General features: G+C 64.6%; 57 protein-coding genes (1 of these 57 cut by a window edge). 28 read left to right on the top strand and 29 right to left on the bottom strand.

Annotation, left to right across the window (positions count from 1 at the left end; all coding sequences use genetic code 11):
• The 8 genes from KF871_RS04460 to KF871_RS04425 form a co-directional block, all read right to left on the bottom strand.
• A protein-coding gene (locus KF871_RS04460) for an ABC transporter permease (protein ID WP_291138814.1) crosses the window boundary here: on the bottom strand, positions 1-84 show its 5' end (the start). It extends 690 nt beyond the left edge of the window; the window shows 84 of its 774 coding nt (coding positions 1-84); its start codon is at positions 82-84; its stop codon lies off the left edge, out of view.
• A gap of 7 nt (positions 85-91) precedes the next feature.
• Entirely contained in the window at positions 92-928 is an 837-nt protein-coding gene (locus KF871_RS04455; RefSeq protein WP_291138812.1) for an ABC transporter ATP-binding protein, read from the bottom strand.
• 76 nt (positions 929-1004) lie between these two features.
• Positions 1005-2039, bottom strand: coding sequence for an ABC transporter substrate-binding protein (locus KF871_RS04450; protein ID WP_291138810.1), 1035 nt, complete (start codon positions 2037-2039; stop codon positions 1005-1007).
• Positions 2040-2326: 287 nt separating this feature from the next.
• Complete coding sequence (locus KF871_RS04445; protein ID WP_291138809.1) at positions 2327-4603, bottom strand: NADP-dependent malic enzyme; 2277 nt, start codon at positions 4601-4603, stop codon at positions 2327-2329.
• Positions 4604-4677: 74 nt separating this feature from the next.
• Positions 4678-5928: a M20/M25/M40 family metallo-hydrolase gene (locus tag KF871_RS04440; RefSeq protein WP_291139234.1), complete on the bottom strand. Its 1251-nt coding sequence runs from the start codon at positions 5926-5928 to the stop codon at positions 4678-4680.
• A gap of 2 nt (positions 5929-5930) precedes the next feature.
• Complete coding sequence (uraD, locus tag KF871_RS04435) at positions 5931-7712, bottom strand: 2-oxo-4-hydroxy-4-carboxy-5-ureidoimidazoline decarboxylase (RefSeq protein ID WP_291138806.1); 1782 nt, start codon at positions 7710-7712, stop codon at positions 5931-5933.
• Positions 7713-7716: 4 nt separating this feature from the next.
• Positions 7717-8664 carry an allantoinase PuuE gene (gene puuE / locus KF871_RS04430; protein ID WP_291138804.1) on the bottom strand — a complete coding sequence of 316 codons (948 nt, stop codon included), beginning with the start codon at positions 8662-8664 and terminating at the stop codon, positions 7717-7719.
• A 27-nt stretch (positions 8665-8691) separates the two neighbouring features.
• Complete coding sequence (locus KF871_RS04425; RefSeq protein ID WP_291138802.1) at positions 8692-9369, bottom strand: GntR family transcriptional regulator; 678 nt, start codon at positions 9367-9369, stop codon at positions 8692-8694.
• A 65-nt stretch (positions 9370-9434) separates the two neighbouring features.
• Between KF871_RS04425 and uraH the strand changes: the two genes are divergently transcribed.
• Positions 9435-9788, top strand: a complete 354-nt coding sequence (uraH, locus tag KF871_RS04420; protein WP_291138800.1) for a hydroxyisourate hydrolase — start codon at positions 9435-9437, stop codon at positions 9786-9788.
• Positions 9789-9840: 52 nt separating this feature from the next.
• Here the strand turns inward: uraH and KF871_RS04415 are convergent, their stop codons facing one another.
• Positions 9841-10320, bottom strand: coding sequence for a hypothetical protein (locus KF871_RS04415; RefSeq protein WP_291139231.1), 480 nt, complete (start codon positions 10318-10320; stop codon positions 9841-9843).
• 224 nt (positions 10321-10544) lie between these two features.
• Between KF871_RS04415 and xdhC the strand changes: the two genes are divergently transcribed.
• The 5 genes from xdhC (at position 10545) to KF871_RS04390 (ending at position 14791) form a co-directional block, all read left to right on the top strand.
• Positions 10545-11387, top strand: a complete 843-nt coding sequence (gene xdhC / locus KF871_RS04410; RefSeq protein ID WP_291138798.1) for a xanthine dehydrogenase accessory protein XdhC — start codon at positions 10545-10547, stop codon at positions 11385-11387.
• Positions 11388-11538: 151 nt separating this feature from the next.
• Positions 11539-12735, top strand: a complete 1197-nt coding sequence (locus tag KF871_RS04405) for a urate hydroxylase PuuD (RefSeq protein WP_291138796.1) — start codon at positions 11539-11541, stop codon at positions 12733-12735.
• A gap of 25 nt (positions 12736-12760) precedes the next feature.
• Entirely contained in the window at positions 12761-13417 is a 657-nt protein-coding gene (locus KF871_RS04400) for an HAD family hydrolase (protein ID WP_291138794.1), read from the top strand.
• Between the two features lie 9 nt (positions 13418-13426).
• Positions 13427-13804, top strand: coding sequence for a Rieske 2Fe-2S domain-containing protein (locus KF871_RS04395; RefSeq protein WP_291138792.1), 378 nt, complete (start codon positions 13427-13429; stop codon positions 13802-13804).
• Between the two features lie 12 nt (positions 13805-13816).
• On the top strand, positions 13817-14791 hold the full coding sequence (locus tag KF871_RS04390) for a S49 family peptidase (protein ID WP_291138790.1): 975 nt from the start codon (positions 13817-13819) through the stop codon (positions 14789-14791).
• 30 nt (positions 14792-14821) lie between these two features.
• Here KF871_RS04390 and galE read toward each other — a convergent pair whose 3' ends face one another.
• Complete coding sequence (gene galE, locus KF871_RS04385) at positions 14822-15850, bottom strand: UDP-glucose 4-epimerase GalE (protein ID WP_291138788.1); 1029 nt, start codon at positions 15848-15850, stop codon at positions 14822-14824.
• 11 nt (positions 15851-15861) lie between these two features.
• A complete protein-coding gene (locus tag KF871_RS04380) occupies positions 15862-17280 on the bottom strand; it encodes a mannose-1-phosphate guanylyltransferase/mannose-6-phosphate isomerase (RefSeq protein ID WP_291138786.1) in 1419 nt (472 codons plus the stop codon).
• Positions 17281-17401: 121 nt separating this feature from the next.
• On the opposite strand from KF871_RS04380, the gene galU reads away from it, so the two are divergent.
• Positions 17402-18286, top strand: a complete 885-nt coding sequence (gene galU / locus KF871_RS04375; RefSeq protein ID WP_291138784.1) for a UTP--glucose-1-phosphate uridylyltransferase GalU — start codon at positions 17402-17404, stop codon at positions 18284-18286.
• 9 nt (positions 18287-18295) lie between these two features.
• On the opposite strand, the gene KF871_RS04370 is transcribed toward galU, so the two are convergent.
• Together KF871_RS04370 and KF871_RS04365 are read right to left on the bottom strand one after the other, a co-directional pair.
• Positions 18296-19069 (bottom strand): SAM-dependent methyltransferase, encoded by a 774-nt coding sequence (locus tag KF871_RS04370; RefSeq protein ID WP_291138783.1) that lies wholly within the window; start codon positions 19067-19069, stop codon positions 18296-18298.
• Entirely contained in the window at positions 19066-19665 is a 600-nt protein-coding gene (locus KF871_RS04365; RefSeq protein ID WP_291138781.1) for a Maf family nucleotide pyrophosphatase, read from the bottom strand. Before KF871_RS04365 ends, KF871_RS04370 begins: the two co-directional genes overlap by 4 nt.
• A gap of 12 nt (positions 19666-19677) precedes the next feature.
• Between KF871_RS04365 and KF871_RS04360 the strand changes: the two genes are divergently transcribed.
• From KF871_RS04360 to nagZ, 21 genes are all read left to right on the top strand, one after another.
• Positions 19678-20283 carry a YceD family protein gene (locus tag KF871_RS04360; protein WP_291138779.1) on the top strand — a complete coding sequence of 202 codons (606 nt, stop codon included), beginning with the start codon at positions 19678-19680 and terminating at the stop codon, positions 20281-20283.
• Between the two features lie 183 nt (positions 20284-20466).
• The gene (rpmF, locus tag KF871_RS04355) at positions 20467-20649 is read left to right on the top strand and encodes a 50S ribosomal protein L32 (RefSeq protein WP_291138778.1); all 183 of its coding nucleotides are present in this window, start codon (positions 20467-20469) and stop codon (positions 20647-20649) included.
• A gap of 123 nt (positions 20650-20772) precedes the next feature.
• Positions 20773-21831 (top strand): phosphate acyltransferase PlsX, encoded by a 1059-nt coding sequence (plsX, locus tag KF871_RS04350; protein ID WP_291138776.1) that lies wholly within the window; start codon positions 20773-20775, stop codon positions 21829-21831.
• A gap of 14 nt (positions 21832-21845) precedes the next feature.
• Positions 21846-22823 carry a beta-ketoacyl-ACP synthase III gene (locus tag KF871_RS04345; protein WP_291138774.1) on the top strand — a complete coding sequence of 326 codons (978 nt, stop codon included), beginning with the start codon at positions 21846-21848 and terminating at the stop codon, positions 22821-22823.
• Positions 22824-22869: 46 nt separating this feature from the next.
• Positions 22870-23820, top strand: coding sequence for an ACP S-malonyltransferase (gene fabD / locus KF871_RS04340; protein ID WP_291138772.1), 951 nt, complete (start codon positions 22870-22872; stop codon positions 23818-23820).
• 12 nt (positions 23821-23832) lie between these two features.
• Positions 23833-24594 (top strand): 3-oxoacyl-ACP reductase FabG, encoded by a 762-nt coding sequence (fabG, locus tag KF871_RS04335; RefSeq protein WP_291138770.1) that lies wholly within the window; start codon positions 23833-23835, stop codon positions 24592-24594.
• A gap of 83 nt (positions 24595-24677) precedes the next feature.
• On the top strand, positions 24678-24917 hold the full coding sequence (gene acpP, locus KF871_RS04330) for an acyl carrier protein (protein WP_251709905.1): 240 nt from the start codon (positions 24678-24680) through the stop codon (positions 24915-24917).
• 8 nt (positions 24918-24925) lie between these two features.
• Entirely contained in the window at positions 24926-26170 is a 1245-nt protein-coding gene (gene fabF, locus KF871_RS04325) for a beta-ketoacyl-ACP synthase II (protein WP_291138767.1), read from the top strand.
• A 509-nt stretch (positions 26171-26679) separates the two neighbouring features.
• The gene (gene rpoE, locus KF871_RS04320) at positions 26680-27321 is read left to right on the top strand and encodes an RNA polymerase sigma factor RpoE (protein WP_291138765.1); all 642 of its coding nucleotides are present in this window, start codon (positions 26680-26682) and stop codon (positions 27319-27321) included.
• 25 nt (positions 27322-27346) lie between these two features.
• The gene (locus KF871_RS04315) at positions 27347-27997 is read left to right on the top strand and encodes a sigma-E factor negative regulatory protein (protein ID WP_291138763.1); all 651 of its coding nucleotides are present in this window, start codon (positions 27347-27349) and stop codon (positions 27995-27997) included.
• Between the two features lie 73 nt (positions 27998-28070).
• Positions 28071-29060, top strand: a complete 990-nt coding sequence (locus KF871_RS04310) for a MucB/RseB C-terminal domain-containing protein (RefSeq protein ID WP_291138761.1) — start codon at positions 28071-28073, stop codon at positions 29058-29060.
• A gap of 94 nt (positions 29061-29154) precedes the next feature.
• Positions 29155-30627, top strand: a complete 1473-nt coding sequence (locus tag KF871_RS04305; protein WP_291139228.1) for a DegQ family serine endoprotease — start codon at positions 29155-29157, stop codon at positions 30625-30627.
• A gap of 518 nt (positions 30628-31145) precedes the next feature.
• A complete protein-coding gene (gene lepA, locus KF871_RS04300) occupies positions 31146-32954 on the top strand; it encodes a translation elongation factor 4 (protein WP_291139226.1) in 1809 nt (602 codons plus the stop codon).
• An 11-nt stretch (positions 32955-32965) separates the two neighbouring features.
• Positions 32966-33931, top strand: coding sequence for a signal peptidase I (gene lepB, locus KF871_RS04295; RefSeq protein WP_291138759.1), 966 nt, complete (start codon positions 32966-32968; stop codon positions 33929-33931).
• Between the two features lie 25 nt (positions 33932-33956).
• Positions 33957-34304, top strand: a complete 348-nt coding sequence (locus tag KF871_RS04290; protein ID WP_291138757.1) for a DUF4845 domain-containing protein — start codon at positions 33957-33959, stop codon at positions 34302-34304.
• 19 nt (positions 34305-34323) lie between these two features.
• Positions 34324-35007 carry a ribonuclease III gene (rnc, locus tag KF871_RS04285; protein ID WP_291138755.1) on the top strand — a complete coding sequence of 228 codons (684 nt, stop codon included), beginning with the start codon at positions 34324-34326 and terminating at the stop codon, positions 35005-35007.
• Positions 34997-36010 (top strand): GTPase Era, encoded by a 1014-nt coding sequence (era, locus tag KF871_RS04280; RefSeq protein ID WP_291138753.1) that lies wholly within the window; start codon positions 34997-34999, stop codon positions 36008-36010. The genes rnc and era overlap by 11 nt, the downstream gene beginning before the upstream one ends.
• Positions 36007-36792 (top strand): DNA repair protein RecO, encoded by a 786-nt coding sequence (gene recO / locus KF871_RS04275; RefSeq protein ID WP_291138751.1) that lies wholly within the window; start codon positions 36007-36009, stop codon positions 36790-36792. The genes era and recO overlap by 4 nt, the downstream gene beginning before the upstream one ends.
• 1 nt (position 36793) lies before the next feature.
• Positions 36794-37546: a pyridoxine 5'-phosphate synthase gene (locus tag KF871_RS04270; protein ID WP_291138749.1), complete on the top strand. Its 753-nt coding sequence runs from the start codon at positions 36794-36796 to the stop codon at positions 37544-37546.
• Positions 37543-37956 carry a holo-ACP synthase gene (acpS, locus tag KF871_RS04265; protein WP_291138747.1) on the top strand — a complete coding sequence of 138 codons (414 nt, stop codon included), beginning with the start codon at positions 37543-37545 and terminating at the stop codon, positions 37954-37956. The genes KF871_RS04270 and acpS overlap by 4 nt, the downstream gene beginning before the upstream one ends.
• Positions 37953-39032 carry a beta-N-acetylhexosaminidase gene (nagZ, locus tag KF871_RS04260; RefSeq protein ID WP_291138745.1) on the top strand — a complete coding sequence of 360 codons (1080 nt, stop codon included), beginning with the start codon at positions 37953-37955 and terminating at the stop codon, positions 39030-39032. Before acpS ends, nagZ begins: the two co-directional genes overlap by 4 nt.
• Positions 39033-39036: 4 nt before the next feature.
• Here the strand turns inward: nagZ and KF871_RS04255 are convergent, their stop codons facing one another.
• From KF871_RS04255 to KF871_RS04180, 16 genes are all read right to left on the bottom strand, one after another.
• Positions 39037-39726 (bottom strand): LON peptidase substrate-binding domain-containing protein, encoded by a 690-nt coding sequence (locus KF871_RS04255; RefSeq protein WP_291138743.1) that lies wholly within the window; start codon positions 39724-39726, stop codon positions 39037-39039.
• Positions 39723-40601 carry an acetyl-CoA carboxylase, carboxyltransferase subunit beta gene (gene accD / locus KF871_RS04250; protein ID WP_291138741.1) on the bottom strand — a complete coding sequence of 293 codons (879 nt, stop codon included), beginning with the start codon at positions 40599-40601 and terminating at the stop codon, positions 39723-39725. The genes KF871_RS04255 and accD overlap by 4 nt, the downstream gene beginning before the upstream one ends.
• Before the next feature lie 35 nt (positions 40602-40636).
• Positions 40637-41446, bottom strand: coding sequence for a tryptophan synthase subunit alpha (gene trpA, locus KF871_RS04245; protein ID WP_291138739.1), 810 nt, complete (start codon positions 41444-41446; stop codon positions 40637-40639).
• Entirely contained in the window at positions 41443-42729 is a 1287-nt protein-coding gene (gene trpB / locus KF871_RS04240; RefSeq protein ID WP_291138737.1) for a tryptophan synthase subunit beta, read from the bottom strand. The genes trpA and trpB overlap by 4 nt, the downstream gene beginning before the upstream one ends.
• 50 nt (positions 42730-42779) lie before the next feature.
• On the bottom strand, positions 42780-43466 hold the full coding sequence (locus KF871_RS04235; RefSeq protein ID WP_291138735.1) for a phosphoribosylanthranilate isomerase: 687 nt from the start codon (positions 43464-43466) through the stop codon (positions 42780-42782).
• Positions 43463-44251, bottom strand: a complete 789-nt coding sequence (gene truA / locus KF871_RS04230) for a tRNA pseudouridine(38-40) synthase TruA (RefSeq protein WP_291139222.1) — start codon at positions 44249-44251, stop codon at positions 43463-43465. The genes KF871_RS04235 and truA overlap by 4 nt, the downstream gene beginning before the upstream one ends.
• Before the next feature lie 48 nt (positions 44252-44299).
• Positions 44300-46894, bottom strand: a complete 2595-nt coding sequence (locus KF871_RS04225; RefSeq protein ID WP_367172036.1) for a FimV/HubP family polar landmark protein — start codon at positions 46892-46894, stop codon at positions 44300-44302.
• 215 nt (positions 46895-47109) lie between these two features.
• Positions 47110-48240: an aspartate-semialdehyde dehydrogenase gene (gene asd, locus KF871_RS04220; protein ID WP_291138733.1), complete on the bottom strand. Its 1131-nt coding sequence runs from the start codon at positions 48238-48240 to the stop codon at positions 47110-47112.
• Between the two features lie 246 nt (positions 48241-48486).
• A complete protein-coding gene (gene leuB / locus KF871_RS04215) occupies positions 48487-49557 on the bottom strand; it encodes a 3-isopropylmalate dehydrogenase (protein ID WP_291138731.1) in 1071 nt (356 codons plus the stop codon).
• A gap of 16 nt (positions 49558-49573) precedes the next feature.
• Complete coding sequence (gene leuD, locus KF871_RS04210; protein WP_291138729.1) at positions 49574-50224, bottom strand: 3-isopropylmalate dehydratase small subunit; 651 nt, start codon at positions 50222-50224, stop codon at positions 49574-49576.
• A gap of 9 nt (positions 50225-50233) precedes the next feature.
• Positions 50234-50395, bottom strand: coding sequence for an entericidin EcnAB (locus KF871_RS04205; protein WP_291138727.1), 162 nt, complete (start codon positions 50393-50395; stop codon positions 50234-50236).
• A gap of 31 nt (positions 50396-50426) precedes the next feature.
• Positions 50427-51848 carry a 3-isopropylmalate dehydratase large subunit gene (leuC, locus tag KF871_RS04200; protein ID WP_291138725.1) on the bottom strand — a complete coding sequence of 474 codons (1422 nt, stop codon included), beginning with the start codon at positions 51846-51848 and terminating at the stop codon, positions 50427-50429.
• 122 nt (positions 51849-51970) lie between these two features.
• Positions 51971-53281, bottom strand: a complete 1311-nt coding sequence (locus tag KF871_RS04195) for a citrate synthase (RefSeq protein ID WP_291138723.1) — start codon at positions 53279-53281, stop codon at positions 51971-51973.
• A complete protein-coding gene (locus KF871_RS04190; RefSeq protein ID WP_291138721.1) occupies positions 53278-53583 on the bottom strand; it encodes a succinate dehydrogenase assembly factor 2 in 306 nt (101 codons plus the stop codon). Before KF871_RS04190 ends, KF871_RS04195 begins: the two co-directional genes overlap by 4 nt.
• A gap of 17 nt (positions 53584-53600) precedes the next feature.
• On the bottom strand, positions 53601-54305 hold the full coding sequence (locus tag KF871_RS04185; protein WP_291138719.1) for a succinate dehydrogenase iron-sulfur subunit: 705 nt from the start codon (positions 54303-54305) through the stop codon (positions 53601-53603).
• Positions 54306-54324: 19 nt separating this feature from the next.
• Positions 54325-55723: FAD-binding protein (locus tag KF871_RS04180; RefSeq protein WP_291138717.1), on the bottom strand; the 1399-nt coding region annotated here is incomplete at its 5' end.

Below are 55723 nucleotides of genomic sequence, written 5' to 3'. Positions count from 1 at the left end.
GATCACCTCCCAGATGATGATGATCGCGATCAGCAGCAGCCAGGGCGAGAAGCGTTCGATGTTCTTGCGTTGTTTGCCAGTCATGTGTGCCTCACTGATTGATGACCATGCCGCTCTGGCGCATGGCGCCGATGTGGCCCCGCAGCTCGTGCACGATGTCGCTGAACTCGCGGGTGTAGGTCACTTCAAGCTCGCGCGTGCGCGGGATCTCGATCTCGCGGCGCACCACGAAGCGCCCGGGGCTGCGGCTCATGCAGTACACCGTGTCGGCCAGGAAGACCGATTCGCGCAGGTCGTGCGTGACCAGGATGACATTGAAGCGCTGCGCCTCCCACAGGTCGCGCAGCGTGCACCACAGCTCTTCGCGGGTGAAAGCGTCGAGCGCGCCGAAGGGCTCGTCGAGCAGCAGCATCTTGGGCTCGTGGATGAGCGCGCGGCAGATGCTGGCGCGTTGCTGCATGCCGCCCGAGAGCTCCCAGGGAAATTTGTTCTCCATGCCGCCCAGCCCCACGCTGGCCAGCAACTTCTTCGCGCGCTCTTCGAACTCGCGCTTGCGGTCCTTGAACTGCTGGCGGAAGGGTTCGACGATCTCCAGCGGTAGCAGCACGTTGTCGATGGTGGTGCGCCAGGGCAGCAGCGACGGCGCCTGAAACGCCATGCCCGAGATCTTCAAGGGGCCAGTCACGGGTTGGCCGTCAATGCGGATCCTGCCCATGCTCGGCATCTTCAGGCCGGTGGTCAGCTTCATGAAGGTGGACTTGCCGCAACCCGACGGCCCGACGATGGCGATGAACTCGCCCCGCTTGACCTTGAGGTTGATGTCCTCGACCGCGAAGACATTCTTCGCGAGCAACTCTTCGTTGTAGGCCAGCCAGACTTCGTCGAAATCGACAAACGCGTCGTCGGCGGCGGCGGTGGGGGTGTTCATGGGCGTCCCTTGAAAGAAAGGCCAGCTACCGGTGGGCAGCTGGCCTCGTCGCTGACATCGTGGCGGGCGCGGGCCGTTACTTCTTGGCCGGCGGCAGCACGTTGAGCTCGGCGGCGCTGGGCAGCATCGAGCCGTTCCAGATCTTGGTCGGGTCGACGCGGGTCTTGGTGTTGTAGGCGTCGGAGACTTGCGAAGCCATCAGCGCCAGGCGCCCCGGCACGACCTGGCCGAAGCCTTCCTTGCGGGCGTCCGGGCTGGCCACCACGGCGTCCACGGCCAGCGCCAGGCGGCGCGTTTCGAGGCCGACGTTGATGATGCCGTCGCGCGCCTTGACCGACTCGATCGCCACGGCCGGATTAGCCATGACTTCCTTGGCACCCTTGGCGAAGGCGGTGAGGAAGGCTTTGACGGCGGCCGGGTTCTCAGCGATGAGTTTGGGCGAGGCAATGATGGCGTTGCCGTACAGCTTCACGCCGTAGTCGGCGTAGGGCAGGATGACGATGTCTTCGGCCTTGACGCCACGCGCTTCGAGGTTGAGCAGCGAGGTGAACGAGAAGCCGGTGATGGCTTCGATGTCGCCACGAACCAGCATGGTCTCGCGCAGCGGCGGGTCCATCGAGGTCCAGGCCACGTTGTTGATGTTGTTGGCCTTCTGGAAAATCGGGAAGCCCTTGCGGCCGGCATCGAACACCGGCGCGCCGAGCTTCTTGCCTTCCAGGTCAGCGGGCTTGGTGATGCCGCTCTTCTTGAGCGCGAGCACCGCGGCCGGCGTGTTGTTGTAGACCATCATCACCGCGACCGGCTTGTTCGGTGCGTCGGGGTTGTTGGCGTGGAACTCCATCAGGGCGGCCATGTCGGCAAAGCCCATGTCATAGGTGCCGGAGGCCACGCGGGTGACGGTGCCGCCCGAGCCGTTGCCCGAGTCCACCGTCACGTCCAGACCAGCCTGCTTGAAATAGCCCTTGGCGGCGGGGTGCAGGAACAGGGCGGCGGGGCCTTCGAAGCGCCAGTCGAGCTGGAACTTGATGGGGGTCTGCGCGTGCGCAACGCCCGAGAAGGCGGCAACCGCGGCCAGCGCGGCGGTGGTCTGCAGGAAACGGCGTTTGATCATGGTTTCTCCAGGGCTGGCGGGTGTTGAAGGTCGGCGAGGCATCGCCGTCGTTGCGGCGTACGGCAACTGAGTTAGCAACATCGGTGCCAGTACCGGGCAGGGGTATGCCGGACCGTGGTTCGTGTTTTGCACACCGAATGTGTATACACATTGTCCGTACGGGGGTTGGGGCGGTCATCCTGACATACCCTGAAACGGTGCACGGTCACAGTGCTGTGCGCACCGTTTCGGTTCGCTTTTTACCCGCGGTGGTGCATGCCGCCACCGCGGGGAAGCCCTATGGGTGCTTAGCGCTGGGCCGCTGCCAGGGCCGTCATGTTGAGCACGCGCCGCACGGTGGCCGCCGGCGTGAGGATGTGCACCGCGCCGGCCACGCCCATGAGCATGGGGCCCACCGTGACGCCACCGCTGGTGGTGGTCTTCATCACGTTGTAGAGGATGTTGGCCGCATCCAGGTTGGGGCAGATGAGCAGGTTGGCCGAGCCTTGCAGCGTGCCCTCGGCCAGGTAGGCCTGGCGAATCTCGGGCTGCAGTGCGGCGTCGCCGTGCAACTCGCCGTCGCACTCGATGCCGGGGTGCGCGGCCACGAACAGGTCGCGGGCCTGCGCCATCTTGCGCGCCGAGGCGCGCTTGCTGGAGCCATAGCTGGAGTGCGAGAGGAAGGCCACGCGCGGCGGGTGGCCGAAGCGTTGCACCTCCTGCACCGCCATCCAGGCGATCTCGGCCAGGTCTTCGGCGCTCGGTTCTTCGTTGACGTAGGTGTCGGCGATGAAGACCGGGCCGCGATCGGTCATGAGGGCGTTGAGTGCGGCGTAGAGGTGTGCGCCTTCGCGGTGGCCCAGGATGGTGTCGACGCGCTCCAGGTGCGTCATGTAGCTGCCGACCAGGCCGCAGATGAGCGCGTCGGCGTCGCCCAGCGCGATCATGAGCGAGCCGATGATGGTGTTGGAGCGACGCACCGCGGCCTTGGACACCTCAGGCGTGGCGCCCTGGCGACCCATGAGGCGGTGGTAGTGCTCCCAGTACTGCCGAAAGCGCGGGTCGTCTTCCGGGTTGACGTTCTCCACGTCGACGCCGAGCTTCATGCGCAGACCGGCCTTGGCGATGCGCGCCTCGATGACCGCCGGGCGGCCGATCAGGATGGGGTGGGCCAGCCGGTCGTCGATGGCCATCTGCGCTGCGCGCAGCGCGCGCTCGTCTTCGCCGTCGGCATAGGCCACGCGCTGCTTCTTCGGCTGCGCGCGTGCAGCGCCAAAGATGGGCTGCATGAGGATGCCGGTCTGGTAGACGAAGCGACCCAGCTCCTGGCGGTAGGCGTCCATGTCGGCGATGGGCCGTGTGGCCACGCCGGATTCGGCCGCTGCTTGCGCCACGGCCGGCGCGATGCGCAGGATCAGGCGCGAATCAAAGGGCTTGGGGATGAGGTAGTCGGGACCGAAGCTGAGGTCTTGCCCGGCGTAGGCGTTGGCCACTTCCTCGCTGGTCTCGCTTTTCACCAGGTCGGCGATCTGGCGCACGCAGGCGAGCTTCATCTCCTCGGTGATGCGGGTGGCGCCGCAGTCGAGCGCACCGCGGAAGATGTAGGGGAAGCACAGGACGTTGTTGACCTGGTTCGGGTAGTCGCTGCGCCCGGTGGCGATGATGCAGTCGGGGCGCACCGCCTTGGCCAGCTCGGGCCGGATCTCGGGCTCGGGGTTGGCCAGCGCCAGGATGATGGGCTGGCTGCCCATGGTTTTGACCATCTCGGCGGTAAGCACGCCTGGGGCCGAGCAGCCGAGGAACACATCGGCGCCATTGACCGCGTCGGCCAGCGTGCGCTTGTCGGTGACCTGGGCGTAGCGGGTCTTGGACTCGTCCATGCCACCCGGGCGCCCCTGGTAGAGAACGCCCTTGGAGTCGCACACGAAGATGCGGTCGCGCGCGACACCCAGGCCCACCATGACGTCCAGGCAGGCGATGGCCGCCGCGCCGGCGCCGGAGACCGCCACAGTGACCTCGCCGATCGCCTTGCCCACCAGCTCCAGACCGTTGAGCAGCGCAGCGGCGCTGATGATGGCGGTGCCGTGCTGGTCGTCGTGGAACACCGGGATGTTCAGTCGCTGGCGCAGCTGCTTCTCGATATAGAAGCACTCGGGCGCCTTGATGTCCTCGAGGTTGATGCCGCCCAGCGTGGGTTCGAGCGCGGCAATGATGTCGACCAGCTTGTCCGGGTCTTTCTCGGCGAGTTCGATGTCGAAGACGTCAATACCTGCGAACTTCTTGAACAGGCAGCCCTTGCCTTCCATCACCGGTTTGCCGGCCAGTGGCCCGATGTCGCCCAGGCCCAGCACCGCGGTGCCGTTGGTGACCACGCCGACCAGGTTGCCGCGGCTGGTGTATTCGGCCGCCAGGTTGGGGTCTTCCTGAATCGCCAGGCATGGGTAGGCCACGCCGGGCGAGTAGGCCAGCGACAGGTCGCGCTGGTTGGACAGGGGCTTGGTGGGGGCCACCGCGATCTTGCCCTTGCGGGGCGAGCGGTGGTATTCGAAGGCGGCGTCGCGCAGCGCCTGTTCAGCGGGCGTCATGGTGGTCTCCTGTCTGGTTGTGTGGCCTTGCCCGGACGATTCTGGCACCGGGCGCGCCGACCCGTGTTGGGGTATCAGCCCATGGAAAGCAGATCGAACAGCGTGCGGGCCACCACTTTGGTGGCGCGGCGCAGGTCGTCAAGGCGCACGTGCTCGTCGGCGCGCTTGGCGTTGGACTCGCGCACGGTGCGGGGGCCTGCGCCATAGATCACACCCGGGATGCCGCGTTCAACGTACAGGCGCACATCGGTGTAGAGCGGTGTGCCCACCGCGGGCACGGATTCACCGAAGAGCTCGCTCGCGTGGGTCTGCAGCGCCTTCACCAGCGGCGCGTTGCCGGGTAGCGGCCGCATGGCGCGGGCCAGCAGCATTCGGCGCACCTGCACCTGCAGGGCTTTGCCGCCGCGCGGCGGGTTGTAGCTGGCCGCGGCACGCTCGATGGTGGCGCGCAGATCGGCCTCCACCTGTGCGGGGTCCTCCTCGGGGATCATGCGCCGGTCGAGCTTGATGACCACCTTGCCGGGGATGACGTTGGTGTTGGTGCCGCCCTGGATGAGGCCGATGTTGAGGTAGGGGTGGGTGATGCCCTCGACCTCGGAGCGCACCTGCTGGTAGTCGCGGTTGAGCGCGTACAGCGCGTTGAGGATGTGCGTGGCGCCTTGCAGCGCATCGGTGCCGCTGTCGGGTATGGCGGCATGCGCCATCTCGCCTTGCACCGTCACTTCCAGCTGCAGGCAGCCGTTGTGCGCCACGACCACCTGGTAGCTGAAGCCGGCCGCGATCATCAGATCGGGGCGGGTGAGGCCTTTGTCGAGCAACCAGCCCGGGCCCAGCTCGCCGCCGAACTCCTCGTCGTAGGTGAAGTGCAGTTCCACACCACCCTTGAGCGGCAGACCCAGCGCCTCGATCGCCCGCAAGGCGAAGGTGAAGCTGGAGAAGTCGCTTTTGCTGACGGCGGTGGCGCGGCCATACATGGCGCCATCGACGATCTCGCCGCCGTAGGGGTCGTGTGTCCAGCCTTCGCCGGGCGGCACCACGTCGCCGTGGGCGTTGAGGGCGACGACAGGGCCGCTATCGCCAAAGCGGCGACGCACGATCAGGTTGGTGATGCTTTGCAGGCCCGCGGCCTGTACGTCGGCCGCGGGCACAGCGTGCTTCTCTGCGGTCATGCCCATGGCCGCCAGCAACTCGGCTGTGCGCTCGGCATGCGGCGCGTTGTTGCCGGGTGGTGTGTCGGTGGGTACACGCACCAGTTGCTGCAGAAACGCCAGCTGCTCGTCGAAATGCGCGTCGATCCAGGCGTCGAGGGTCTGGTAGGGGGTCATGGTCATGGGGTCTCGTTCGCCAGTTGGTTCAGGACGTGCTCGAAGGCGAGCACGCACAGTTCGATGTCGTCGCTGGTGCTGCTCTCCAGCGGGTTGTGGCTGATGCCGCTGTTCTCGCCACGCACGAAGAGCATGGCTTGCGGCATCACCTCGTGCAGCTTCATGGCGTCGTGGCCGGCGCCGCTGGGCATGCGGTGCGCGGGCAGGCCGAGTGCGGCCACTGCACGCTCCCAACGGGCCTGCCACTCGGGCGCACTCGGCGCTGCCGACGCGGCCATGGTTTTCTCCAGCTTCACGGCCAGGCCACGGCGCTCGCAGATGGCCTGGAGTTCAGACAACACGTCGCGCTCCAGCGCATCGCGCTGCGCGTCGAGCGGAGCGCGCAGGTCGAGCGAAAAAGTGCAGCGGCCAGGCACCACGTTGATCGAACCACCCGGTACGTTGAGCAGGCCGATGGTGGCCACCGAATCGCCGTCCTGTGTGGCGCGTCGTTCGCAATACAAGGCCAGTTCGGCCACGGCGCAGGCCGCGTCGCGACGCCGGTCCATGGGCGTGGTGCCCGCATGGCTGGCCATGCCGATGACTTCGCCCACGTGGCGCACGCTGGCGTTGATGGAGGTCACCACGCCCAGGGGCAGGCCCATCTCGTTGAGCACCGGCCCCTGCTCGATGTGGACCTCGATGAAGCCCAGGTAGCGCGATGGGTCGCGCTGGATGGCATGGATGGCGTCGAGCGATGCCGGCAGGCCGGCGCTGCGCATCGCGTCAACCATGCTCACGCCATCGGCGTCGGTCTGCGCGAGCCAGTCGGGGTTGAAGTGACCGGTGAGCGCGCCCGAGCCAAGGAAGGTGGCCTTGTATCGCTGGCCTTCCTCTTCGGCGAAGGCCACCACCTCGATGCCGAACGGCAGGCGGCGACCGGCCTGGTGCAGTCGCTCCACGCAGGCCATGGGCACGAAGATGCCAAGGCGCCCGTCGTACTTGCCACCGTTACGTACGGTGTCGTAGTGGCTGCCGGTGAGCAATCGCGGCGCGGTGGGATCGCTGCCGTGGTACACGCCCACGATGTTGCCCACCGCGTCGCGGCTCACCTCGTCAAATCCCAGCGCGGTCATCTGCGCCATCAGGTCGCGCTGGCAGGCCAGGTGGGCCTCGGTGAGGTAGGTCACCGTGAGCTGGCCTTGCTCCTTGAAACCGGGGTCGCTGTGGCGTGCGAGGTCTTCGTGCCAATCCCACACGCGGTGGCCCAGCGCGGGCTCGGCGTTGAACTTGTCGGCCAGTCGCACTTCGGCAATGCGGTGGATGTTGCGCAGTGCCTCTTCGCGCTCGAAGTCAATGGGGTTGTGCAGCCGACGCTCGAAGGTCGCAATGATCTGCTGGCGCGACAGGCCGCTGCCGCGCGGGCCGCGCACCGCGAGGATGAACGGAAAGCCGAAGCGCGCGTTGTAGTCGGTGTTGAGGCGTTGCAGCAGCGCGAACTCTTCAGGGGTGCAGTTGGTCAGGCCGGCGCGGCTTTGTTCGCCAGTGCTCTCGGCGGTCAGCGACTTCGCGACCATGGCCTTGCCGGCCAGTTCGGGGTGAGCGCGGATGAGACCCAGCTGCTCGCCGCGCGAGGCCGCGGCCAGTGTGGTCACCAGGGCCCATTTGAGGGCGGCGAGCGTCGCAAACGGGCGCTGCGCCATGGCGCGTTCCGCCACCCAGGGGGAATGCTCGTACAGGCCGTCGAGCAGTTGCACCGCTTCGGCGACGCTGGCGCTGTTGAGTTGATCGAGGGTGAGAGCCATGGCGTCACTCCGGCTGCGGGTGGTGGGCGCGCCAGTGGCGCGCGATGTCGAGCCGGCGCGTGATCCACACCTTGTCGTGCGACTGGATGTGGTCCAGGAAGCGCTGCAGCGCGGTGATGCGGCCTGGGCGCCCCAGCAGGCGGCTGTGCATGCCAATGCTCATCATCCTGGGCCGGTCCAGCCCGTTCGGGTCGCCCTCGGCGTACAGCACGTCGAAACTGTCCTTGAGGTACTGGAAGAACGGGTCGGCGTGCGAGTAGCCCTGCGGCAGTGCAAAGCGCATGTCGTTGCAGTCGAGCGTGTAGGGCACGATCAGCTGGTGTGCCACGCTGCCATCGCTCTTGTGCAGCTTCATCCAGAAGGGCAGGTCGTCGCCGTAATAGTCGGCGTCGTACTCGAAACCACCGAAATCGGCCACCAGGCGGTGCGTGTTGGGGCTGTCGCGGCCGGTGTACCAGCCCAGCGGGCGCTGGCCGGTGAGGGTGCTGATGATTTGCATGGCCTCGGCCATGTGGGCGCGCTCGGTGGCCTCGTCCACGTTCTGGTAGTGGATCCACTTGAGTCCGTGGCAGGCGATCTCGTGGCCGAGTTCGACGAACGCGGCGGTGATGTCCGGGCAGCGCTGCAGGGCGCTGGCCACGCCAAAGATGGTCAAAGGTAGGCCGCGGCGCTCGAACTCGCGCAGGATGCGCCAGACCCCCGCACGCGAGCCGTATTCGTAGATGCCTTCCATGCTCATGTGCCGCGCGGGGTAGGCCGCGGGGTTGAACATCTCGGACAGAAACTGCTCGGAGGCGTCGTCACCGTGCAGCACGCTGTTCTCGCCGCCCTCTTCGTGGTTGAGCACGAACTGCACGGCGATGTGTGCACCGCCGGGCCAGCGGGCGTGAGGTGGGTTGCGGCCGTGGCCGCGCAGATCGCGCGGGTAGGGGGCTGTGGCGTCGTAGGTCATGGCGTGGTGGGCACTGCAATGGCGCCGTCAGGGCGCGAGGGCAAGAGACAGATCGTTGGCGGGCGCCTTGCGATCAAAGGCCAGGCCCGCTTCGACATGAAGCAGGTGTTGTTCCATGAGCCTGACCGCCAGCGCCTCATCGCGTGCCGCCAGGGCCTTGACGATGGTGGTGTGCTCATCGCTGGAGTCGGCGGCGGCTTCGCTGGACTGGTACATCAGCGTGATGAGGGCGCAGCGCGAGATCAGGTCGCGCAACAGGTCGGCCAGCACCTGGTTGCCCAGCAGTTCGGCGATGCGCACGTGAAAGTCGCCCAGCAGCTCGGTGCGCCCGGGCACGTCCTGCTGGTCCACCGCAGCGCGCTCCTGCGCGATGTGCTCGCGAAGCGCACGCAGCATGGGGACGGTGGCCTGGCGCGCAAAGGTGCGGGTCATTTCGAGTTCGAGCATGCGCCGCACGTGAAACACCTGTCGGGCCTCGTCGGCGGACGGCGTGGCGACAAACGCGCCTCTGGCGGGCTCCAGTTTGATCAGCCGGTTCTGCGACAGCTGGAACAGCGCTTGCCTGACCAGGGTGCGTGACACGCCGAAATGGTCGGCCAGTTTCTGCTCGGCCAGCTTGGTGCCGGGGCGCAGGCGGTGTTCGACGATGGCCCGGGTCAGTGACTCGACGATCTGGGCCGTGCTGGAGGTTTCCATGCGCGGCATGATAGCCAGAATCGACTCAAACTGTATACACTTTCAGTCGACTGAAACTTGAAGAGGATGGCGCCATGGGCCTGAGTACCCACGTTCTGGACACGATGCACGGCTGCCCTGCCGAGGGCATGCAAGTGGCGCTGTTTCGCACCAATGGTGATGAAGCGACGCTGATCAAGCGCTTTGTGCTCAACGCCGACGGGCGCAATCCCGACGGCGTGCTGCTCGACAACGCGTCGCTCAAACAGGGCACCTACCGGCTGCTCTTTGACGTGAAGGACTATTTCGACGCACGTGGCGTGGCGCTGCCGGAACCCCGGTTCCTGGACCGGGTGGCGCTGGACTTCGGTATCGCCAATACCGAGCAGCACTACCACGTGCCCCTGCTGGTCAGCCCCTGGAGCTACTCAACCTACCGCGGCAGCTGAGGAAAAAAGAAAGGCCCGCCGAAGCGGGCCCAAACATTCAACCCCCTGGAGATCATTTGCTGCGCTGACCCTCGGTCAACGTGTCGAGCTGGAAGTTGCCGCTCTTGTCCCAGAGCCAGACGTCGGTGTAGGTGACGTGGCCCATGCGCACAGGCGCGGGGAAGGGCGATGCGGCGCGCACGGTGCGTTCGATTTCGCGCATGACGTCGGGTGCGTGGCTGGGCGCGCGCATCCAGTTCATCTTCTGTACGTTGCCGCGGTCGTCCACGTCGACCTGCAGCACGCCCACCGCGTGCAGCAGTGGCGGCAGCTTGCCTTTGTAGATGCGGCTGCCGTTCTGGGCATAGATGTGGCGTGCGCCGTCCTTGCGGTACTCGAGCGGCGAGGCGGCCTCGGAAATGTCCTTGGGCGCGGGCGCGCGGCTCACCGGTTTGGACGGGGGGGGAGCGGGCATGGGCGGTGGTGGGGGCGGTGGCGGCGGCGGGGGTGGCAGCGGCGCGGCACAAGCGGCCAGCAGCGCGGCAATGGTCACGCCGGTCCAGCGCAGGGCCTGGAGTCGGCTCGCGGCGCCTTCTGGCCGCGGTGCGGGTGGGATGTCTCGTGTCGTCATGCTCGTCGTCTCGAGTAGGTCGGTCGGTGCCCCGGGGTGCCATACCGCGCGGCGGATGCAGTGTATGTGCGGTTTCGCACAGTGCATCTGTCGCTTCGGTCGATACTCACGGCGCTTGAGTCCTCTTACAGATCCATACAGCTTCCATGTCGTCGGCGCCACAGGCCTCGCCTGAACTGCATACTTTTCTATGCCGTCTGCGCGAGGCGCCGGCGGTGCTGGTCACGGTGATCGAGTCTCGCGGGTCGGTGCCTCGGGAGGCAGGCACCTGGATGGCGGTGTTCGAACACGGTGCGCTGGGCACCATCGGCGGCGGACAGCTCGAATGGAACGCGATAAGCCGCGCCCGCACACTGCTGTCGCGACGCACGGCTGGAACAGATGTGCAATCGGTCACGCTTGGTCCTTCGCTGGGTCAATGCTGCGGGGGCGCCGTGACATTGCGTTACGAATGGGTGGATGCAGCGTCGGTGGACGGGCTGGCGGCCCGGCTGGCGTCCATGGCCACGCCCGTGGCGCTGTTTGGCGGTGGCCATGTGGGTCATGCCATCGTGCAAGCCTTGGCGCCGCTGCCGTTCGCGCTGACCTGGGTGGATAGCCGCGATGAGGTGTTTCCCCAGCCGCTGCCCCCCAACGTGATTGCCGAGCACTCCGCGCCGGTACAGGGCGCAGTGGCGACGCTGACCCCGGGCTCGCACGTGCTGATCATGAGTTTTTCGCACGCCGAAGATCTCGACATCGTGGCCGCCTGCCTCAGCCGTGTGCGCGCGCACGATGACCTGGGCCTGATCGGGCTGATCGGCAGCCGCACCAAATGGGCGAGCTTTCGGCACCGGCTCGAGGCGCGCGGATACGACGAGCCGTTGCTGGCGCGGGTGACCTGCCCGATCGGCATGCCTGGCATCGTGGGCAAAGCCCCGGCCGTGATCGCCGCCTCGGTGGCGGCACAACTGTTGCTGGAGGAATCCCGACGCCCGCAGGGCGCCTGAGCCGATACACTGCGCGGCGTTGGTGGTCGCAGCGGAGCCGGTGTGCATGCCCATGGGGCGCACCGTGTATCGCGGCCCTCGGTCGGCTCAGAGCGCCCGCGGTGGTGAGTCGAAATGCCGGACGGCCTTTGCCGTCCCTCTACGAGGTGCCATGGAAACCTATTTGCTCGATTGGGCCAATCTGCTGTTGCGCTGGCTGCACGTGATCGTCGCCATCGCCTGGATCGGGTCCTCCTTCTACTTCGTCTTTCTCGACAGCAGCCTCACCACGCCAGAGGACGAGTCCCTGCGTCGCGACGGTGCCACCGGTGAACTGTGGGCCGTCCATGGTGGCGGCTTCTACCACCCGGTCAAGTACGCGGTCTCGCCACCGCAATTGCCGGGGCACCTGCATTGGTTCTACTGGGAGAGCTACTCCACCTGGCTGTCGGGCTTCGCGCTGTTCACCGTGTCCTACCTCTGGAGTCCGACGGTCTACCTGATCGACCCGAACGTGCATGCCTGGTCGCCGTCGGCGGCCATCGCCTCGGCGGTTGGCTTCCTGGTGGTGTTCTGGCTGGCGTATGACGCGATCTGCCGCACGCTGGGCCAGACGAAGAACGGCGACGCCAAGGTCGGTGCCGCGGTGGTGGTGCTGGTCGTGCTGGCCGCCCACCTCGCAACGACACTGTTCGCGGGCCGTGCCGCTTTCTTGTTGGTGGGCGCCATGCTGGCCACCGCGATGAGCGCCAACGTCTTTGTCTGGATCATTCCGGGCCAGCGCAAGGTGGTGGCCGCGTTGAAGGGCGGGCAGCCGGTGGATCCGGTGCATGGGCAGCGCGCCAAGCAGCGCAGCGTGCACAACACCTACTTCACGCTGCCCGTGCTGTTCGCGATGCTGAGCAACCACTACAGCTTCACCTACGCCCACCCGCACAACGGCTGGGTGCTGGTCGGCATGATGGTGGCCGGTGCCGCCATCCGGCAGTTCTTCGTGCTGCGCCACGGCTTCAAGCTCGGGCGCAACGCCCACCCCTGGCCCTACGCGCTGGCAGGTGTGGTGGTGTTGGTCGCGCTCATCGCCTGGCTGCGGCCGGCGCCGGTGACGGCCAAGGCCGTGCCGGTGGAAGTGACGGCAAGTGCCGTGCAGGCCGTGGTCGCGCAGCGCTGCGTCATGTGCCACGGTGAGGCCTTGCAGTCCAAGGGCGTGCGTCTGGATTCGCCCGTTGAGCTGCAGCGCCATGCGCAGGCTGTGTACCAGCAGGCTGTCGTGGCGCGCACCATGCCGCTGAACAACGCCACCGGCATCACCGACGACGAGCGTGCCCTCATCGGGCAGTGGTTTCTGGCAGGCGCCAAGGTCGACTGAGGCGCGGGCCCGGTAGCATCGCCCCATGCCGCGACGCTTCGACCTCATTGCCTTCGACTGGGACGGAACCCTCTACGACTCAACCGCGGTCATTGCCCGCTGCATTCAGCTGGCGGTGGCCGATGTTGGCGGCCAGCCCCCCACCCGGGAACAAGCCAGCTACGTGATCGGCATGGGCCTGATGCAGGCGCTGGCCCATGCGGCGCCCGATGTGCCGCCCGACCTGTACCCGCGCCTTGGCGACCGCTACCGCCATCACTACATCGCGCACCAGAACGATCTGAGCCTGTTCGATGGGGTGCTGCCGATGCTGGAAGAACTCAAGGCGCGCCACCACTGGCTGACCGTGGCCACCGGCAAGAGCCGCCGCGGTCTCGACGACGTGCTGCGCCTCCAGGCACTTCAGGGCGTGTTCGATGGATCGCGCACAGCCGACGAAACCGCGGGCAAGCCCAGCCCGGTGATGCTCAATGAGCTGATGCGCGAGTTCGGTGTCGAGCCAGAGCGCACGCTCATGATCGGCGACACCACGCACGACCTGCAGATGGCGGTCAACGCAGGCTGCGCAAGTGTGGGCGTGAGCTACGGTGCCCACGAGCCCGATACGTTTCACGCACTGTCGCCCCTGCATGTGGCGCATTCGGTGGCCGAGCTGCATCAATGGCTCAGTGACAACGCCTGAGGAGGGCCCATGGATGCTGGCGACGCAGACCTTCATCCGCTGTGCCGCAGCGACGATCTGAGCGACGGTGGTCGTGGCGTGTCCTTCGACGTGAACTACGCGGGGCAGACCTGCCGGGCCTTCGCCATTCGCTACCGCGGCGAGGCGCATGCCTACCTGAACCGCTGCACCCATGTGGCGATGGAGCTGGACTGGCAGCCGGACCAGTTTTTTGACGACAGCGCCCAATGGTTGCTGTGCGCCACGCATGGCGCGGCTTATGCGCCCGATACCGGCGAGTGCCGAGGGGGCCCCTGCCGTGGCGGCTTGTTCAAGATCGAACTGGTCGAGTTCGACGGCGTGGTGCACTGGCGCTCGCAGTACCATCTCAAGCCCGTCGAATTCTGATCCGAGACCACCATGAACGATGACTTCAATGCCCATGGCACGCCGCGACCGGTCGGCCCTGTCTGGGAGCGCGACACGATCGAGAAGTTGCTGTTCGCGCAGTTGCAGGAGCAGCGCGCCGCGCGCCGCTGGCGCCTGTTCTTCCGGCTGGCGTGGTTGCTGGTGATCGGTGCCATTGTCTGGCTGGCCTTCAAGGCCGAGGGGGGCGCCACCTCGCAGCCTTCGACGCCCCACACCGCACTGATCGAAATCAAGGGCACGATTGCCGACGGTGCCGAAGCCAGTGCCGAGAACGTGCTGCCGGCGCTGCAGTCGGCATTCGAGGACAAGGGCGCGCAGGCGCTGGTGTTGCTGATCAATTCCCCCGGTGGCAGTCCGGTGCAGGCCGGCATCATCAACGACGAGATCCATCGGTTGAAGGCCTTGCACGGCAAGAAGGTCTATGCGGTGGTGGAAGAGACCTGCGCCTCGGCCGCCTACTACATTGCATCGGCCGCCGATGACATCTACGTCGACAAGGCCAGTCTGGTCGGCAGCATCGGCGTGCTCATGGACGGCTTTGGCTTCACCGGGCTCATGGACAAACTGGGCGTGGAGCGCCGCCTGATGGTGGCGGGGCGCAACAAGGCGTTGCTCGATCCGTTCAGCCCTCAGGATGACGAGCAGAAGGCCTACCTGCAGGCCATGCTCGACGAGATCCACCAGCAGTTCATCGCGGTGGTCAAGAAGGGTCGCGGCGATCGGCTCAAGGAAGACGCCAACACCTTCAGTGGCCTGGTTTGGAGCGGCCAGCAGGCGGTCAAGAACGGGCTGGCCGACGGCCTGGGCAATCTTGACTATGTGGCGCGCGAAGTGGTCAAGGCCGACGACATCGTCGACTACACCCAGCGCGAGAACCTTGGCTTGCGGCTGGCGCGTCGCTTCGGCGCCAGCGTGGGTGAGGGCATGTACCACGCTGCCCAGTCGGCAGGGTTTCAGCTTCGCTGAGCCCGCTCCATTGCAACTGAGGTTGCGACCTCAGTTGCGATAGCCGCTGGGGTTGCCGCTCTGCCAGCGCCAGGCGTCGGCGCACATTTCATCCAGCGTGTGCACAGCCTGCCAGCCCAGCAGCCGTTTGGCCAGCGCGGGGTCGGCCCAGCATTGCGCCACATCGCCCTCGCGCCGGGGCGCGATTCGGTAGGGCACGGTGCGGCCGCTGGCCTTCTCGAAGGCCTTGACGACTTCCAGCACGCTGTTGCCGCGGCCGGTGCCCAGGTTCACCGTGAAGCTGTCGCCGCGACCCAGCAGCGCTTGGAGCGCTGCGACGTGTCCGCGCGCAAGGTCCATCACGTGGATGTAGTCGCGCACGCCGGTGCCGTCGGGCGTCGGGTAGTCGTCACCAAACACGTTGAGGTGGTCGCGCACGCCAACCGCCACCTGGGCCACGAACGGCATGAGGTTGTTCGGAATGCCGTTCGGGTCTTCGCCGATGAGGCCGCTCGGATGAGCACCCACCGGGTTGAAGTAGCGCAGTACCCCGATGCGCCAATGCGGCTGCGCGCGCAACTGGGCGCTCAGCATGTCCTCGATGACCAGCTTGGTGTGGCCATAGGGGTTGGTGTGGCTGCGGGGAAAGTCTTCGGTGATCGGCACGCTTGCGGGGTCGCCATACACCGTGGCGCTGCTGGAAAACACCAGGGTGGGGGCCGCCGGCAGGTCTTGCGAAGCCTCGGTCATGGCCCGCAGCAGGCTGATGGCGCCGCCGAGGTTGTTGTGGAAGTACTTGAGGGGTTGCGCCACGCTTTCGCCAACGGCCTTGTCGCCGGCAAAGTGCACCACACCCACCGGTGCGTGGCGGCGCAGCACATCGGTCAACCAGGCGGTCTCGAGCAGATCGCCGCGTTCCAGGGTCAGCGAACGACCCGTGATGCGCGCCAGGCGTGCCAGCACCTCGGGGTGGCTGTTGGCAAAGTTGTCGAGGACGATGGGATCAAACCCGGCTTCGATCAGGGCAACGGCGGTGTGGCTGCCGATATAGCCTGCGCCGCCAGTGAGCAAGATTTTCATGGTGGCGGTGCTCATGTGGTTTTGGGTTGGCGACCGTAGCGGTCCTCCAGACGAACGATGTCGTCTTCGCCCAGGTAGGCGCCAGACTGCACCTCGATCATCTCCAGCTCCATCTTCCCGGGGTTGTGCAGGCGGTGAACCTCGCCGATGGGGATGTAGGTGGACTGGTTTTCCGACATCAGGAAGACGTCCTCTCCTCGCGTGACCTCGGCCGTTCCGCGTACGACGATCCAGTGTTCGGCCCGGTGATGGTGTTTTTGCAGGCTCAGCGAGGCGCCTGGTTTGACGCCGATGCGTTTGACCTGGAAGCGGTCTCCCATGTCGATGCTGTCGTACCAGCCCCAGGGGCGAGCCACTCGCCGATGGGTAGCGGCTTCGGGCACGGCGTTGTTGGCCAGGTGGGCCACGACGTCCTTGACCTTTTCCGCGTGGTCGCGTTGGGCCACGAGGAGAGCGTCCGGCGTGTCCACGATGAGCAAGTCTTGTGTACCCAGTGCCACCACCGGGCGATGCGGTGCGTGGATAAACGTGTTGCGCGAATGCAGCGCATGGCCCATGCCACGTACGCGGTTGCCTTCGCCGTCGGCTGGTGCCAGATCGGCCACTGCGTTCCAGCTGCCCACGTCACTCCAACGGCCCTGGAACGGCACCACCGCCACATTGTCGTGCGGCTCCATGACCGCGTAGTCGATGCTTTGAGACCGGCAGGCGCCGAACGTGTCGGCATCCGGGCGCACGAATTGCAGGCCGGAGAGCGATTCGGTGCGTGCATTGGCCATCGCTTGCTCGCAGACCGACAGGATGTCGGGGGCGTGGCGACGCAATGCGCCTTTCAGCGTGGAGGCCGTGGCCAGGAAGATGCCGGCGTTCCAGAGCACACCGCCCTTGAGCAACATCTGCTGCGCGGCGGCGGCCTGGGGCTTCTCGATGAAGCGCGCCACGCGGCGACTGCCATCGGAGCGAACTTCGCCCTCTTCGATGTATCCGTAGGCGGTGCTGGGAAATGTCGGGACGACGCCAAAGGTGACGATGGCACCAGCCCGCGCGGCCGCCACCCCTTGCCGGACGGTGTCTGCAAATGCAGAGGCGTCCGGGATGTGGTGGTCGGACGGACAGAACAGCAGCAGGGCATCGTCGGCACAGTGCAATGCGGCCAACGCCATGGCCGCCGCGGTATTGCGAGCCACCGGTTCCAGGATGACCGTGCCAGGCTGCCGGGCACGTTCCATTTCGTCGGCGACAAGAAAGCGGTGATCCTCAGACGCCACGCACACTGCCGGCGCGCCACACCAGGCCAAACGTTCCAATGTCAGGCGAAGGAGTGATTTGTCGCCCACCAGAGGCACAAACTGCTTGGGCAGGCTTTGGCGAGACAGTGGCCACAGGCGTGTGCCCGAGCCGCCGCAAAGCACGACGGGTGTGATGTTCATTGCAATGTGTGAGTTTCGCCCGCGATTGGCGGTGCCACTTGGGTACATGTCGGTGCATCGACATAGGCCATCGGTATTATGGGCGGTCAGTTTGACAACCGAAACCCAACTTCTGCACGCTATGACGATCCGAAAAGCCGTCTTCCCTGTGGGTGGCCTCGGCACCCGCTTCCTGCCAGCCACCAAGGCCATCCCGAAGGAAATGCTTCCGGTCGTGGACAAGCCCTTGATGCAGTACGCGGTGGAGGAGGCCTATGCCGCTGGCATCCGCGAAATGATCTTCGTGACAGGGCGAAACAAGCGCGCCATCGAGGACCACTTTGACGTGGCCTACGAACTTGAAGCCGAACTGGAAGCTGCCGGCAAAGGCGCTTTGCTGGCCTTGGTCAATTCGATCAAGCCTGACGACATGGACTGCTTCTATGTGCGTCAGCCCCGCGCGCTCGGCTTGGGACACGCGGTGCTGTGTGCCGAGCGCATGGTGGGCAATGAGCCATTCGCCGTGTTGTTGGCCGACGACCTCATGATCGGTCGGGAGCAGATGCAGGGCGGTGACACCGTGCTGGCGCAAATGGTGAAGGCATTCGATCAAAGCCCAGGCACTGTGCTGGCCGTGCAGGATGTGCCGCGCTCCGAGACCCGGCGCTACGGGGTGGTGGATGTGCACGGCGTCGATGCGCCGCTGGCCGAGGTGTTTGCCATGGTTGAGAAGCCTGCACCGGAAAAAGCGCCCTCGACGCTGGCGGTCGCTGGCCGCTACATCCTCACGCCGACGGTGTTTGACAGCATCCGGCGTCAGCCGCGTGGCGCGGGCGGCGAGATTCAATTGACCGACGGTATCGCGGCCCTCATCGGCAAGGAGCGCGTACAGGCTTTCCGCTACGACGGCAAGCGCTACGACTGCGGCAGCAAAGAGGGTTTCCTCGAGGCAACGATCGATCTCGCCCTGGCCAACCCGGAGCTCAGCGCTTCGGTCCGGGCGCATTTGCAGCGAGTGACGCCCTGACGCTCAGGCTCAGGGGCCAAATAGAAACACGCAGGGTTGGTCCATGGGCAAGGAGCTGCGCCATGGCGGCGCCTGCCGCCATTCGGAAACCAGCGCGCTGCGAACAGTCTGCTGCGGACCGCCCAGCGCGAAGGCGGCCGCCAATCGGGTGCGTGGGTTCAGGCTGTCGACCAGCGAATGCAGCAGCGCTGTATTTCGGTAAGGCGTCTCGATCACGATCTGCGTCTGGCCGCTGCGGGTGGCTTGTGAGTCCAGGTCGCGCAGTTCCCGGGCGCGCGACACCGGGTCCTGGGGCACGTAACCCACGAACGCAAATCGTTGGCCATTGAGGCCGCTGGCGGCCAATGCCAGCATGAGCGAGACCGGTCCGATCAAGGGCACGACTTCAAGGCCGAGCGCGTGCGCGGCTCGCACCACGCTGCTGCCAGGGTCGGCCACGGCGGGCATGCCGGCCTCGCTCAACAGCCCGACGTCATGGCCTTGTAGCGCTGGCGCCAGCAGGGGTCGCGCCGCTTCGTCCAGGGCGCCAGCCTGATGGTCCCCCCGCTTGTGGGCCTGGCGTGGCAGCTCGGTCATCATGAGCGATTGAAGCGGGGTATCCAGCGGATGCAGCGCGTCGACCCGTTTGAGAAAGGCGCGTGCGCTCTTGGCGTTTTCTACGATCCAGTGGGAAACCCCCGCTGCAGTGGCGATGGTGTCGCCTGGCAGCGAATGGGCCAGGGGTTGCGCCTCGGCGCCAAAGTCCAGCGGCGTGGGCACCAACAGCAGTCGACCCGTTCTCATGGCAACACCAGGCCAGCTTCGCGCAACAAGCGACAGGTGCGGATCAGCGGCAGACCAATCAGAGCCGTGGGATCGTCGCTGTCGATGCGATCAAGCAGCGCGATGCCCAAGCCCTCACTTTTGGCGCTGCCGGCGCAGTCATAGGGTTGCTCGGCGAGCAGATAGCGCTCGATCTCGGCATCGGACAGGTCGCGAAACCGGACGTGCACGGCCGCCAGGTCGTGGGCTTCAAATCCTGTGGCCTGACAGGCGACGGCCAGCGCCGTTTGAAAGACCACCGTGCGCCCCCGCATCCGGCGCAACTGCTCGACGGCTCGTGCATGGGTGCCTGGTTTTCCCAGCGGCACACCGTCCAGGTCGGCAACCTGGTCGCTGCCGATCACGATGGCCTCGGGGTGGCGCTGCGCCACGGCCCTGGCCTTGGCCAGGGCGAGCCGGGTGGCCAGGGCCGCGGGCGTCTCTGCGGGCAGCGTCGTTTCGTCGACATCGGGCGCTGCAACCTCGAACGGTAGACCCAGACGCGACAGCAGTTCTCGTCGGTAGCGGGAAGTGGAGCCGAGCACGAGGGCGCGGCTGGCGGGCGGTGCGTGGTTCATGGCGCTATTGTGATGACCGCTCTCTACAATCGCCGGATGCCGTCCGCCCCCAGGTCTCCAAGCAGCGTTTTCAATCCACGACGCCTTGACGCTGTCCGGTTCGCTCAGGAAGGGGCGGTTCTGGAAGGTGCCTTGCCATTGGCCGATCTTCGGCGGCTCTGCGAGGACCTAGTAGAGGGTGCTGACCGCACGGTGGCGGTTCGCTGGTCTGCCGAAGGGGAATGGCGTGCCGGGGGAGCTGGTGGCGCACCTCAGGGCTGGATGCATTTACAGGTGGAGGCAACTGTACCTCTGACCTGTCAGCGATGCCTGGGCGCGGTCCAGTCACCGATACCGATCGATCGCTGGTTCCGGTTTGTGGCCGATGAGGCCGCCGCCGATGCGCAGGACGATGACTGCGACGAAGACCTGCTCGCCATTGAACCTCGGCCCGATCTTCTCGCCGTGGTCGAGGACGAACTGATCATGGGCCTGCCGCTTGTGCCAATGCACGACACCTGCCCGGACCACCCTGAAGCGCTCTCGCCTCCGCGAGCCGAAGGCACCGAAGAGCCGACCGAAATGGGCGGCCGGCCGAATCCCTTTGCAGCGCTGGCCCGACTCAAAGGCAAGCAGTGAGCCTCTTGTTGGTTGATCATTTGGAGTCAGGCTATAATGCTTGGCTTTGCGCCAGGGCGGGCCGAGGATGCGGGAGCATTCGCAGGGCCCAGTCGGCATCGGATGCAGGGCATGCGCCCGCACTGATTCCGCGGCAGGCCCCAACGCCCTTAGGTCCCAACCCATCTTTCCCAGGAGCCCATCATGGCCGTCCAGCAAAACAAGAAATCGCCTTCCAAGCGTGGCATGCACCGCTCGCACAACGCCCTGTCGGTGCCGGGCATTGCCGTCGAACCCACCACGGGCGAAACGCACCTTCGACACCACGTCAGCCCCAACGGCTTCTACCGCGGCCGTCAGGTGCTCAAGAACAAGTCCGAGGCCTGAGCCTCGGCGGGATTGGCCGGGTAGCCTCTCGGGGCGCCGGCGTCCTTCAGCTGTGACAGGCCCGCATGCGGGCCTTTTTCATTACAAAAACGCGCGATTCATGCGCCCGACCGGGATGTTGAGATGATCACCGTCGCTGTGGACTGCATGGGGGGAGACATCGGACCGGCTGCCACGTTGCCGGCCTGCACGGCCTTTTTGGCGACCCACCCGGACGCGCGGGTGCTGCTGGTGGGCCGCCCCGACGTGTTGCGCGGCTGGCCCAGGGTGTTCGATGATTCGCGCTGCGTACTGGTGCCGGCCAGCGAAGTCGTCACCATGGACGACCCCATTGAAATCGCGCTGCGCCGAAAGAAGGATTCGTCCATGCGTGTGGCGATCCAGCAAGTCAAAGAAGGGCACGCCCAGGTCGCGGTCTCGGCCGGCAATACCGGTGCGCTCATGGCCATCTCGCGCTATTTGCTCAAGACCCTGGATGGCATCGAGCGCCCTGCCATCGCCACCCAATTGCCCAATGCGCTGGGCGGCGCGACCACCGTGCTTGACCTTGGCGCCAATGTGGATTGCAGTGCAGAGCACCTGCTTCAGTTCGCCGTCATGGGATCGGCACTTGTGGCTGCGAGCACTGGCAAGGCGGAACCTTCCGTGGGGCTGCTCAACGTCGGCGAAGAAGTCATCAAAGGCAGCGAGGTGATCAAGCAGGCCGGCCAGCTTCTGCGCAGTGCTGCCGCCGCTGGCGATCTGAATTTCCACGGCAACGTGGAAGGCAACGACATCTTCAAGGGCACCACCGACATCGTGGTCTGCGATGGATTCGTGGGCAACGTGGCCTTGAAGGCCAGCGAGGGACTGGCGTCGATGATTGCCGGTTTTTTGCGCGAAGGGTTCACCAGCAGCCCGTGGCGCAAACTCGTGGGTTTGCTTGCCATGCCGATCATCAATGCCTTTCGGGATCGCGTTGATCACCGCCGCTACAACGGCGCCGCGTTGCTCGGCCTGCAGGGGCTGGTTTTCAAGAGCCATGGATCGGCCGATTCATTGGCCTTCGAGCACGCGTTGGCGCGCGCTTATGATGCGGCCTCTCGCGGCCTGCTCGACAACGTTCGGCAGCGCATCGCGCACGCCAAGCCGCTGTTGTCCCCGGACACCGTGAGCGAGCTCGGCAACATTCCGACCATCTGAGCGCGCATTCCCGCATGACCCGTTACTCTCGTATCACCGGCACCGGCAGCCATCTCCCGCCGCGTCGCCTGACCAACGACGACATGGTGGCCATGCTCGCGCCGCGTGGCGTCGAAACCAGCGATCAATGGATCATTGAGCGCACTGGTATCAAAGCGCGTCACTTCGCTGCAGACGGTGTCTTCGCCAGTGACATGGGTGCTCAAGCGGCACTCGAGGCGCTCAAGTCCGCGGGGTGTGAGGCTCACGATATTGACTTGATCGTGGTGGCCACTTCCACGCCAGATATGGTCTTCCCTTCAACGGCGGCCATCATCCAGCACAAGCTGGGCGTCGCAGGGTGCCCCGCATTTGATGTGCAGGCGGTGTGCAGCGGTTTCGTCTACGCGCTGACCGTGGCCGATGCGATGATTCGCACAGGCAGTGCGCACAAGGCGCTGGTCATCGGCACAGAGGTGTTTTCGCGCCTGCTGAACTTCAACGATCGCACTACATGCGTGCTCTTCGGAGACGGCGCAGGTGCTGTGGTGCTTGAGGCTTCCGAGACGCCTGGCATCCTGGCCAGCGACCTTCATGCGGATGGCAAGCATGCCGGCATTCTGTGTGTACCTGGCCATGTGTCGGGTGGTGAGATTCTCGGCGACCCCCTGCTCAAGATGGATGGGCAGGCGGTGTTCAAGCTGGCGGTCGGCGTCCTGGAGGATGCGGCCAGAACCGTTCTCGCCAAGGCAGGTCGCTCGGATGCGGACATCGACTGGCTCATCCCGCATCAGGCCAACATCCGCATCATGCAAGGTACGGCCAAGAAGCTGAAGTTGCCCCTGGACAAGCTGGTGGTGACGGTTGATGAACACGGAAACACCTCGGCCGCGTCCATTCCACTGGCACTTGACCATGCTGTGCGCACCGGCAAGATCAAGCGCGGCGACACGCTGATGCTTGAAGGTGTGGGTGGCGGGTTCACCTGGGGCGCCGTGCTGCTGGATTTCTGAGCGTTTCGACAGTGCCACCAACGACAACAAGAGAGACATCGTATTCATGAAATCGTTTGCGTTTGTGTTCCCGGGGCAAGGCTCCCAATCGGTGGGCATGCTTGACGCGTGGGGCGACCATCCCGCAGTGGTACAGACCCTCGAAGAAGCCTCCGATGCATTGGGCGAAGACGTCGGGCGACTCATTCATGAAGGCCCCAAAGAGGCGCTGGCTCTGACCACCAATACCCAGCCAGTCATGCTCGTGGCCGGTGTGGCCTGCTGGCGCGTCTGGCTTGCCGAAGGTGGTGCCCTGCCTTCGGTGGTGGCTGGCCATTCGCTGGGTGAGTACACCGCCTTGGTGGCCGCGAATTCGCTGACCTTGGCGCAGGCGGCGCCCTTGGTTCGTTTTCGGGCGGCGGCCATGCAGGAGGCGGTTCCTGTAGGGTCTGGCGCCATGGCTGCGATCCTTGGGCTGGATGCGGACAAGGTGAGGTCCGTTTGCGAAGAGGTCCAAACCGGCTTTGCGGCAGGTGCCGGCGAAGTTGTCGAAGCGGTCAACTACAACGACCCGCTGCAAACCGTGATCGCTGGCAGCAAACTGGCGGTGGAGCGCGCCTGCGAAGCGCTCAAGGCCGCTGGTGCTCGACGCGCCCTGCCGCTGCCGGTATCCGCGCCGTTTCACTCCAGCCTGATGAAACCTGCTGCCGAACGTCTGCGCGATGAATTGGCGAAGGTCGACATCAAGGCGCCTTCGATTGCGTTGATCAACAACATCGACGTCGCCATTGAATCCGATGCAATGCGCATCCGTGACGCGTTGTACAGGCAGGCATTCGGACCGGTACGCTGGGTCGAGAGCGTCAAGGCCATGCGTGCTCGGGGCATTGAAGTTGTGATTGAGTGTGGCCCAGGCAGGGTGCTCGCTGGCATGACCCGTCGCATTGAGCACGATCTGCACGGTACGGCGCTGCATGACGCTGGTACGCTGGATGAGACCCGGGCCTTGCTGGCTTGACGAGAGGCACACATGTCAGAGATCAAATTCGCGGGCCAGGTGGCCTTGGTGACGGGGGCATCTCGCGGTATCGGTGCCGCCATTGCGCACGACTTGGTTCAGCAGGGACTGACTGTGATCGGCACCGCAACCTCTGCAGAGGGCGCTGCGCGCCTTGATGCGGCCCTCAAGGGCATCGATGGTGCTGCACCGGGCACCAAAGGCGTGGTACTTGATGTCAACGACGCGGGCGCTTGTGATGCACTCATCGATGACATCGTGAAGACCCAGGGCGCTTTGCAGGTGCTGGTGAACAATGCCGGCATCACGCGCGACATGCTGGCCATGCGGCTCAAGGATGCGGACTGGGATGCGGTCCTCGATACGAACCTCAAGGCGGTTTTTCGCCTCTGTCGCGCAGTCATGCGTCCCATGATGAAGCAACGCTACGGTCGCATCATCAACATCACCAGTGTGGTTGGTGCATCCGGCAACGCCGGGCAGGCCAACTATGCTGCGGCCAAAGCCGGGGTGGCGGGCATGAGCCGCGCACTGGCGCGAGAGCTGGGCAGTCGCCAGATCACGGTCAATTGCATCGCGCCTGGCTTTATCGAGACAGATATGACCGCATCGCTGCCCGATGAACAGCAGAAAGCCCTGCTGAGCCAGATTCCCCTGGGGCACCTCGGCAAGCCGGCAGACATTGCGCATGCAGTGAGCTTTCTGGCCAGCCCGCGCGGTGGGTACATCACTGGGCAGGAGCTCCATGTCAACGGCGGAATGTTCATGGCCTGAGTGCCGATGAACGTCTTGGGGAACCCACCCCATCCCCCGGCTAAAATGCCGGGCTTGCAATCCAACCACCCTTTGAGGGACCTATGAGCGATATCGAAGCACGCGTCAAGAAGATCATTGCCGAACAACTCGGCGTGGAAGAAGGCCAAGTCACCAACGAAAAGGCCTTCGTTGCCGACTTGGGCGCGGATTCGCTGGACACGGTGGAACTCGTGATGGCCCTCGAAGACGAGTTCGGCATCGAAATCCCTGACGAAGAAGCCGAGAAGATCACCACGGTGCAGAACGCCATCGACTACGCGGTCAAGCACCAGAAGGCTTGAACAAACCCATGAGCCGACGTCGCGTTGTCGTGACCGGCCTGGGATGCATCAGCCCCGTGGGCAACACGGTGGCTGACGCCTGGGCCAACCTGATTGCCGGTCGCACCGGCATCGCCACGATCACCAAGTTCGATGCATCGAACATGGCCTGCCGCATTGCCGGCGAGGTCAAGGGGTTCGATCTCGAGTCCTATCTGAGCACCAAAGAGGCGCGCACGATGGACACCTTTATCCATTACGGCATCGCTGCCGCGCATCAGGCCGTCAAAGACGCCGGATTGCCAACGGGCGATGCACTGGATGAGGAGCTGGCGACGCGCATCGGCTGCATCATTGGCTCGGGCATCGGCGGCTTGCCGTTGATCGAAGAAACCCACTCCGATCTGGTCAATCGCGGCCCGCGGCGTATTTCACCGTTTTTTGTACCTGCGTCGATCATCAACATGATCTCGGGGCATGTGTCGATGCGGTTCGGCTTCAAAGGGCCCAACCTCGCCGTGGTCACCGCCTGCACCACGGGCCTGCACAGCATTGGTGAAGGTGCTCGCAAGATCGAGTACGGTGATGCCGACATCATCGTGGCTGGTGGTTCCGAGGCCACCGTCTCCCCGCTCGGCATCGGCGGGTTTGCCGCCATGCGTGCGCTGTCGACCCGCAACGATGACCCAGGCGCCGCCTCGCGTCCCTGGGACAAGGACCGCGACGGATTTGTGCTTGGCGAAGGGGCGGGCGTGATGGTGCTCGAGGAGTACGAGCACGCCAAAGCCCGCGGCGCAAAGATCTATGCCGAAGTGGCTGGCTATGGCATGAGTGCCGATGCCGGACATATGACCGCACCCAACATGGATGGCCCCCGTCGCGCCATGCTCAATTCGCTGCGCAATGCGGGCGTCAATGCAGACGAGGTGGACTACCTCAACGCGCACGGCACGTCGACGCCGCTTGGCGACGTCAACGAGAGCAACGCCATCAAGGCTGCGCTGGGCGAGCGCGCGAAGTCGATGGTGGTCAGCTCGACAAAGTCCATGACCGGCCACTTGCTGGGTGGTGCCGGCGGTATCGAGAGCGTGTTTACCGTTCTGGCGCTTCACCACCAGAAAGTTCCTCCCACGATCAATCTGGACAACCAGGATCCCGAGTGTGATCTGGACTACTGCGCCAACGAAGCCCGCGATCTCAAGATCAATGTGGCGCTGAAGAACAACTTCGGCTTTGGCGGCACCAACGGCACGTTGGTGTTCAAACGCATCTGATCGACTGCCCTGGCAAGCATGAACAGTGCTCCATCGGTGAGCTACCCGGTGGGGCAGTGCGCGCTTCAATGGCGCCTCGGCGCCGGTCTTTTCGCCTGTCTTGTTTGCGTGGGCCTGCTGGCTTGGCCTCGCATGCAGGGCGCGTGGCTGCCTGCCTGGTGGCTTGGCGTTGTGGTCTGGAGCGCGCTGGCTTGGCGCGGCGGCAAAGCGTCCCATCAAGGATCGCTGGTGTATTCCGCAGCGGCTGCGTCAACGGTCGCTGGTCTGGATAGCGGGTGGGTTTGGCGAGGGGGTGACAATGAGCGTGCCATTCCCTTGCGCTTCGCGCCGACGGCCGTGATTGATTTGCGGAGCCACTTGCTTGTCAGCTTGCGAGGTTCGTCCGGCGCTCCCCGCTGGGTGTGGGTGAGCGCTGAGTCGGCTCCACAGGATTGGCTGCCGTTGCGTCGCGCCATCCGGGGCGCACTCCGGTCTGGGGCGGATGAGCGTTCCGGTATAGTGCCGCGCGCATGAGTCAGGAAGACCACACCGCTCCGCCGCCGCCGGACAGCGACGCCATGCTGGTGCAGCGTACCCTGGCCGGTGAGCAGCGCGCCTTCGATTTGCTGGTCATCAAGTACCAGCGGCGGGTTGAGCGTTTGATTGCGCGAATGGTTCGCGATACCGATCTGGTACAGGACATTGCCCAGGAAACGTTCATTCGGGCCTATCGGGCGTTGGGCCAGTTTCGCGGGGACGCCCAGTTCTACACCTGGCTCTACCGAATCGCGGTGAATACCGCCAAAAAGCAACTGCTGGAGCTGAAAAGAGACCCTTTGGTCTATCAGTCTCAGCTGAAATCGTCCGACGACGATGAAACTTCCGCCCCCGAGCGCGAACTAAACCCCCACGTTGCCGACGCCGAGACGCCCGAGGCGGTGTTGGCCAGCAAGGAAATCGCCGCGACGGTCAACGCCGCGATGGAAGCCCTGCCGGAAGAGTTGCGCATGGCCATCACCTTGCGTGAAATCGAGGGCCTGAGTTACGAAGAAATCGCCACCGCACTTGAATGTCCCATCGGTACCGTGCGTTCCCGGATATTCCGGGCGCGCGAAGCCATTTCATCGCGCATCAAACCCTTGCTGGACAAGCAGTCTGGCAAGCGCTGGTGATGCTGTGGTTGTATAGGTCGCTGCCATGAACACGTTGCATCCTTCCGTACCCGTCATGCCCAGAGCCGAGCAGCTGTCTGCGCTGTGCGACGGCTTTCTGGACGAAGCCATGCTTGCGCAGTTGCTGGCGTCGATGGATGACGATCCTGGTTTGCACGCGCAGTGGCAGAACTATCACTTGATTGGCGATGTATTGCGCGGTCAATACGTTGCGCCTGGCGGGCGACAGAGTGCCGGTGAGTTTCTGGATGCCGTTCGCGCGCAACTGGCGAGGCCACAAGTCGCTGAAAGTCCCCAGGTGCCGATGCATCAGGATGTGCAAGTGCAGGCCGCCAACGATCCTGTGTTTCGCTGGAAGCTTGTTTCAGGGGTGGCCAGCGTGGTGGCGATCGCGGCCATTGGTTGGAACGTATTGTCGATTGCGCCCACAGGCGCCCCGGGGCCGACCCAGCTGGCCCAAGGCGGTGCTCCAGTGTCAACTGTCGAATCGCCGGTGATTCCGGTCGCCCAACGCACGCCGCAACCTGTGCTGGTGGCGACCCCGCAGGGCAAGGTGATTCGCGATGCGGCGCTGGAACGGTTGCTGGCTGAACACCGTCAACACGGTGCCATGTCGGCCTTCCAGTCCTCCACCGGTTTTGTTCGAAACGCGACCTACGATGCAGATGCTCGCTGACGCTCGATGCCTTCTCTCGCGCGTTGGCTCGCGCCGTCAGCCTGCGCGTTGGGGGCTTGGCAGGAGCCGACATGTGCGTCTCCTTGGGGCGGGCCTGCTGATCAGTGCTGCGGCCGGACTGGGCGGCGCAGGGTGGGCGCAAGAACCGTCGGTGCCTGCCCGCAGCGTGACCGACTGGTTGTCGCGCATGCACGAGGCTTCCCGCTACCGCGCCTATGTGGGCACGCTCGTGGTCACGGCAGGCCCTGCCATGTCGGCCGCCAAAATCTGGCATGTCTGCGATGGCAAACAGCAAATGGAGCGTGTCGATACCCTCACTGGCGCTCCGCGTACCACTATCCGGCGCAACAACGAGGTGATCACGTTCGAGCCGGATGCCCGGCAGGCGATCGTCGAGACGCGCGAGTCGTTGGGCTTGTTTCCCGACCTGTTGCGCACGCCTCAGAACGTGATCGCCCAGCATTACGGTGCCAAGGCGCTGGGGGTGCAGCGGGTGGCGGGCCATTTGGCCGACATGGTCGAGATTCAACCCAAGGATGAGCTTCGTTTTGGCTACCGGGTCTGGTCGGAGCAAAAAACCGGGTTGGTGGTCAAGCTGCAAACCCTGGGCGAGGGTGGGCGGGTGATCGAGCAGGTCGCGTTCTCCGAACTGCAGCTGGACGCGCCAGTCAGCATGGAAAAGCTGACGCGCCTGATGAAGGACACCCGTGGCTATGAGGTGGTCAAACCGACACTGCGCAAGACCACTGCCCAGGCGCAAGGCTGGCGCCTGAAGGAGCCCGTACCTGGTTTCGAATCCATGAGTTGTCATACCCGGGCGGTTGATGGTGCGGAAGTGCCAGGCCAGGCGCCGATGCAATGGGTGTTCTCGGACGGTCTGGCCTCGGTGTCGCTGTTTGTTGAACCGTTTGATCCGTCGCGTCATGGCGAGGAGGGGGGCACTGCATTTGGCGCCACCCATTCGGTGAGTCGCCGTGTTGGCGACCACTGGGTCACTGCGGTGGGTGAAGTTCCTGCAGCAACCCTTCAACGTTTTGCCTTGTCTCTCGAGCGCACGCCCTGAGAACTCTGACTGCCGGGTGCGGTCACCCCAGGTGGTCTGGATTTCCAGTTCAAGAACAGTACGGCGTGCCACCCAAGTTGATAGGAAGTCATTGATGTCCAAGTCAGTCACTCAATCCCTCGCCTCTGTCGCCATTGCTCTGGGTATTTCCGCTGGCAGCGTTGTGTTGCTTCCAATGAGCGCACTGGGCCAGACACCTGCGGCGGCCAGTGTGCGGGGCCTGCCAGACTTCACGGATCTGGTGGACCTCGTCGGTCCGTCGGTGGTGAACATCCGCACGCTGGAGCGAGCTGGCGCCTCGGCGCAAAGCGGCGGTCCCGATGAAGAAATGCTGGATTTCTTCCGTCGGTTCGGGATTCCCATCCCTCCGGGCGCCACGCCTCGAACCCCCCGTCAGACGCCTGACGAAGAACCGCGCCCGCGAGGCGTTGGCTCGGGGTTCGTGCTCAGTGCCGACGGCTACATCATGACGAACGCTCATGTGGTCGATGGCGCAGACGAACTGGTCGTGACGCTTGCGGACAAACGCGAGTTCAAGGCCCGCGTGATCGGGGCTGACAAGCGCACCGATGTTGCCGTGGTCAAGATCGATGCGAACGGCCTGTCGCCGGTCAAAACCGGCGACGTAAGTCGCCTGCGCGTGGGCGAGTGGGTGATGGCCATCGGATCGCCGTTTGGCCTCGAAAACACCGTCACTGCGGGCATCGTGAGTGCCAAGCAGCGAGACACCGGCGACTACCTGCCGTTCATTCAGACGGATGTCGCGATCAACCCGGGCAACTCTGGCGGTCCGCTGATCAACATGCGCGGTGAGGTGGTGGGTATCAACAGCCAGATCTACTCTCGCTCAGGCGGGTTCCAAGGTATCTCCTTTGCCATCCCGATCGACGAGGCTGTTCGCGTCTCGGATGAACTGCGCGCAAACGGCAAGGTCACGCGTGGGCGGATCGGTGTGCGCATTGACCAGGTGAGCAAGGATGTGGCTGAGTCATTGGGGCTGGGCCAGCCCAAGGGCGCTTTGGTGCGGGGCGTCGAACCCGAATCGCCCGCTGCGAAGGCCGGTGTGGAGCCTGGCGACATCATCCTCAAGTTCGATGGTCGCACCATCGACAAATCCGTGGATCTGCCCCGCCTGGTTGGCAACACCAAACCCGGAACGCGCAGCACGCTCACTGTATTGCGCCGAGGCAGCCAGCGCGACTTGAACATCGTGGTCGCCGAACTGGTGCCCGAGCAACCCGAAGCCCGTGCAGAAGCACCGTCGCCAGTTCCTGCGCCGGCCGGCGGCGCAGTGCAGGCCATGGGTCTTACGTTGGCCGAACTCAGTGCGGCAGAGGCCAAGGCGCTGAGCCTTCGTGGCGGTGTACGGGTCATGGGCGCGGTTGGGCCGTCTGCTCGCGCTGGCGTGCGAGAGGGCGACATCATCATGGCTGTGGGCAATACCGAGGTTTCATCCGCGCGCGACGTCGAAGCGGCATTGGCCAAGAGTGACAAGTCCCGCTCCATCACCTTGTTGCTTCGGCGAGGCGAGTGGGCCCAGTACGCGGTGGTGCGCCCGGCGCGCTAGACCGAACCGGGCGCTTCCGTCACGAAAACCCCCGTTGGCTGATAGGGCATCGGTGCCGTCTGTCGTCGGTCGCCGATTCGCGACACAGGTCTCCTGGAGGGGCGTGGCCTGTTGATTGTTTCGAAGTTAGTGGTTACGGACTTTTTTGTCTGGAGTCTTGACCAGATTCGCTAAAATGCGGCGCCTTGATGATCGATTGCCTGCATCTTTGACCCTCGTAGTTCACGATATGGAAGATGAAATGAGCGGTCGTTATGGCGTCCACAGGCGGTTCACAGGAAGTCCACCGACTTTGTGAGCAAGTTGTGAATAACTTGCCTTGTTGCGGCCCGGCGACAAGGCATTTGGTGGGTCGGGCGGCTGTGCGGACGGGGCTTTTTGCCTACAATGAAACTCCAACTATCGCAGTTGCCATTGATTGTTGGTTACGGGCGCGTCAGCAGCTGACGCGCCCTTTTTTATGCTCTCTCAAGCGAGTAGTCCGTGTGCTCAGTACGCACGATGCGTCGCTCCTTTCGATGAATCACATCCGCAACTTTTCGATCATTGCGCACATCGATCATGGCAAGTCCACGCTGGCCGATCGCATCATTTCGCGCTGCGGAGGTCTGTCAGACCGAGAGATGAGTGAGCAGGTGCTTGACTCGATGGATATCGAGAAGGAGCGCGGCATCACCATCAAGGCCCAGACAGCTGCACTCAGGTACACCGCCCGCGACGGCAAGGTCTACAACCTGAACCTGATCGATACGCCGGGGCACGTTGACTTCAGCTACGAGGTGAGTCGCTCGCTTTCGGCATGTGAGGGTGCGCTGCTAGTGGTGGACGCGAGCCAGGGGGTGGAAGCCCAGACGGTGGCGAACTGCTACACCGCCTTGGACCTCGGCGTCGAGGTGCTCCCGGTGCTCAACAAGATGGATCTGCCGAACGCCGATCCAGAGAACGCGAAGCGTGAGATCGAAGACGTCATCGGCATCGACGCGGCAGAGGCGATTCCGTGTTCGGCCAAGACGGGTATGGGTGTCGAAGACATCCTGGAGGCCGTTGTGGCCAGAGTGCCGTCTCCCCGCGGCGCTGCTGAAGCGCCACTTCGAGCCATGATCATCGACAGTTGGTACGACGCCTATGTGGGCGTCGTGATGCTGGTGCGAGTGGTCGACGGGCGCCTGGGCAAGGGTGAGCGCATCAAAATGATGGCCACCAACGCGGTCTACAACGCCGACAACCTGGGTGTGTTCACGCCCGCGAACGAGGCGCGCGACAGTCTTCAGGCCGGCGAAGTGGGCTACATCATCGCGGGCATCAAAGAGCTGACGGCCGCCAAGGTTGGCGACACCATCACGCTCGAGAAAAAGTTGCCCAACAACGCTGGACCGGCGACCACTGCCCTCCCGGGTTTCAAGGAGGTTCAGCCCCAGGTCTTTGCGGGTTTGTATCCCACAGAGGCCAACCAGTACGACGCTTTGCGCGACGCGCTTGAGAAATTGAAACTCAACGATGCCTCGCTGCACTATGAGCCCGAGGTGTCGCAGGCGTTGGGCTTTGGCTTTCGTTGTGGCTTCCTGGGCTTGCTGCACATGGAAATCGTGCAGGAGCGCCTGGAGCGTGAATTCGACCAAGACCTGATCACCACGGCACCGAGCGTGGTCTACGAAGTGGTCAAGGGTGACGGGGAGGTACTCAAAGTCGAGAACCCTTCGAAAATGCCCGACGTGGGCCGCATCGAGGAGATTCGCGAGCCCATCGTCACCGTGCACCTGTACATGCCGCAGGACTACGTGGGCCCGGTCATGACGCTGTGCAACCAGAAGCGCGGGGTACAGCTCAACATGGCCTACCACGGCAAGCAGGTCATGCTGACCTACGACCTGCCGCTTGGCGAGATCGTGCTGGACTTCTTTGACAAGCTCAAATCGGTCAGCCGTGGCTACGCGTCCATGGACTACGAGTTCAAGGAGTACCGTAAGTCCGACGTGGTCAAAGTCGATATCTTGCTCAACGGCGAGAAAGTGGACGCGCTGTCGATCATCGTGCACCGCAGCCAGGCGCAATACCGCGGCAGGGCGGTGGCCGCCAAGATGCGCGAGATCATCAGTCGCCAGATGTTCGATGTGGCGATTCAGGCGGCCATCGGTGGCAACGTGATCGCGCGAGAAACCATCAAGGCTTTGCGCAAGAACGTGCTGGCAAAATGCTACGGGGGAGACATCACCCGCAAACGCAAGCTCCTCGAGAAGCAAAAGGCAGGCAAGAAGCGCATGAAACAGATCGGCTCCGTCGAAGTTCCCCAGGAAGCGTTCCTGGCCATTCTCCAGGTGCAAGACTGATGCAAGCCGCCATGAGTGCGATCACCGGGGCCATACTGGCCGCGTTTCTGGCATACGGGCTCGGTTGGTACACAGGCTACGTCGAGGGCAACTTTGCGCTGCTGTTGCTGCTGGCCACCGCAGTGACGGGCGCCTATTGGGTGGCCGAGCGCCTGTACTTTCTGCCCCAGCGTCGGCGCGCCGCAGATCGCCTGTTGGCCGAACATGATCAGCGCAAGGCAGCGCTGGAGAAGCAAGGCTTCAGCCAGATCGAAGGCGACATCGATAACGCCCGCCAGAAAATCCTGGCGCAGCCTTGGTGGCTGGACTGGACGGCCGGATTGTTCCCGGTGATATGCGCCGTCTTCTTGCTGCGCTCATTCCTGTTCGAGCCTTTCAAGATTCCCTCGGGCTCGATGATTCCCACCCTGAGGATCGGCGACCTCATCCTGGTGAACAAATTCCACTACGGCATTCGACTGCCGGTTGTGAACACCAAGGTCTGGGACAACCATGCGCTCGAACGCGGTGACGTCGTGGTGTTTCGCTACCCGCCTCAGCCCAGCCTCGACTACATCAAGCGGGTGGTGGGCTTGCCAGGCGACGAGGTGGCCTACCTCAACAAGCAACTGACGATCAATGGGCAACCGGTTCCGAGGGCGGCTCAACCGGAGTTCTTTGACAAGGACTCGATGCGCTATTCGCAGCAGTGGCAGGAGCAGTTGGGGAGCAAGACTTACCACACGCTCACCGACGGGGACCGTCCGGCCTTTGTTCCGGGCGCGTCGCAGTTCCCCTTTGTTGACAATTGCAGGTACAGCGTGGAGGGTGTCGTCTGCAAGGTGCCGCAGGGCCACTACTTCATGATGGGCGACAATCGCGACAATTCGCTTGATTCTAGGTATTGGGGCTTTGTGCCCGAGGCGAATATCGTCGGCAAAGCGTTCTTTGTTTGGATGAATTTCGGCGATCTGGGCCGGATTGGCTCGTTCCAGTGATCAAGCGCGTATCTGGAGAACATGAATGAAGCTCAAGCGGCAACAGCAGGGTTTGACGTTCGTAGGCCTCGTTATCGTCGGCGTTCTGCTGGCGCTGGCCGGTCTGGTCGCTGCGCAGGTGTTTCCCACCTACATCGAGTACCTGGCGGTGCAGAAGGCGGTCGACAAGGCGGCGCAAGGATCCACGGTCGCCGAGGTGCGCTCGATTTTCGACAAGGCGGCCACCATCGATGACATCACCACCATCACCGGCAAGGATCTCACCGTTGGCAAGGAAGGTGACCGGGTGGTCGTGTCGTACGACTACGTGCGCGAGATCCACTTGACTGGCCCGGCGTGGCTGGTGATGAAGTACAAGGGTCGCTCGCAGTGAGCGGGCCGCACTGGCCACATTGAACCCTGAACTTGTTGCGCTGCAGAGCCGCCTGCAGCACCGATTTGCCAGCCCTCGATTGCTTGAGCGCGCGTTGACGCACCGCAGCTTCGGCGCGGACCACAACGAGCGCCTTGAGTTTTTGGGTGACTCGGTGCTCAATCTGGCGGTGTCGAGTCTGCTGTACGAACGCTTGGACAACATGCCCGAAGGGGACTTGTCACGCGTTCGTGCCCACCTGGTCAAGCAAGACACCCTGTTCGACATCGCGCAAGGCCTGGGTTTGTCGCCCTGTTTGCGCCTGGGCGATGGCGAGAAGCGCTCTGGCGGGCACAAGCGCCCATCCATACTCGCCGATGCATTGGAAGCGGTCATCGGTGCGGTCTACCTGGACGGTGGCTTTGAACCTGCATCGCAATTGGTGCGGCGCCTTTACGCCGACGTCGAACTCAATGCGCAGATGCGTTCATTGGGCAAGGACCCCAAGACCGAGTTGCAGGAGTGGCTGCAAGCGCGCAAGATGAAGTTGCCTGTGTACCGCGTGGTCGCGACCCTGGGGGAAGCGCACAAGCAGACGTTCGACGTTGAATGTCTGGTTCAGGAATCGGGGCACGCGGAGCGCGGCATCGGTGCGTCGCGGCGGGCAGGAGAGCAGGCGGCGGCCGCCGCCATGCTGCAGCATTTCGCCACCCATGGCGCGTGAGGATCACATGGCGCAGGACCCATCTTCTCAACCTGCCGACGCCAATCTGGAGGCCATGCTCGCGCGAGCGCTGGGCAAGGACGAGGCCGGCGCGCCTGCGGCATCCAACGCCACGGATGCCAGCGCGCAGCGGTGTGGCTATGTCGCAATCGTCGGCAAGCCGAATGTGGGCAAGTCCACCTTGCTCAATGCGCTGGTCGGTCAGAAGGTCAGCATCACTTCGCGCAAGGCGCAGACCACACGCCATCGAATCACCGGTATTCGCACGGTTGGGGCGGCACAGTTTATTTTTGTCGACACGCCTGGGTTTCAGACCCGGCACGGCAACGCCCTCAACCGCTCCTTGAACAAGACGGTTCTGGGGGCGGTGAGCGATGTGGATCTGATTCTGTTTGTGGTCGAAGCGGGCCACTTCAACCTGGCCGACGCCAAAGTGCTCTCGCTGCTGCCCCCCAATGTGCCGGTCATTTTGTTGGCCAACAAGCTGGACCAGGTGCATCGCCGCGGCGAACTCGCACCTTGGTTGCGCGGCATGCAGGAGCGCCACCCCTTTGCCGAGTACGTGCCCATGTCGGCCAAGGCAGCCAAGGACATCGAGCGGCTGTTTGCCATCTGCGAGCGCTACCTGCCCCAGCAACCTTGGATTCATTCAGCAGAGGAACTGACCGATCGCAGCGAGCGGTTCATGGCCGCCGAGATGGTGCGCGAGAAGCTGTTTCGCCTCACGGGTGATGAGCTGCCCTACACCTCCACGGTGGTTATCGACCGGTTCGAGGAAGAGGGGCAGTTGCGACGCATCGCGGCGACCATCGTGGTCGAGCGCGATGGGCACAAGGGCATGGTCATCGGTGACAAGGGCGAAAAGCTCAAGCGCATCGGGACCGAAGCGCGCGTGGAGCTGGAGAAGCTCTGGGGTGGCAAGGTGTTCCTTGAGCTTTGGGTCAAGGTCCGTTCAGGCTGGGCGGACGACGACGCCCGGGTGCGCTCCTTCGGGTACGAGTGAGCACACGCCGCGTCGTCGACGAGCCAGCCTTCGTGCTGCACCGTTACGACTGGAGCGAGTCCAGCCTGGTGCTCGAGGTGCTGACGCGGCACCACGGCCGTGTGGCGGTGGTGGCCAAAGGTGTCAAACGCCCGACGTCACAATTTCGGGCACTGCTGCTGCCGATGCAGCCCTTGCAGATTGCCTGGGGCGGAGACGCAGAGGTTCGCACGCTCAAGTCGGCGCAATGGATGGGCGGGCATGTCATGCCCACCGGCGACGCCCTGTTGGCAGGTGCGTATCTGAACGAGCTCCTGATGCGACTGCTGGCCCGTGACGATCCGCACCCTCGCCTGTATGACCATTACACGCTGGCTGTGCAACTGCTGGCCGAGCAACCCGAAACACAGTCGCTGGTGGTGAGGGCCTTCGAGTTGCTGTTGCTCAAGGATGCCGGCTTGTTGCCCGATCTGGCCAGCGAGGGCCACACGCTGGCGACACTGGACCCCGCTCACGGCTACGTTCTCCTTCCCGATGCAGGCTTGCGCAAGGCGCACGACGACGATCACCACGTGGTGGCCGGCGCGCGGTGGCAAGGGTTGCAAAGTGCCGTCGACCAGGCGGCACCCTTCGTGCCGACCATGCGCGCCTGCGCCGACCTCGCGCCCACCCTGCGTATCCCGCTTCGCAATCTGCTGCACTACCATGCGGGCGTACATACCTTTCGCACCCGCCAGTTGTTGCACGACATGCAGGCCCTGAGTCGTCGTCGACAGGGCCCAACTTCATCTTCCCAGGCTTGACATGTCATCCGTTCGCACCGCCTTGTCGGTCAACCTCAACAAGGTCGCGCTGGTGCGCAACACCCGCCACCTTGGCATTCCTTCCGTCACCCGTGCAGCGAGCCTGTGCCTGGGCGCCGGTGCCGCAGGCGTCACGGTGCATCCCCGGCCCGATGAGCGCCATATCCGCGCGCAGGATGTGCACGACCTGGCCGCCTTGCTCAAGGACTGGCCGGCTTGCGAATACAACATCGAAGGCAACCCGTTTCACAACCTGATGGATTTCATCCGCCAGGTACGGCCGCACCAGGCGACCTTCGTGCCCGATGCCGAAGGGCAGTTCACCAGTGACCACGGATGGCAGTTTCCCGACGATGCCTTGCGCCTGCGCCCTCTGATTGCCGAGTGCCGCGATCTGGGCGTGCGCGTGAGTCTGTTCATGGACGCCGACGCCGATCAGATGGCGGCCGCACGGGATGTCGGGGCCGACAGGGTGGAGCTCTACACGGAGCCCTATGCCGCTGCCTTCGGCACTGCGCAGGAAGGTCAGCAATTGCAGCGGTTTGCTGCTGCGGCGCGTGCGGCCAAGAGGGCCGGTCTGGCGGTCAATGCCGGGCATGACCTCAACCGCGACAACCTCACGCCGTTTCTGCGCGCGGTCGCAGGCGTCAGCGAGGTATCGATCGGCCATGCCCTGATCGCCGACGCGCTTGAAATGGGCTACGAGCGGACCATTCGCGCCTACAACCGCTGCATTGATCTGGCGTTCACATGATCTACGGCATCGGCACCGACATCTGTGATGTGAGGCGGGTGGCCGCCGTGCTCCAGCGCCAAGGCGATCGCTTTGCGCGCAAGGTGTTGAGCGACGCTGAGCTTGAAATCTGGGTCCGTCGCCAGGGCCGTTGGCCCGAGCGTGGTCTTCGTTACCTGGCCACGCGGTTCTCTGCCAAAGAGGCGTTCTCCAAAGCAATCGGACTGGGCATGCGCATGCCCATGACCTGGCGCCGCTGCGAAATCGCCAACCTCGCAAGCGGGCAACCCGTGATCGTTCTTCACGACGAACTGAAAGTCTGGTTTGAAGCGCGCGGCCTGAGCGCCCACGTGACGGTTACCGACGAGACCGACTACGCCGCGAGCTTCGTCGTGGTGGAGCAAGTCCCCCCAACCAAGGCGACACCATGACCATTCACGCTCCGCTCATCATCGACGTTGCCGGCGAATCGCTGAGCGAGGCGGATCGACAGCGCCTTGCGCACCCGGTGGTGGGCGGGGTCATACTGTTTGGCCGAAATTGGCGTGACAGGCTGCAGCTCAGTGCCCTGTGCGCGGAGATCAAGTCCGTGCGTGGCGATCTGTTGATTGCGGTCGATCACGAGGGTGGCCGGGTCCAGCGGTTTCGCAGTGGCGGGTTCACGCACCTGCCGGCGATGGCTGCCTTGGGTGCCCTTTGGGCGGACGGGTCTCCGGACGGCTCCGGCGCGCTGCGTGCGATGGACGCCGCCACAGCGGCGGGCTACGTACTGGGTGCCGAGTTGCGGGCCTGCGGCATTGACCTCAGCTTCACGCCCGTGCTCGACTTGGACCATGGCGGCAGCTCGGTGATCGGTGACAGGGCATTTGCCCGCGATCCGCGGGTGGTGGCCATGTTGGCCCAGGCACTCATGCACGGCCTGCGCCAGAGCGGCATGGCCAATTGCGGCAAGCACTTTCCGGGGCATGGTTTTGTGCGCGGCGACACGCACGTCGAGATTCCGCGTGATCCTCGAACGCTGAGCGCCATCCTGGCCGAAGACGCTCGACCTTACGAATGGTTGAGCGCGAGCCTGTCGGCGGTGATGCCCGCGCACGTGATCTACCCCAAGGTCGATCGGCGCCCGGCCGGCTTCTCATCGCGCTGGTTGCAGGACGTGTTGCGGCGCCGGTTGGGATTCACGGGTGCGGTGTTCAGCGATGACCTGGGCATGGCAGCGGCGCGTCAGATCGAAGGCCATTCCGTTGCGTTCGGCGAGGCGGCCCTGGCCGCGCTGACGGCCGGTTGCGACATGGTGCTGTTGTGCAACCAGAGCGTGGTTGATGAGGGTGCACCCATCGACGATGCCATTGAGGCGCTCTCGCGCGCCGCTGTTCACGGCGAATGGCGGCCATCTCTGGCCAGCGAGGAGCGTCGCCTTGGCTTGCTGCCGGCGTCTGCCGGGCCGGATTGGGATGCCTTGATGGTGCAGGCGCGCTACATGCACGCGCTGACTTTGCTGCCCTGAATCGTCAGGGTTCAGCGCGGTCCAGTCCGAGTTTTTCCAGCAGGTCTGCTACCAACTCCAGCCGCAGAAGGGGGTTGTCGAGCGCCATCAAGCGCTGCTTCAAGTCGGTTGGCGCGGGCAGCAATTCTGCCCAGCGGTTCGCCACCCACCCGGCGTCGTCCCACCGATAGGGCGGCTGAATGGGCAACTGCTCGGTGGCGCCCGCCTGGCGCTCCGTCAGGTTGGCCAATACGCGCTTGAGCCCTTCGACCGTGGAAAGCAGGTCCGGCGGCGGCGCAACCGCCGCGTCTGCGGCAAGCAAGTCCACATCGGCCACCCACAGGCCGTGTGGCAACTGGCTGCGGCGCGTGACCTGAAAGCGTTGCATGCCACGACAACGAATCATCATCAGGCCGGGCTGGGGTCGTTCAAGTGCTTCGATCTGCGCCAACACGCCCACCGGATGAAAAACCTCCTTGGCGAAGCCGTCGCCGCCAGGTGGCGCATTCGGATCGACGCGCCGTACCTCGATGCCCTGGCTCAGGCAGACCACCCCGAAAGGTGCGCCCGCCTTGTGGCAGCGGCCGATCATGTCGAGGTAGCGCACTTCGAAAATGCGCAGCGGCAGCCAGCCGCCCGGAAACAGAACGGTCTGCAGCGGGAACAGTGGCAGCTGCGTCAGCTTGAGCGTGTCGGCAGCGGAGGCGTTGCTCAATCGTTCACCACCGCGTCGGCGCTCTGGCGTTGCAGCATGGCCAGGATGCTGGCCACCTGCCCACGCAGCTCACGACGGTCGCAGATGAAGTCGACCGCACCCTTGGTCTGCAGGAATTCGGCGCGCTGGAAGCCTTCGGGAAGCTTCACGCGCACAGTGTTCTCAATCACCCGCGGGCCGGCAAAGCCGATCAGCGCCTTGGGCTCGGCAATCACCACATCGCCCACGAACGCAAACCCGGCACTCACGCCGCCCATTGTGGGGTCGGTCAGCACGCTGATGTAGGGCAGGCCTTTCTTGGCCAGGCGCGTGAGGGCCGCGTTGGTCTTGGCCATCTGCATCAGCGACAGCAGGCCTTCCTGCATGCGCGCACCGCCGGTCGCGGTGAAGCACACGAAGGGCACCTTTTGCGAGATGGCCTCTTCGACGCCTCGCACAAAGCGCTCGCCGACCACCGAACCCATCGAGCCGCCCATGAAGTCGAACTCGAAGCAGGCGGCCACCAGGCTCATGCCTTTGACGGCGCCGCCCATGACGATGAGCGCGTCGGTTTCGCCGGTAGTCTCAAGCGCCTCTTTCAGGCGCTCGGGGTACTTGCGGCTGTCCTTGAACTTCAGGGCGTCGACGGGCAGCACTTCTTGCGCGACCTCATAGCGACCCTCCGCGTCCAGAAACGCGTCCAGGCGCGCACGCGCACCGATGCGGTGGTGGTGCGCGCAGTGCGGGCAGACGTTCTGGTTCTTTTCGAGGTCGTTCTTGTAGAGAACGGCTTCGCAACTAGGGCACTTCACCCACAGGCCCTCGGGCACGCTGCGGCGCTCGGTGGGGTCGGTCGGGGAGATCTTGGGGGGGAGGAGCTTTTCCAGCCAGGACATTCGGTTCTCCGGGGGTGTACGGGCGCGAGGCGGGATTATGCGTCGAGCGCCTTTCGGATGGTGCGCAGGAACTGACCAGCGATGGGCACGACCTTCTCGTGGGGTTCGTTCTCGATCAGCTGGATCAAGCGGCTGCCAATTACCACGGCGTCGGCGGTTTTGCCAATCGCGCGTGCCGTGTCGGCGTCGCGGATGCCGAAGCCGACTCCCACCGGGATGTGCACGTGTTGGCGGATGCGCGGCAGCATGGCCTCGACCTGCGAGACGTCGAGCGTGCCAGCACCGGTGACTCCCTTGAGCGAGACGTAGTAGACGTACCCACTGGCCACCTGCGCGACCTGCGCCATGCGCTCGTCGGTGGAGGTGGGCGCGAGCAGAAAGATCAGGTCCATGTCGCGTGCGCGCAAGGCCTTGGCGAAGTCTTCGCACTCTTCGGGTGGGTAGTCGACCACCAGCACGCCGTCAACACCGGCCTCGGCCGCGTCCTTCACGAATGCGCCCTGGCCATGCTTCTGGTCATAGCGTTCCACCGGGTTGGCGTAGCCCATGAGGACGACGGGCGTCTTCTGGTTGCGCTCGCGAAAGCGCTTGACCATGGCGATGACCTGAGCCAGGCCCACGCCAGCCGCCAGCGCGCGATCGCCGGCCTTCTGAATCACCGGGCCATCTGCGGACGGATCGGAGAATGGCACGCCCAGCTCGATGATGTCGGCACCGGCCTCGGCCATGCCGTGCATCAGGTCGACGGTGATGTCGGCATAAGGGAAGCCGGCGGTCACGTAGGGGATGAGCGCCTTGCGACCCTCGGCCTTGAGCGCGGTCAGGGTTTGTTCAATGCGGCTCATCGTTTCACCTCGATCGTCGCGTCGCCGCCTTTGACCGACTGCCCGCGGCAGCTGGGGCGGCAATAGAAATCGGCCTTGGACAGATCGGCCACGGTGCCGATGTCCTTGTCGCCACGGCCGGACAGGTTGACCAGGATGGACTGGGTGGGTTTCATGGTCTTGGCCAGTTTCATGGCGTGCGCCAGCGCGTGGCTCGATTCGAGCGCCGGGATGATGCCTTCGGTGCGACACAGGTGGTGAAAGGCTTCGAGTGCCTCGGTGTCGGTGATGCCGACGTACTCGGCGCGGCCGATGTCCTTGAGGTAGGCGTGCTCCGGTCCCACGCCCGGGTAGTCCAGCCCGGCGCTCACGCTGTGTGTCTCGGTGACCTGCCCGTTGTCGTCTTGCAGCACGTAGGTGCGGTTGCCGTGCAGCACGCCGGGGCTGCCCTTCTGCAGAGAGGCCGAGTGTTTGCCACTGTCCAGACCCTCACCGGCCGCCTCCACGCCAATCAGGCGGGTGCGCTCGTGGCCGATGTAGGGGTAGAAGATGCCCATGGCGTTGCTGCCACCTCCCACGCAGGCCACCACCGCGTCGGGCTGTTTGCCCTTGCAGCCGGCCTCCTTGAGCATCTGCGGCATCTGCTTGATGCACTCTTCGCCAATGACACTCTGGAAGTCGCGCACCATCATCGGGTAGGGGTGCGGGCCGGCAACCGTGCCAATGATGTAGAAGGTGTTGTCGACGTTGGCGACCCAGTCACGCAAGGCTTCGTTGAGCGCGTCCTTGAGCGTTCGGCTGCCGCTGTCCACCGGCACCACAGTGGCGCCCAGCAGCTTCATGCGATAGACGTTGGGGCTTTGGCGCTTGACGTCTTCGCTGCCCATATACACCACGCACTCGAGGCCGTAGCGCGCGCAGATGGTGGCGGTGGCCACGCCGTGCTGGCCCGCGCCGGTCTCGGCAATGATGCGCGGCTTGCCCATGCGCCGCGCCAGCATGGCCTGCCCGATGGTGTTGTTCACCTTGTGGGCGCCGGTGTGGTTGAGGTCCTCGCGCTTGAGGAAGATCTGCGCGCCGCCCAGTTCGCGGCTGGTGCGCGCAGCGTGGTAAACGGGGCTGGGCCGGCCCACGAAATGTGCCAGTTCGTACCGGAATTCGGCGAGAAACTCCGGGTCGTGCTGGTACTTGGCGTAGGCGGCCTTGAGCTCGTTGATGGCGTGTGTGAGCGTCTCGCTCACAAAGCTGCCACCGTAGATGCCGAAATGGCCGCGCGGGTCGGGTTGCTGGTAGGGGGTCTGCATGGTCGGGAATCCTGATCGATGGATGGCCCGCAGCAAGACCCGGCATTGGCTCAGGGGGACTGCGGGGGCGGTGGCGTCGCATCGGCGGCGCGCACGGCGGCCACAAAGGCCTGCATCTTCTCGGCGCTCTTGATGCCCTTGGACACCTCGATGCCGGAACTCACGTCAACGGCCCAGGGCCGTACGAGGTGAATGCCATCGGTCACGTTTGCAGGCGTGAGTCCACCAGACAAAACGAGGCGAGAGCTGGCGTTTAGTCGAGGATGTGACCAAGGGAATGCTGTCCAGTCGAAGGATTGACCGCCGCCGCCAAATCCCTCAACGTGGGCATCCAGCAGGATGGCCTGGGCGGTGGCGAAGCGGTTCGCGAATTGTAGAAGATCAAATCCCTTGCCGGCGTCGCCTGTCGGAATGCGGGCCGCGCGCAGGTAAGGGTGCTTCGCCGCATCGCATTCTTCGGGAGACTCGTCGCCGTGGAACTGCAGCACCGCCTGCGGCACCGCGGTCAGCCCTTGCGCGATGGCCTCGGCGCTGGCATTGACGAACAGCAGAACCGGGGTGACGAACGCCGGTAGACGTCGCGCCAGGGCGCCGGCCCGCTCGGGCGTCACGAAGCGGGGGCTGGGGGCGTACATCACGAAGCCGACCGCATCGGCGCCCAGCTGCACCGCGGCATCCACGTCCTTTTCGCGTGTCAGGCCGCAGAACTTGATGCGTGTGCGTCTGTGGGATGTCATGGCAGCCAGTCAAAGGCGGCGGTCCGCTCAGGCAGGTTCCAGACGGCATCGTAGACGGGGCCGAGAAAGTACAGGCCGTCGGGGGAAAAGGTGGGCGCCGCGGCGTCACGGTCTTTGGCTGCCAGCACCTGTGTCATCCAGTCCGGTGGGCGGTTGCCACTGCCGATGGCGATCAGGCAGCCCATGATGTTGCGGATCATGTGGTGCAGGAAGGCATTGGCTTCGAATTCGAATCGCCAATAGGCCCCACGCCTTTGTATGTCGAGACGACGAAGCGTCTTGACCGGGGTGTGGGCCTGGCATTGGGACGCGCGAAACGAGGTGAAGTCGTGTTCGCCCAGCAGGGCCTGCGCGGCGGCAAGCATGGGTTCCAAAGCCAGTGGCCTGAACACCCAGCCCACCTGCCCCTGGTCCACGCTGGGTCGCACGGGCGATTCGAGCAGCACGTAGGCGTAGCGACGCGCGATGGCACTTGCCCGGGCGTGAAAGTTTTGCGGTACCTCGCGCGCCCACTGCACGGCAATGTCTGCGGGCAGAAAGCTGTTGGTGCCTCGTACCCAGGCGTTCTCCGTGCGCTGTAACTGCACGTCGAAGTGCACCACCTGCATCAGGCCGTGCACGCCTGCGTCGGTGCGTCCCGCACACAAGGTGTTGATGGCAGGCAAGGCGCAGAACTTGGCCAGGGCCTGCTCCAGGTGGTCCTGGACTGTTCTGCCACTGGGTTGGCTTTGCCAGCCGTCGTAGGCACTTCCGTTAAAGCTCACGCCCAGCGCGATGCGGTGCATCGGGCTGGGCGTGTCGGGCGAGGGCGAGGGGTCGGTCAAGCGATGGCGTCAGGCCAGATCGGACAAGAAGGTGCTCGCCTTGGTTTTGAGGGGGCCGGAGGCTTCGGCCAGCACTTCTTCAGCCAGCGATCGAGCGCCTTCGAAGTCGCCGATGGCGCGGAATTCTTCCGCCAGCGACAGCTTGGTCTCGAGGGGATTTTCTTCGGTGAGTTCGGCCGGGGTGGGGGCGGCCGTTACCTCCGCGGTCTTGCCGGCACCGCCCTCGAGGTCGAGGTTGAGGTCGCCCAGGTTGAAGTCCATCATCCCGGAGGCAGCAGCGTCTGCTGTGGCGGGGGCTTGCACCGCCGGCGGATTGCCCAGATCCAGGTCGAAGCTGGGTGCGGCCACAGCCTCAGGCGTGACGTGATCCAGGCTGGGCACTTCGAGCGTGACCGGTGCGGTCTCGGCCCGCTCGACATTGCCGGCCGGCGATTCGTCGGGCAAGTCCAGGTCGAAGTCCATGGCACCAGAGGGCTGGGCATCGACGGGGCTGGCGCTTGCGGTGAGCGCTTCGGTGGAGTCGAGGTCGTCGAGCCCCGACATGGGTGCCACTGGCCGCGAATCCGGACCTGAGGCAGCCGCATCGTCGAGCGAGAAGTCAAGATCGAGGTCCAGGGCGCCAGCGCCGGTCGCGGGCCCGGTGCCCAGGTTGACCGTGCTCGGACCGAACGGTGCGGTCTGCAAGGGGCCAGGTGCTGTGCCCGCGACGGCCTTGGCCACCGGGTGTCCGCCCGGTTGATACAGCGGGTTGGAGGGATCCAGTTCGCGACCCAATTCGCAGGCACGCTCCCATTCCGCACCTTCGCCCTGGGTCAGGCCAAATGCTTCGCTGGCCACGACTTCAAATGCGCGCGCATCGCGGCGCTTGGCATAAATCTCAAGCAGCTTGGTGTGAATGGCCACCCGCGTCGGGGTGCTGCGCATCGCTTCCTTGAGGATCTCTTCGGCCTGCAGATCGCGTCCGTATGCGAGGTAGACGTCGGCTTCTGCGACCGGGTCGACGTCGCCCGCGGCGTCCAGCTGGCTGGGCGAATACACCATGGACGAGCCGGACGCCATGGCCTCGGCGGTGTCGATGCGCTGACCACCGCTGGAGCCAAAGAAGGAGTCGGGTTGCAGGCGGCTTTCAAGGAAAGAGCTGTCCACGTTGGCCGAGGCTTTGCGTTGACGCATGCGCCACAGGCCGAAGCCAGCCAACAAAGCCAGCAAGCCACCAGCGACGGGCAGCACCAGGGGGTTCTCGCTGAGGGAGTCGATGAGGCTGGGCTCTTGCGCAGCGGGCGCGGGCAGGGCCGGCGGGGTGGGCGCTTTGACGACGGCCGGGGCAGGGGCTGGTGCCGGAGCTGCGGGGGCAGGTGCGGGTGCCTGAGCCTCGGGCGCAGGTGCTGGCGGGGCCGCGGGCGCCTCTGCCGTGGGCGCTGGCGCCGCCGCGGGGGCAGGAGCGGGTTCGGGGGCGGCAGCCGCAGGCGCTGGGGTCGGCGCAGGTGTCGCCTGTTGGCCCAGCTTGGAGAGCTCTTCGATGTTGCGGGAGAGCTCTGCAGTTCGCTGAGAGGCGTCCTTGGTCTGGCGCTCTTCGGCGATCTTGGATTCGGCGCCGGCTTCCGCCTTGGGTTGGCTCAAGGTCAGACGATCGGTGCTCGGCGCTGGCGCCGCACGATCCTGAACCTCGGCTTGTACCTGGCCACTGGCCTGGCGATCTGCTGCCTCGACCTGGGCCTGGGGCACAGCGCCCGCCAGGCGGCGGCGATATTCGTCGAAGTCGCGGCTTTGTGCTGCGATGGTCTGGCGAGCTTCGCTGGCGCTGACGGCGCTGGCGGCATCTCGGTTGGGCAGGTCGATGACGGCGCCCGCACGCAAGCGGTTGACGTTGCCATCAACGAAGGCATTCGGGTTGGCCTGCAACATGGCCACCAGCATTTGATCCAGTGACACGCCGGAGGGCCGGTTGGCGGCGGCGATGCCGCCTGCGGTGTCGCCGCGTTGCACGGTGACTTGGCGCGGTCCTTCGGCGGGTGCGGGGGCCGGCGCGGGTTCTGCGCTGGCGGCGCGAGGCGCCGCTGGTGCGGGGCTCACCGGTGCGGCAGCAGGTGCTGGCGCAGCCGACGGTGCAGGCGCTGGCCGCGGGGCCTGGGCAATGGGCGCAACGGGTGCAGGCGCAGGCGCCTTGGCACGCAGGCTGGGCGGATCGAACAGCAACGTGTAGTCGCGCACCAGTCGGCCGGTCGACCAGTTGGCTTCCAGGATCAGGTCAAGGAACGGCTCGTTGACCGGGTTCGGGCTGCGAAGACGGAGGAAGGCCCGCCCATCGGCACGGCGCTGAAGCGTGATTTCGAGTTGATTGAGCGCTGGGCTGACGTCGACGCCCGCGGCACGGTAGGTGTCTCCGGACGCCAATCCCACCCGGAGGCTGGATTGTTCGGTCGCACTGATGTCAGGTACGTCAATCTCGGCGCGCAGTGGTTCGCCCAGGGCGGACTGAACAACAACTCTTCCCAGTGCGAGCGCGTTGGCGTCGCCCGGGTGAAGCATCAAGGTCGACACCAGGGCCGCCGCCGCGACGGCGTGCAGGCCCGCAAAGCCCATTCGCTTCGTGTGTTTCGACACGGACGAGGCAGCGGGCGATGGGGTGTGGCGGGTGGGGGATGGCACTGGAACCTCGACGTCAAAAACCGAGAATTGACCTTAACATCAACGGATTACGGTTACAAGCTGAGAATCCGCTTGAGTTTCTGAGGCTACCGCTCGTCACTGCGAGGGGGCCCGTTCCCGTTGTTCACCTGCAACGAGAACGGCCTCGCACCTACCCCCCGGGGTGAGACTCAGTCCTGCAACAGAATCCGCAGCATGCGGCGCAACGGCTCCGCGGCACCCCACAGCAGCTGGTCGCCAATGGTGAAGGCGCCGAGGTATTCCGGCCCCATCGCCATTTTTCGCAGGCGACCGACCGGAATCGACATGGTGCCCGTCACCGCCACCGGCGTGAGGTCGCGCATGGTGTCCTCCCGGGTGTTGGGCACCATTTTGACCCACGGGTTGTCCGCAGCGATCATGGCCTCGATGTCGGCCAGCGGTACGTCCTTGCGCAGCTTGAAGGTCAGTGCCTGTGAGTGGCACCGCATGGCGCCCACTCGCACGCAGAAACCATCAACTGGCACGGCGGGTGCGTTGAAACCCTCGCCCTGGCCAAGAATCTTGTTGGTCTCGGCCATGCCCTTCCACTCTTCGCGGGACACGCCGTTGCCCATGTCCTTGTCGATCCAGGGAATGAGCGAACCGCCCAGCGGCACGCCGAAGTTGGCAACGTCCGACCCGGAAAGTGCGCGTTGTTTGGCGATCACCTTGCGGTCAATTTCCAGAATGGCGCTCTTGGGGTCGTCCAGCAGCGCCTTGACCTCGGCATTGAGCGTGCCGTATTGGGTGAGCAACTCGCGCATGTGCTGAGCGCCGCCGCCGCTGGCGGCCTGGTAGGTCTGTGTGCTCATCCACTCAACCAGTCCCGCTTTGTAGAGCGCGCCCACACCCATCAGCATGCAGCTCACGGTGCAGTTGCCACCAATCCAGTTGCGACCGCCTTTGGCCAATGCGTCCTTGATGACCGGCATGTTCACGGGGTCGAGCACGATGACCGCGTCGTTCTTCATGCGCAGGGAAGAGGCGGCGTCGATCCAGTGGCCGTTCCAGCCGGCCGCGCGCAACTTGGGGAAGACATCGGTGGTGTAGTCGCCCCCTTGGCAGGTAATGACGATGTCACAGCGCTTGAGCGCATCGATGTTGTTGGCGTCCAGCAGTTTGGCTTCGTTCTTGGCCATGGCCGGTGCTGCACCACCCGCATTGGAGGTGGAGAAGAAGATGGGTTCGATGAGGTCGAAGTCGCCTTCTTCGACCATGCGGTCCATCAGCACGGAGCCCACCATGCCGCGCCAGCCAACCAAGCCTACCAATTTGCTCATTGCAGTTCGCCCTTTCAGTGAAGTGATCCGGTGTTGACCAGACCGACTCGCCCGGCTCGTCTGGCCGGGGAGGGCGCACGACGAACCAGGCTGTGTCAGCCCTTAATGGTCGTGGTTTTGGTGGAGATTGCGCACACAGCGACACCCACCAGGGCGGCGGATGCAGTGTTCAACAGGAACGGGCTGGCGGCAAACATGGTCGCGGATTGTAGTGCAAGCGCGGGCCGATCAAGGCCCGGCGAGCGGTCAGCGCAGCGCTTTCACCACGGCGGCACCCATTTCAGCGGTGCCGACTTTGGTGGTGCCTTCGCTGTGGATGTCGGGGGTGCGCAGTCCCTGGGCCAGCACCGCCTTCACCGCCGCCTCGATGCGATCAGCCGCCTGGGCCTGATTGAGGCTGAAGCGCAACATCATGGCCGCACTCAGGATGGTGGCCAATGGGTTCGCCACGCCTTTGCCCGCGATGTCGGGTGCGCTGCCGTGGCTGGGCTCATACAGACCCTGGTTGCTGGCATTGAGGCTGGCCGAGGGCAGCATGCCGATCGAGCCGGTCAGCATGGAGGCCTCGTCCGACAGGATGTCGCCAAACATGTTGCCGGTGACCACCACGTCGAATTTCTTGGGTGCGCGCACCAGTTGCATGGCAGCGTTGTCGACGTACATGTGCTCCAGCTCGACATCCGGGTACTGCGCGTGCACTTCGGTCACCACGTCTTTCCAGAACTGGAAGGTCTCCAGCACGTTGGCCTTGTCAACGCTGGTCACCTTCTTGCTGCGTTTGCGTGCCGCCTGAAACGCCACGTGCGCAATGCGCTCGATCTCGGGCTTGCTGTAGCGCATCGTGTCGAAGGCTTCGTCAGCACCCGGGAAGTGCCCGTCCGCCGCGGTGCGTCGGCCTCGAGGCTGGCCGAAGTAAATGTCGCCCGTCAGCTCCCGGATGATGAGGATGTCCAGTCCCGAAATCACCTCGGGCTTGAGGGTGGAGGCACCCACCAGCTCGGGGTAGCAGATGGCCGGACGGAAGTTGGCGAACAGCCCCATGTGCTTGCGCAAACCCAGGATCGCCTGCTCGGGGCGCAATGCGCGTTCGAGCTTGTCGTATTTCCAGTCGCCCACCGCACCGAACAGCACGGCGTCGGCCTGCTGCGCCAGCTTCAACGTCGATTCCGGCAGCGGGTGACCATGTGCCTCGTAGGCGGCACCGCCCACGGGGGCGGATTCCATCTCAAACGACAGGTCCAGCGCCTGGAGCACCTTGACCGCTTCGGCAACGATTTCGGTGCCGATGCCGTCACCGGGGAGAACTGCAATCTTCATTTGGCAAGGCTGTCTGTCAGCCGTTGAGGGTATGGGCGAGCCAGGGCTTGGTGGCCAGGCGCTCGGCTTCGTAGGCGGTGATCTTGTCTTTGTGGCGCAAGGTCAAACCGATGTCGTCCAGGCCATTGAGCAGGCAGTACTTGCGAAACGGCTGCACGTCGAACGCGATCTCGCCGCCTTGTGGTTCAACGATCACCTGGCGCTCCAGGTCGATCGTGAGGCTGTATCCGGGAAACGCCGCGACCTCGTCGAACAGGCGCGATACCGTGGCCTCGGGCAGCACGATGGGCAGCAGGCCGTTTTTGAAGCAGTTGTTGAAGAAGATGTCGGCGAAACTGGGGGCGATCAGCGCGCGAAAGCCGTATTGCTCAATGGCCCAGGGCGCGTGTTCGCGGCTGGAGCCGCAGCCGAAGTTCTTGCGCGCCAGCAGCACCGACGCACCGGTGTAGCGCGGCAGATTGAGGATGAAGTCCGGATTGGGCTTGCGCTTGGTCTGGTCTTGACCGGGTTCGCCCTTGTCGAGGTAGCGCCACTCGTCGAACAGGTTGGGTCCGAAACCGGTCTTGCGGATCGACTTCAGAAACTGCTTCGGAATGATGGCGTCGGTGTCGACGTTGTCGCGATCCATCGGGGCCACGAGCCCCTTGTGCACTGTGAACTTCTGCATCGCCTTGCCTTACTTGGCCACGTCCTGAATTTTTTCGCCGGCCTTTTCAATGCCCTTGCCGGCGGCCTGACCGACTTCCTTGGCGTCTTGCTTGACGCCGCTCCAGGTGTTGCAACCGGCAAGCGCGGCGCACACGGCCGCAGCGGCGATGAACCATGGGATGCGTTTCATGCGGATCTCCTTTGGCGGATGGACGGGACGCTCAGGCCAGGGTGCGAACGTCGACAAAATGGCCGTGCACGGCGGCGGCCGCGGCCATGGCCGGTGAGACCAGGTGCGTGCGACCGCCAGCGCCCTGGCGACCTTCAAAGTTGCGGTTGCTGGTCGAGGCGCAGCGCTCGCCGGGTTCCAGGCGGTCGGCGTTCATGGCCAGGCACATGCTGCAGCCCGGCTCGCGCCATTCGAAGCCCGCGGCCTTGAATATCTCGTGCAGACCCTCGCGTTCCGCCTGGGCCTTCACCAGCCCGGAGCCGGGCACCACCATGGCCAGCTTGACGTTTTTGGCGACTCGCTGGCCCAGCTTCTTCACCATGGCGGCGGCTTCACGCATGTCTTCGATGCGGCTGTTGGTGCAGGAGCCGATGAACACCTTGTCAACGAAGATGTCGTTCATGGCTTTGCCGGGTTCGAGTGCCATGTAGGTCAGGGCGCGTTCGATCGCGCCACGCTTGGTGGCGTCCTTTTCCTTGTCGGGGTCGGGGACGCGCGCATCGATGCCGAGAACCATCTCGGGCGAGGTGCCCCAGGTCACCTGCGGCACGATTTTCGTGGCGTCGAGTTCGACCACGGTGTCGAAGGTAGCGCCGGGGTCGGAATGCAGGGTGCGCCAGTAGTTGACTGCCTGATCCCATTCCACGCCCTGCGGCGCGAGGGGACGGCCTTTGACGTACTCGATGGTTTTGTCGTCCACCGCCACCAGACCGGCGCGTGCGCCCGCTTCGATGGCCATGTTGCACACGGTCATGCGGCCTTCCATCGACAGCGAGCGGATGGCGCTGCCGGCGAATTCAATCGTGTAGCCCGTGCCGCCCGCGGTGCCGATGCGCCCGATGATGGCCAGCACCACGTCCTTGGCGGTCACGCCCTTGGCCAACTGACCTTCCACCTTGATCAGCATGTTTTTGGCCTTCTTGGCCAGCAGCGTCTGGGTGGCGAGGACGTGCTCGACTTCGCTGGTGCCAATGCCGTGGGCCAGGGCACCGAAGGCGCCGTGCGTGCTGGTGTGCGAGTCGCCGCACACAACGGTCATGCCGGGCAGCGTGGCGCCACTCTCGGGACCGATCACGTGCACGATGCCCTGTCGTTGCGACAGGAAAGGGAAGAACGCTGCCGCGCCAAATTCGGCAATGTTGGCGTCCAGCGTGGTGATCTGCTCTTTGCTGATCGGGTCGGCAATGCCGTCATAGCCGCGTTCCCAGCCGGTGGTGGGTGTGTTGTGGTCGGCGGTGGCCACAACCGAGCTGACGCGCCAGACCTTTCGGCCCTGTTCGCGCAGGCCTTCAAAAGCCTGCGGACTGGTGACTTCGTGCACCAGATGGCGGTCGATGTAGAGAACGGCGGTGCCGTCTTCTTCGGTATGGACGATGTGTTCGTCCCAGATCTTGTCGTACAGCGTGCGGGCCATGGCTTGTCTCTGATCGGTCGTTCGTGGGCCGGTCGACGATTCTACGGGCTGTAGAAAGACAACACCCGCCGAGGCATTCGCCTGGGCGGGTGTTTGCAAGTGTCAGCTTGCGCAGTTCAGCATCACTTCTTGGCGGCGGCCGGCACGTCGCGGCGCGGCGAGCCGGTGAACAGTTGACGTGGACGGCCGATCTTGTACTCAGGATCGCCGATCATTTCGTTGAGCTGGGCGATCCAGCCGACCGTGCGCGCCAGCGCAAAGATGCCGGTGAACAGGTTGACCGGAATGCCGATGGCGCGCTGCACGATGCCGGAGTAGAAGTCCACGTTCGGGTACAGCTTGCGTTGCACGAAGTAGTCGTCTTCCAGGGCGATCTTCTCGAGCTGCTTGGCCAGCTTGAACAGCGGGTCATTCTCAAGACCGAGCTCCTGCAGCACTTCGTTGCAGGTTTCCTGCATGAGCTTGGCGCGCGGGTCGTAGTTCTTGTACACGCGGTGACCGAAGCCCATCAGCTTCACGCCGGAGTTCTTGTCCTTGACCTTCTCCATGAACTCGCCGACCTTGGCAACGCCGCCGTCGCGCTGGATGTCTTCCAGCATGTTCAGACAGGCCTCGTTGGCACCACCGTGGGCAGGGCCCCACAGGCAGGCCACGCCCGCGGCAATGGCCGCGAACGGGTTGGTGCCCGACGAAGCACACAGCCGCACGGTCGAGGTGGAAGCGTTTTGTTCGTGGTCGGCGTGCAGGATGAAGATCCGGTCCAGCGCGCGCTCGAGCACCGGGTTGACCACGTAGTCCTCGCACGGGGTGCCGAACATCATGCGCATGAAGTTGCCTGCGTAGGACAGGCTGTTCTGCGGGTACATGTAGGGCTGACCCATCTTGTACTTATAGGCCAGTGCCACCAGCGTCGGCATCTTGGCGATCAGGCGGATCGCGGCGATTTCGCGGTGCTCCGGGTTATTGATGTCGGTGCTGTCGTGATAGAAGGCCGACAGGCCGCCGACCAGGCCCGTGAGGATGGCCATGGGGTGCGCGTCGCGGCGGAAGCCCCGCAGGAAGAACTGCATCTGCTCGTTGACCATGGTGTGGTTGGTCACGAGCTTGTGGAACTCGGTACGCTGCGTCTCGTCGGGCAGTTCGCCCTTGAGCAGCAGGTAGCACACGTCGAGGTAGTCGCAGTTGGTGGCCAGCTGCTCGATGGGGTAGCCGCGGTACAGCAGCTCGCCCTTGTCGCCGTCGATGTAGGTGATGGCCGACTGGCACGACGCCGTGGACAGGAAGCCCGGGTCGTAGGTGAACATGCCCGTCTGCGCATACAGCTTGCGGATGTCGATCACGTCCGGGCCGATGTTGCCGCCATACACGGGCAGTTCGACGCTGGGGCTGCCGTTGGAGAACGTCAGGGTGGCTTTGTTGTCGACGGGTTTCATGCAGGTTCCTCGGTACTGGTGGTTGGGCTGACGCCGCGCAGCAGGTCAAGGACCCGCTGCACGTCGTCGCGTGCGAGTTCGCCCTCGAGGGGCTTGCGGCCGAGCAGCAGATCCAGCAGGTCGTTGTCGGACAGGTCCATCAACGCGCCCAGCGCATTGGCCTGCCCAACGGTCAGGCAAGATGCGTGCCGCTCGAAGAATCGCTCGATGAACAGATCGTTCTCGAGCAGCCCACGACGGCAGCGCCAGCGCAGCTTGCTCAAGCCGCGTTCGTCCAGCAGGGCGTTGTCGCCGCCGTTCATGGGCTCTGGGATGGTGCTCAGACCGAGCGCAGCACCATCATTTCCTTGATCTTGCCGATGGCCTTGGTGGGGTTCAGACCCTTGGGGCAGACATCGACGCAGTTCATGATGGTGTGGCAGCGGAACAGGCGGTACGGGTCCTCGAGGTTGTCGAGGCGCTCGCTGGTGGCCTGGTCACGGCTGTCGGCGATAAAGCGGTAGGCCTGCAGCAGACCGGCCGGACCCACGAACTTGTCCGGGTTCCACCAGAAGCTGGGGCAGCTGGTCGAGCAGCTGGCGCACAGAATGCATTCGTACAGGCCGTTGAGCTCTTCGCGCTCTTCGGGCGACTGCAGACGCTCTTTCTCGGGTGCGATCGACTCGTTGATGAGGTAGGGCTTGATGCTGTGGTACTGCTTGAAGAACAGCGTCATGTCGACGATCAGGTCGCGCACCACCGGCAGGCCGGGCAGGGGCTTGAGCACGATGTCGCCCTTGAGCGTGTTCATGTTGGTCAGGCAGGCCAGACCGTTCTTGCCGTTGATGTTCATCGCGTCCGAGCCGCACACGCCTTCGCGGCAGGAGCGGCGGAACGAGATCGACGGGTCCACCGCCTTGAGCTTCATCAGCGCGTCGAGCAGCATGCGCTCGTGCCCGTCGAGCTCGACCTGGATGGTCTGCATGTAGGGCTTGGCGTCCTTTTCGGGGTCGTAGCGATAGATCTTGAAAGTGCGAAGTGCCATGTTCTTCTCCGGGGCGTGCTCAGAACGTGCGGACCTTGGGCGGCACGGACTCGACGGTCAGCGGCTTGAGGTTCACCGGCTTGTAGGTCAGCGAGTTGTCGGCGCTGTGCCAAAGCGTGTGCTTCATCCAGTCGGCGTCGTTGCGGCCCAGCGGGTATTGCGCGTCGTCGGCGGGGCGCTCGTAGTCGTACACCGTGTGGGCGCCGCGGCATTCCTTGCGGGCTGCCGCCGAGGTCATGGTCGCCTGGGCGCATTCCATGAGGTTCTCGACCTCCAGCGCTTCGATGCGCGCGGTGTTGAACACCTTGGACTTGTCCTTGAGTTCGATGCCGGCCACGCGCTCGCGCATGGCGTTGATCTTCTGCACGCCTTCGTCCATGCCGGCCTGGGTGCGGAACACGCCCGCATGCTGTTGCATCGCGGCGCGGATGTCGTTGGCCACGTTCTGCGCGTACTCGCCGCTGGTGGTGCTGTCCAGGCGGGCCAGGCGCGACATCGTGAAGTCTGCGCCGTCCTTGGGCACGGGCTTGTGGGTCTTGTTCTTGTCGTTGTACTGGACGATGTGGTTGCCGGCCGCGCGGCCGAACACCAGCAGGTCCAGCAGCGAGTTGGTGCCCAGGCGGTTGGCGCCGTGCACGCTCACGCAGGAGCACTCGCCCACCGCATACAGGCCGTTGACCACCTTTTGGCTGCCCGCGCCATCGGGCACGACGACCTGGCCATTCACGTTGGTCGGGATGCCACCCATCTGGTAGTGGATGGTCGGCACCACGGGGATCGGCTCGCGCGTGATGTCGACGTTGGCGAAGTTCACGCCGATCTCGTACACCGAGGGCAGGCGTTTGTGGATGGTGTCGGCGCTCAGGTAGCTGAAGTTCAGCAGCACGTAGTCCTTGTTGGGACCACAGCCACGGCCTTCCTTGATCTCCTGGTCCATGCAGCGCGAGACGAAGTCGCGCGGTGCCAGATCCTTCAGCGTCGGGGCATAGCGTTCCATGAAGCGCTCGCCCTCGCTGTTGACCAGGAAGGCACCTTCACCACGGCAGCCTTCGGTCAGCAACACGCCAGCACCGGCCACGCCGGTGGGGTGGAACTGCCAGAACTCCATGTCCTGCAGCGGGATGCCGGCGCGTGCCGCCATGCCCAGGCCGTCGCCGGTGTTGATGAAGGCGTTGGTGGAGGCCGCAAAGATGCGGCCCGCGCCGCCGGTGGCCAGCAACGTGGTCTTGGCTTCGAGCATGTAGACCTCACCGGTCTCCATCTCGAGTGCGGTCACACCGACCACGTCGCCCTCGGCATCGCGCACCAGATCGAGCGCCATCCATTCGACGAAGAAGGTGGTGCGGGCTGCCACGTTCTGCTGGTACAGCGTGTGCAGCATGGCGTGGCCGGTGCGGTCGGCCGCGGCGCAGGCGCGC

The organism is Hydrogenophaga sp. (genome assembly GCF_019635465.1).
Taxonomy (GTDB): domain Bacteria; phylum Pseudomonadota; class Gammaproteobacteria; order Burkholderiales; family Burkholderiaceae_C; genus Hydrogenophaga.
This window is presented reverse-complemented; position numbering and strand designations above follow the sequence as displayed.

Excerpts from the sequence above, each read along its gene's own strand:
- KF871_RS04390 (WP_291138790.1), top strand. The coding sequence starts at position 13,817 with ATGAACGATGACTTCAATGCCCATGGCACGCCGCGACCGGTCGGCCCT.
- KF871_RS04360 (WP_291138779.1), top strand. The coding sequence starts at position 19,678 with ATGACCGCTCTCTACAATCGCCGGATGCCGTCCGCCCCCAGGTCTCCA.
- KF871_RS04290 (WP_291138757.1), top strand. The coding sequence starts at position 33,957 with ATGAAGCTCAAGCGGCAACAGCAGGGTTTGACGTTCGTAGGCCTCGTT.
- fabF (WP_291138767.1), top strand. The coding sequence starts at position 24,926 with ATGAGCCGACGTCGCGTTGTCGTGACCGGCCTGGGATGCATCAGCCCC.
- KF871_RS04440 (WP_291139234.1), bottom strand. The coding sequence starts at position 5,928 with ATGACCCCCTACCAGACCCTCGACGCCTGGATCGACGCGCATTTCGAC.
- KF871_RS04450 (WP_291138810.1), bottom strand. The coding sequence starts at position 2,039 with ATGATCAAACGCCGTTTCCTGCAGACCACCGCCGCGCTGGCCGCGGTT.
- leuC (WP_291138725.1), bottom strand. The coding sequence starts at position 51,848 with ATGGCCCGCACGCTGTACGACAAGATCTGGGACGAACACATCGTCCAT.
- galU (WP_291138784.1), top strand. The coding sequence starts at position 17,402 with ATGACGATCCGAAAAGCCGTCTTCCCTGTGGGTGGCCTCGGCACCCGC.
- KF871_RS04235 (WP_291138735.1), bottom strand. The coding sequence starts at position 43,466 with ATGACATCCCACAGACGCACACGCATCAAGTTCTGCGGCCTGACACGC.
- uraD (WP_291138806.1), bottom strand. The coding sequence starts at position 7,712 with ATGGCTCTCACCCTCGATCAACTCAACAGCGCCAGCGTCGCCGAAGCG.
- KF871_RS04370 (WP_291138783.1), bottom strand. The coding sequence starts at position 19,069 with ATGAGAACGGGTCGACTGCTGTTGGTGCCCACGCCGCTGGACTTTGGC.
- fabD (WP_291138772.1), top strand. The coding sequence starts at position 22,870 with ATGAAATCGTTTGCGTTTGTGTTCCCGGGGCAAGGCTCCCAATCGGTG.
- KF871_RS04380 (WP_291138786.1), bottom strand. The coding sequence starts at position 17,280 with ATGAACATCACACCCGTCGTGCTTTGCGGCGGCTCGGGCACACGCCTG.
- KF871_RS04425 (WP_291138802.1), bottom strand. The coding sequence starts at position 9,369 with ATGCCGCGCATGGAAACCTCCAGCACGGCCCAGATCGTCGAGTCACTG.
- fabG (WP_291138770.1), top strand. The coding sequence starts at position 23,833 with ATGTCAGAGATCAAATTCGCGGGCCAGGTGGCCTTGGTGACGGGGGCA.
- leuB (WP_291138731.1), bottom strand. The coding sequence starts at position 49,557 with ATGAAGATTGCAGTTCTCCCCGGTGACGGCATCGGCACCGAAATCGTT.
- KF871_RS04190 (WP_291138721.1), bottom strand. The coding sequence starts at position 53,583 with ATGAACGGCGGCGACAACGCCCTGCTGGACGAACGCGGCTTGAGCAAG.
- puuE (WP_291138804.1), bottom strand. The coding sequence starts at position 8,664 with ATGACCTACGACGCCACAGCCCCCTACCCGCGCGATCTGCGCGGCCAC.
- rpmF (WP_291138778.1), top strand. The coding sequence starts at position 20,467 with ATGGCCGTCCAGCAAAACAAGAAATCGCCTTCCAAGCGTGGCATGCAC.
- xdhC (WP_291138798.1), top strand. The coding sequence starts at position 10,545 with ATGTCGTCGGCGCCACAGGCCTCGCCTGAACTGCATACTTTTCTATGC.
- era (WP_291138753.1), top strand. The coding sequence starts at position 34,997 with ATGGCGCGTGAGGATCACATGGCGCAGGACCCATCTTCTCAACCTGCC.
- acpP (WP_251709905.1), top strand. The coding sequence starts at position 24,678 with ATGAGCGATATCGAAGCACGCGTCAAGAAGATCATTGCCGAACAACTC.
- galE (WP_291138788.1), bottom strand. The coding sequence starts at position 15,850 with ATGAAAATCTTGCTCACTGGCGGCGCAGGCTATATCGGCAGCCACACC.
- KF871_RS04315 (WP_291138763.1), top strand. The coding sequence starts at position 27,347 with ATGAACACGTTGCATCCTTCCGTACCCGTCATGCCCAGAGCCGAGCAG.
- lepA (WP_291139226.1), top strand. The coding sequence starts at position 31,146 with ATGAATCACATCCGCAACTTTTCGATCATTGCGCACATCGATCATGGC.
- KF871_RS04445 (WP_291138809.1), bottom strand. The coding sequence starts at position 4,603 with ATGACGCCCGCTGAACAGGCGCTGCGCGACGCCGCCTTCGAATACCAC.
- KF871_RS04455 (WP_291138812.1), bottom strand. The coding sequence starts at position 928 with ATGAACACCCCCACCGCCGCCGCCGACGACGCGTTTGTCGATTTCGAC.
- truA (WP_291139222.1), bottom strand. The coding sequence starts at position 44,251 with ATGCACCGCATCGCGCTGGGCGTGAGCTTTAACGGAAGTGCCTACGAC.
- KF871_RS04365 (WP_291138781.1), bottom strand. The coding sequence starts at position 19,665 with ATGAACCACGCACCGCCCGCCAGCCGCGCCCTCGTGCTCGGCTCCACT.
- uraH (WP_291138800.1), top strand. The coding sequence starts at position 9,435 with ATGGGCCTGAGTACCCACGTTCTGGACACGATGCACGGCTGCCCTGCC.
- trpA (WP_291138739.1), bottom strand. The coding sequence starts at position 41,446 with ATGAGCCGCATTGAACAAACCCTGACCGCGCTCAAGGCCGAGGGTCGC.
- KF871_RS04195 (WP_291138723.1), bottom strand. The coding sequence starts at position 53,281 with ATGAAACCCGTCGACAACAAAGCCACCCTGACGTTCTCCAACGGCAGC.
- plsX (WP_291138776.1), top strand. The coding sequence starts at position 20,773 with ATGATCACCGTCGCTGTGGACTGCATGGGGGGAGACATCGGACCGGCT.
- KF871_RS04345 (WP_291138774.1), top strand. The coding sequence starts at position 21,846 with ATGACCCGTTACTCTCGTATCACCGGCACCGGCAGCCATCTCCCGCCG.
- KF871_RS04395 (WP_291138792.1), top strand. The coding sequence starts at position 13,427 with ATGGATGCTGGCGACGCAGACCTTCATCCGCTGTGCCGCAGCGACGAT.
- KF871_RS04405 (WP_291138796.1), top strand. The coding sequence starts at position 11,539 with ATGGAAACCTATTTGCTCGATTGGGCCAATCTGCTGTTGCGCTGGCTG.
- leuD (WP_291138729.1), bottom strand. The coding sequence starts at position 50,224 with ATGCAGAAGTTCACAGTGCACAAGGGGCTCGTGGCCCCGATGGATCGC.
- rpoE (WP_291138765.1), top strand. The coding sequence starts at position 26,680 with ATGAGTCAGGAAGACCACACCGCTCCGCCGCCGCCGGACAGCGACGCC.
- KF871_RS04400 (WP_291138794.1), top strand. The coding sequence starts at position 12,761 with ATGCCGCGACGCTTCGACCTCATTGCCTTCGACTGGGACGGAACCCTC.
- accD (WP_291138741.1), bottom strand. The coding sequence starts at position 40,601 with ATGTCCTGGCTGGAAAAGCTCCTCCCCCCCAAGATCTCCCCGACCGAC.
- acpS (WP_291138747.1), top strand. The coding sequence starts at position 37,543 with ATGATCTACGGCATCGGCACCGACATCTGTGATGTGAGGCGGGTGGCC.
- KF871_RS04305 (WP_291139228.1), top strand. The coding sequence starts at position 29,155 with ATGTCCAAGTCAGTCACTCAATCCCTCGCCTCTGTCGCCATTGCTCTG.
- lepB (WP_291138759.1), top strand. The coding sequence starts at position 32,966 with ATGAGTGCGATCACCGGGGCCATACTGGCCGCGTTTCTGGCATACGGG.
- trpB (WP_291138737.1), bottom strand. The coding sequence starts at position 42,729 with ATGCAGACCCCCTACCAGCAACCCGACCCGCGCGGCCATTTCGGCATC.
- nagZ (WP_291138745.1), top strand. The coding sequence starts at position 37,953 with ATGACCATTCACGCTCCGCTCATCATCGACGTTGCCGGCGAATCGCTG.
- KF871_RS04270 (WP_291138749.1), top strand. The coding sequence starts at position 36,794 with ATGTCATCCGTTCGCACCGCCTTGTCGGTCAACCTCAACAAGGTCGCG.
- KF871_RS04205 (WP_291138727.1), bottom strand. The coding sequence starts at position 50,395 with ATGAAACGCATCCCATGGTTCATCGCCGCTGCGGCCGTGTGCGCCGCG.
- KF871_RS04185 (WP_291138719.1), bottom strand. The coding sequence starts at position 54,305 with ATGGCACTTCGCACTTTCAAGATCTATCGCTACGACCCCGAAAAGGAC.
- asd (WP_291138733.1), bottom strand. The coding sequence starts at position 48,240 with ATGAGCAAATTGGTAGGCTTGGTTGGCTGGCGCGGCATGGTGGGCTCC.